Source organism: Streptomyces sp. NPDC028289 (genome assembly GCF_055565975.1).
On record NZ_JBVHTI010000008.1, the window covers coordinates 356,429 to 413,689 of the forward strand.

Here is a 57,261-nt window from a genome sequence, read left to right on the forward strand (position 1 = left end):
GTTGGGCCTCTTGGGGGGGTTGCCGTCGGGGGGGGGGGGGGTGGCGGGGGGGGGGGGGGGGGGGGCGCGGGGCTGGGGGGGGGGGGGGGGGCCCCCCCCCCCCCCCCACCCCGGCGCAGGTGGCGAGTTCCGCCCTGATCAGGTCGGATTTCGTCCTCGCGAACGGGACCGAGGCGTCGGTGAACAGGACGACCCCGGCCCGGCCGCCGGAGTGCGCGATGATCCACTGCGCGCTGATGCCGGCCACGTCCTCGACCCGTGTGGTGACGTTGGTGAAGAGCGGGGGCCGTCTGCTGGGGCCCGGGGCGACGACCGCGTGCCAGCCGACGAGCGGGATGCCGGCCGCGCCGGCCTCGGCGACCTGCTGAGCGGTCGAGCCGGGGTCGAAGCCGCCGATGACGATGCCCGAGGGCCGCAGGGTCACGGCCTCGCTCATGGCCGCCTGGATGCCGGCGGGGCTGCCGGCTCCGTCGATCACCCGGACGTTCCAGCCGATGACGTGCGCGGCTTCCCGCAGGCCGTTCGCGACGCCCGCGACGCCGGGATTGGTCATGGTCTCCGCGACGAAGACGACCGTCCTGCCGGACACCGCCCTGGGGCCGGTGGTCGGTCCGTTCCAGGCGGTGTCGGTCCGCTCCGCCTGGGCGACGGCGGCCCCGGCCGAGGCCTCGGCGGCGGGACAGCCCCCGGGGCCGGTGGTGGAGACCACGGGACCGTTCGACGAGCCGTGCTGGCACCCGGTCAGGGCGGCTGCCGCGGCCAGCAGCGCGAGGGCGGCGGCCCGGGCGGCGCCGCCCCGGGGAGCGGCGGCCTTGCGGGTGCGGGAGGCACCGGTGGGTGTCATGGCGTGGTCCCGGCGGTGCCGCCTCCGGACGGCGCCGTCGGCGGGCGCGGCGCGGAGGGCGGTGCGTCGCGGGCCGCGTCGGCCCCGGTGCGCAGTCGGCGGGCGGAGTAGCCGGCCAGGCCGACGGCGAGCAGCAGCGTGCCGCCGTAGAACAGGGGGACCGTCCAGAACGCGGCGCCCAGCTGGCCGATGCCGGTGAGGCCGACGGCGAGCACGGCGACGGCGACGAGCGTGCCGAGGGCGTTGGGACGGCCGGGTCTGATCGCGGTGGAGCCGAGGAGGGCGCCGACGAACGCGGGCAGCAGGTAGTCGAGGCCGATGCTGGGATTGCCGATCTGCTGCTGGGCCGCCAGCAGCACCCCGGCGAAGCCGACGATCAGCCCCGAGGCGGCGAACGCGTAGACGGTGTACCTGCGGGTCGGAATACCGACCAGTTCCGCGGCGCGCGGATTGGCACCGATGACGTACAGGAACCGGCCGAGCGGCAGCCGCTCCAGTACCACCCAGAGGACGAGGGCGAGGGCGAGGACGTAGAACGCGGGCAGCGGCAGGCCGAGGAGCGTGGAGTCGTAGAGGTCGGTGAAGGCGGACGGCAGACCGGCCGGGCCCGGGACGATCCGGCCGCCGCCGGTGACCCAGCCGGTCACGGCGTACAGCATGCTGCCGGTCCCGAGGGTGGCGATGAACGAGTCGATCCGGCCGAACTCGACGACCACGCCGTTGAGAACCCCCACCGCCCCGCCTCCGGCGATCACCGCGAGGCAGGCCCAGGGCCAGGGCCAGGCGGCGTCGACGACGAGCCGCAGCACCATGACGTGGGCCAGGCCGAGACCGTAGCCGAGGGAGAGATCGAAGGAGCCGGTCACGACGGGGACCATGGCGGCGAGCGCGAGGACGGCCGGGATCGACTGGGTGGACAGGATCGAGTCGAGGGTGTCCCGCGTGGGGAACGTGCGCGGCAGCGCGAGGGAGAAGACCAGGACGAGCAGCGCGGTGAGGACCAGCAGACCGTAGGCGCCCGCGAAATGCCGGGCCGGAGCCCGGCGGAGCGGCCGGGAGCGCGGGGCGGAGGGCGGGGGCGCGGCGGTCATGAGTCCGTGGTGGTTCCGGGGGCCGGCAGGGCCGAGGCCGCGCGGGCGAGCCCGGTGACCGTGAGGTCCGCGCCGCTCAGCTCGGTGGTCACGCGGCCGCGGACGAACACCAGGGCGCGCCGGCACACGCCGGCCACCTCCTCGAAGTCGGTCGAGACGAGCAGGACCGCGAGACCGCCGGCCAGCGCCTCGTCGAGCAGGCGGTGGACCGCGGCCTTGGCCCCGACGTCCACGCTCGCGGTCGGCTCCTCCAGGACCAGCAGTCGCAGGTCCACGCCGAGCCAGCGGCCGATCAGGACCTTCTGCTGGTTGCCGCCGGAAAGGGTGGCGAGGGGGGCCTCGCCGTCGCTGGGCCGCACCGCGAACCGTTCGATCAGCTCCGCGGCCCGGGCGCGTTCGCGGCGCGGCGCGGCCCAGCGCGGTGCCGGCAGCCCGCCCGCCCGGGGATTGGCCAGCAGGTTCTCGCGCACGGTCAGCCCCATGGCACAGCCCTCACGCTGTCTGTCGCCGGGCACGAGGCCGACCCCGGCCGCGACGGCGTCCGCGACCGTACGGGGCCGGTAGGGCCGCCCGTCCAGGAGCACCCGGCCGCCGAGGAAGGGCCGCGCGCCGGCCAGCGCGCGGCCCAGTTCCAGGTGCCCGGCGCCCGAGAGGCCGACCAGCCCCAGCGCCTCCCCGGCCCGCAGCTCCAGGGCGACCGCCGCCGTGCCCGCGGTCCGGGCGCCGTCGAGGACCAGGACGGCGGGGCCGCCCGCGGAGACGGCGGCGGGGAGCGGGCGGCCCGGTTCCCCGCCCGTGATGCCGCGGGCCGGTTCTGTGCCGACGATGTCGCGGACCAGCAGGGCCGGGTCGTGGCCCGCCAGCCGGCCGTGGCTGACCAGCCTGCCGTCGCGCAGGACGGCGAAGGCGTCGGCCACCTGGTACACCTCGTCCATGCGGTGGGTGACGTAGAGGATGCCGTGTCCCCGGTCCCGCAGGGCGTGCAGCACACGGAAGAGCCGGGCGCAGTCCGGGGTGGGCAGGCGGGCGGTCGGCTCGTCGAGCACGACGAGCCGCGCGCGGGCCGCCAGTGCCCGGCCGACGGCGACCAGCGAACGCTCCGCGGGACCGAGCCGCGCGACCGGCGTGTCCGGATCGAGGTGCCCGGCGACCGTCTCCAGAGCCTCGGCGCAGCGCTCCCGGGTCCGTCGCCAGGAGATCAGTCCGGCGCGGCGCGGGTATCCGGTCGTCAGGGCGATGTTCTCGGCGACGGTCATCCACTCCACGAGCCCGAGGTCCTGGTGGATGAAGGACATGCTGCGGGTGGCGGCCTGGCTTCCGAGCGGGTGCCCGGCCACCGCGACCGACCCCGCGTCGGCCTGATGGACCCCGGCGAGCACCTTGATGAGCGTGGACTTCCCGGCGCCGTTGGGGCCGAGCAGGGCGAGGACGCTGCCGGCCCGGACATCGAGATCGACCCCGTCCAGCGCGCGGGTCCCGCCGAACCGCTTGGCGAGCCCGCGGATCCGTACCAGGGGGTCGGGAGGCTCGTGCACGGACAGCTCCGGGGGTCGGCCTGACATCTTCTTCTTCCCGACTCTCCCCGGTGATACTAGTGGGGCAAATCGCCGTATTGCGGATTTCACGCCCGAAGGCCGGCCGGGATGCCGGATCCGGGGCCTGTGACGCCACCGACGGGTCAGCCGCGCGGGCCCCGCCGACGGTCCCGGCTCCCACGGCCTCAGGCGGCGTCGAGCCCGCACTCGGCCCAGATGACCTTGCCCTGCCGGATGTAGCGGGTGCCCCAGCTCCGCGCCAGCTGGGCCACCAGGAACAGGCCGCGGCCGCCCTCGTCGGTGGTGGCCGCCCGGCGCAGGTGCGGGGCGGTGTTGCTGCGGTCGGAGACCTCGCAGATCAGGGTACGGCCGTGCAGCAGCCGTACCCGGACGGGGCCGGAGCCGTGGCGGATGGCGTTGGTGACCAGTTCGCTCAGCACCAGTTCCGCGGCGAACCCGGCCTCCTCGAGTCCCCAGTCGGCGAGCCGGCGCATCGCCGAGGAACGGACCTCGCTGACGAGGGAGGGGTCGGCGGGCAGGTCCCAGGTGGCGATCCGGTGTTCGGGCAGTGCGTGGGTACGGGCGACGAGCAGGGCGATGTCGTCACGGGGGTGGACCGGGGCCACCGTGTCCAGAAGCGTCTCGCAGATCTCCTCGGGCGTGCGGTCCGGGTGGGCGAGGACGCCCCGCAACCGTTCGAGGACCAGGTCCACGTCGCGGTTGCGGTCCTCGATGAGCCCGTCGGTGTAGAGGACCAGCCGGCTGTCCTCGGGGAGAGCGATGTCGACGGCCTCGAAGGGCAGGCCGCCGAGGCCCAGCGGGGGCCCGGCGGGCAGGTCCGGGAAGGTGACCGTGCCGTCGGGGCGGACGAGCGCGGGAGGCGGGTGCCCGGCGCGGGCCATGGTGCACTGCTGCGTGGTCGGGTCGTAGACGGCGTACAGGCAGGTCGCGCCGAAGATGCCCGTGTCGCCCGCGGCGGGGGCCTCCCGGTCGAGGCGTCCCACCAGGTTGTCGAGGTGGGTGAGGACCTCGTCCGGGGAGAAGTCGAGTTCGGCGAAGCTGCGGGCGGCGGTGCGCAGCCGCCCCATGGTGGCGGCGGAGAGCATGCCGTGGCCCACGACGTCACCGACCAGGAGGCCGACCCGGGTGCCGGAGAGGGGGATGACGTCGTACCAGTCCCCGCCCACGTCCGACTCCGCGGGCAGGTAGCGATGCGCCACGTCGACGGCGTCCTGGTCGGGCAGACCCTGCGGGAGGAGGCTGCGCTGCAGGGTCAGCACCATGGTGCGCTCGCGCGTGTAGCGCCGGGCGTTGTCGATGGACAGGGCGGCGCGGCCTGCGAGTTCCTGGACGAGGGAGCGGTCGTCGTCGTCGAAGGGCGCGGGGTGCTGCCCGCGGTAGAACGCGGCCACGCCGAGGACGACGCCGCGGGCCACCAGGGGGACGGCGATGAGCGAGTGGACGTGCGCCAGCATCACCTCGGTGCGCGGCGGGTCGTGGGCGAGCCATCCCATGGCGGCCCTCAGGTCCGGTTCCAGCACGGCCTGCCCGCCGCTCAGGCAGCGCAGGTGCGGCGTGGCCGGGCCGTAGTCGACGCGCTTGCCGACCGGGTGGAACGGACAGTCGTCGGCGATGCCGTGGACCACCGTGCGGTACAGGTCGGTGAAGGGGTCGGCGGCCTCCTCGCCCCGCAGCACGGCCTCGGGCAGGTCGATCGTGACGTAGTCGGCCAGCCGTGGCACCGCCGTCTCGGCGAGTTCCTCGGCGGTGCGCCGCACGTCGAGGGTGGTCCCGATGCGTGTGCTGGCCTCGGTCAGCAGCTCCAGGCGGCGACGGGCGGCGAGGGCGTACCGCCCCACATGCGGCTCTCCGACCAGCACGAGCCCCCTGGCCGAGTGCTCTGTCGGAGGCTCTGCGGGGGGCGGCGAGCCGCGACGACCGCCGGCCGCGACGCCGGGGCGGCCTCCGGAGCCGTAGCCGCCCGCCGTCCAGCCGGGGCCACCGGCCGTCCCGTGGTCTCCGTCCGCGGTGCCGCCCGGACCGCCCGCCGACGCGTCCGTGCCGGGTGTCTCGGCCCGGAGGGGTATGAGGCCGGGGGCCGCGGTTCCGGGTACGGTCGCGGGCGCCACGGAGACGGGGACGGCCGTGGACGGCGGGACGGCGAGAACGACGGACGTCGCCTGGACGACGGAGGCGGGCGCGGAGGACGCGGCGGGTTCGACGGACGCGGCGGTGTCGTGGGCGAAGTCGGCGGGGACGAGGACGGGGCGCCGCGCCTCCTCGGCCGGCCACGGGACGAGAAGCGGCTCGTGCGGTGCGGGCCCGGGCAGCACGGCCTCGATGACGAAGCCCTGCACGCCGGTGGCGGTCGTCGTCGGACGGCTGACCAGCGTGATCCGCCGGCCGTCGGACAGGGTCACGTGGACGGCGGCTCGCTGCGCCCAGGAGATCAGCTCGACGGCCTTCTGCATGAGAATCGCCCGGTCGCAGGGGCGCACCCCGAGGGCCGGCTCGCTGAGACCCACGCGGTGGTGGGGTCCGGTGGCGGTCTCGGCGCCGGTGTCCAGGTACGCCCGCAGCAGGGCCCGCTCGCGCTCGGAGCTCTGTCCGAGCAGCCGCCTCTCGATGGCGTGGGCCGCCCGGCGTATCACGGTGGCCAGTGCCGGGTCCTCGGCGCTGCGCGGGTAGCCGAGGCACAGGACGCCCTCGATGCGGCCGCTGATCGGGTCGCGGACGGGCAGCGCCCGGCAGGCGTTGCCCTGTGCGCGCTCGGCGAAGTGCTCGGCGCCGTAGACCTGGACGAGCTGCCGCTCCGCCAGGGCGAGCCCGATCCCGTTGGTGCCGGCGTACCGCTCCGCGAACACGAACCCGGGGACGCGCTGGAACGCCGGGAGGCTTCTGGCCAGCGACGCGTCTCCGAAACGACGCAGCAGGACCGTCCCGTTCGCGTCCGCGACGGAGATGTTCATCCTGCTGCCGGCGAACCGGGACTGCAGCCGGTCCAGCACCGGTACGGCCGCACGGATGATCCGGGCGTCACGTTCGAAGTCGTCCCGGAAGGGGAGTCCGGGCTGGTCGGGGGAGAGCCCCAGGGCACGGCAGCGCTGCCACGAGTGCGAGATGGGAGGGCGTACGCCGACCTCGACCGCCTCGCCCTGCAGGAAACGCTCACGCGAGCGGGCGGGCCCCTTGCCGTCCGTCGCTGCCGCTTTCCCGCCGCCCCGAACCACGCTTCGCCTCACTCGCGTCCGCAGAGTCCGTTTCGCTACAACTTCACCACAACAACCTTTACTACAACATTAGGGTATACGTGAGGTTACGGACATTGCGCACTCGTCGTCACAGGACGGCGACCGGGTTGACCGGCGAGCCCGTCCCGCCCGGGATGTTCAGCGGCGCCACCACGAGCAGGAACTCGTACCGCCCGGCCCGGGCCGTCGCGGCCGACAGGGCCTCCAGGTCGAGGTTGTCCAGCAGCGGCACCCCCATCGCGGCCACGGCGAGGGCGTGGACGGGCGAGTGCACGCCGTCCACGGGGGAGGGCCGTACGTCACTGTCGCCGTCACCCCCGAGCAGCGCGATGCCGCGCTCGGCCAGCAGCGGTACGGCGTCCACGTGGAGGCCCGCGCAGGCCGTGCCCGGGTCCCAGGCGCCGAGATCCGCGCGACGGCGGGTCCGCCCCGAGCGCAGGAGCACCGCGTCGCCCTCGCCGATCCGCACGTCGAGTGCCCGCTCCGCGGCGAGCACCTCCGCCGCGTGCACCGCCACTCCCGGCTCCAGCCAGCGGACCCCGAGCACGGCGGGGAGATCGAGGAGCACGCCCCGGGTGACGAGGGGGCCGAGCGCCGACACCGCTCCGAAACGGGCGCCCGCCGCGCCGACGACGTCCTTCGCCGTCCGGCCGTCGTAGAGCCGCCCGCGGTAGGAGACGTGGCACAGGGCGTCGAGATGGGTGACGGCCTTGCCGTGGTAGTCGGCGGCGACGAAGTCCTTGTGGGTGGCGGGCTCCGGGCTCTCCACGTCGCCGAGATCGGTCATGTGGTGCAGGGCGGGCCTGGGGTTGTCGGGGCCGGGCACGGTGTTCCAGGGCAGCGCCAGCGGTACGACCCGGCCGGACCGCACGGCGGCCACGGCCCGTCGTACCCCCCGCGCGGTCACCCGGTTCCAGGCGCCGCGGTCGGCCGGGTTCCAGCGGCCCCAGGTGCGGACCTCCTCGAAGAGTGTGTCGAAATCCCGGCGGGAGACGGCAGGCCCGTTGCGGCCCCCGATGGGACCGGGGTCCGGGCCGTCCGCAGGGCTCGCGCTCATCCGTACTCACCGCTTTCCGCGTCGACACACGGCCCCGGCGGCGGGGGCAGCGCTCCGCGCGGCCGTACGCCGTCGCACGGGCCCGGCGACCCGTGGCGGCCGGCCGCCCGGATTCCCAGCCTGGCACGGCCCGCGCCGACGCGCCGGTTCACGGCGTCGGGCGCGCGGACGAGCCCCGGGCAGGCCGGCCGAGCCGGTCCTCCGCGGCCGCACGGCGGGCAGAGCAGCAGGGCGGACCGTAGATTGAGGTGGGAGCCGTTGAGGCGGGAAGGAGCGTCAGCGGTGGCATCGCGGGTTGATCACACGGCGCTGTTCGCCGCGACGCCGAGCCCGTATCTGGTGCTCGGACCCGACCTGGTCATCGTCGATGTGAACCGGGCCTATCTCGCGGCCACCGGACGCACCCGGGAGGACCTGCTCGGGCGGCACATCTTCACCGCGTTCCCGGACAACCCCGCCGACCCGGACGCCGACGGGGTCCGCAACCTCGGCGCGTCCCTGCGCCGGGTCCTCGCCACCGGCCGGCCCGACACGATGGCGCTGCAGAAGTACGACATCCCCGTGGCCGGCCGTCCCGGGGTCTTCGAGGAGCGGTGGTGGTCCCCGGTGAACACCCCCGTGCTCGGCCCGGACGGGGAGGTGACGTACATCATCCACCGGGTGGAGGACGTCACCGCGTTCGTCATGGAGTACCGTGCCACCCACCCCGACGGCGTCCTGGAGGGGCAGCGGCTGAAGGAGACGCAGGCTCTGGAGGCGGAACTGTACGCCCGGGCGCGGGAGTTGCAACGGCTGAACGAGGACCTGCGGCAGGCGCACACCCGCGAGCGCGAGGTCGCCGTCATCCTGCAGGAAGCCATGCTCCACGTCCCCGACCTGGCCCACCACGGCGACATCGCGGTGCGCTACCTGCCCGCCACCGGCTCCCTCAACGTCTGCGGCGACTGGTACGACGTCGTCGACATCGCGCCGGACCGGCTCGCCGTCGCGGTGGGCGACGTCATCGGCCACGGCCTGGAGGCGGCGGCCGTCATGGGCATGCTGCGCAGCGCCCTGTCCGCCGCCACCCGGGCCCTGGAGCGCCCCGCCCAGGCGCTGGAGGTGCTCGGTCTGTACGCCAGGTCCGTCGAGGGGGCCCTGGGCACCACCGCGGTCAATGCGGTCGTCGACATGCGCAGCCGCCTGATCACCTACAGCAGTGCCGGCCATCCGCCGCCGATGCTCATCCACCCCGAGGGCAGCTGCGAACTACTGGACCAGGCCACCGACCCACCGCTCGGCGCCCGCCCGCAGCACGTCCCCCGCCCGCAGGCGAGCCTGCCGTACAAGCCGGGCGACACCCTCGTCCTGTACACCGACGGGCTCATCGAGCGGCGGGACCAGGACATCGACGAGGGGCTGGAGCAACTGGCCCGCGTCCTCGGCGAGTTCATCCATCTGAGCACCGAACAGCTCGCCGACACCGTGCTGGCCCGCCTGGGCGTCGCCGGCGGCGGCAGGGACGACATCGCGCTCATCGTCGTACGGCTCTGAGCCGCGCGCCGCCGCCGAGCGGCCGGAACCCCTAGCGGCCGGCGCGTACCCCGTCCAGGGCGATGCCGAGGACGCGGTCGCGCTGGGCGTCGTCCTCGAAGGCCGTCGCCGTGATGCCCGAGACCATGCGGAGCAGGTCGCCGATCTCCATGTCGGTGCGGACCACGCCCGCCTTCTGGGCCCGCTCCAGCAGCGGGCCGCCGGCCGCGTACATCGAGTCACGGCAGGCCTGGAAGATCTCCGACTCGTCGTTGAGGGCCTCGCGCACCGCCCGCTTGGTGACCATGTAGCCGGTGAAGCGGTCCAGCCACGAGGTCAGGGCCGCCCACGGCTCCAACCCGGCCAGGTCCACGGCGGCCCGGCACAGCGCGTTGACCTCGTCCGCGTAGACGCTCTCGAAGAGGTCGCGGCGGGTCGGGAAGTTCCGGTAGAGGGTGCCGATCCCGACCCCCGCGCGACGGGCGACGTCCTCCAGGGAGACGTCCGCGCCCCGCTCGGCGAACGCCTCGCGGGCGGCCGTGACCAGCGCGTCGTAGTTGCGGGCCGCGTCCTTACGGTGCGGTCTGCGGGACGCGACGATCTCACTGACGGGGAACGGGCTGTCCGACACTGCTGCCTCCCGTGCGGCAAGGGTGAACCGGAGGGTTTCCTCGACTTCGGTTGAAGCGGAGGTTGGCCTCCAGTAGAGTGGAGGGGTGCCTCCACTTTAGCAGCGCGGAGCGGTACCGCCATGGCCGGACGCGGCCCGGTGCCTCCCTCGTCCTTCCCTCTTTCCGCTCTTTCCCTCTTCCCTCCGTTCCGATTTCGGAGAGGCCCTCATGCCCCGGAAGTCCACCCGCCTCACCTTCGCGGTCCTCGCGACCGGTGCCGGCGTGTTCTCCATGCTCCAGTCGCTGGTCGCACCGGCCCTGCCGACCGTCCAGCACGCCCTGCACACCTCCCAGTCCACCGCGACCTGGGTGATGACGGCGTATCTGCTGTCCGCCTCGGTCTTCACCCCGATACTCGGCCGGGCCGGCGACCTGATCGGCAAGAAGCGCACCCTCGTCGCCGTCCTGCTGGCCGTCCTGGCCGGCTGTCTGGTCGCCGCCCTCGCGCCGAACATCGGCGTCCTGATCATCGCCCGGGTCGTCCAGGGCATCGGCGGCGCCCTCTTCCCGCTCTCCTTCGGCATCATCCGCGACGAGTTCACCCCGGCCGAGGTCAGCGGCAGCATCAGCAACCTCTCCGCGGTGATCGCGGCCGGCGGCGGTGTCGGCATCGTGGCCGCGGGACCGATCGTCTCGGCGCTCGACTACCGCTGGCTGTTCTGGATCCCCGTCGGCGTGGTCGCGGTCACCGTCCTGATCGCCGCCCGCTACGTCCCCGAGTCGCCCAAGCGGGCCGAGGGCAGCGTCAGCTGGCTCGGTGCCGGACTGCTCTCCGCCTGGCTGGTGGCGTTGCTGCTGCCGCTGAGCCAGGCCGGTCAGTGGGGCTGGGGCTCGGCCAGGGTGCTCGGCCTGTTCGGCGCGGCCGTCGTCCTGTTCGCCGTATGGCTGCTCACCGAGTCCCGCTCCGTCACCCCGCTCATCGACCTGCGCGTGATGCGGCTGCCGGCCGTCTGGACCACCAACACGGCCGCCCTCCTCTTCGGCGCCGGCATGTACGCGATCTGGTCCTTCCTGCCCGGCTTCGTCCAGACCCCCGCCGCGGCCGGCTACGGCTTCGGCGCCACCGTCACCGAGTCCGGCCTGCTCATGCTGCCGATGCTCATCGCCATGTTCCTCTCGGGTGTCGTCGGCGGCCGTCTCGAACCCCGCGTGGGCGCCAAGGCGCAGCTCACCGCGGGGGCCGCGCTCGGCGCACTGGCCTGCGGCTTCCTCACCCTCTGGCACGACGCGCAGTGGCAGATCGGCGTCGTCGCAGGTCTGTTCGGCCTCGGCATCGGCCTGGCCTTCGCCTCGATGGCCAACCTCATCGTCGGCAGCGTGCCGCCCGAGCAGACCGGCGCCGCGACCGGCATGAACGCCAACATCCGCACCATCGGCGGCTCGATCGGCGCCGCGCTCACCAGCGTCCTGGTCACCGGCCGGCTCCAGCCCTCCGGACTGCCGTACGCCTCCGGCTACACCCACGCCTGGGCCCTGCTCGCACTGTTCTGCCTGACCGCGGCCGGCGCCGCCCTCCTCGTCCCGGTCCGCCGCGCGAGCCGCGTCGCCGACCCGGTCACGCAGCGGCCGGCGGCAGCACCCGTACGCGTGCGGTAGTGTTGACCTGCGTGATCACGCGGCAACCACCGCGTGACTCCGCAGCGGGACGTGGCGCAGCTTGGTAGCGCACTTGACTGGGGGTCAAGGGGTCGCAGGTTCAAATCCTGTCGTCCCGACGGTGCGAAGGGTCTTCGCAGGTGAAAGCCTGCGGGGGCCCTTTTTCGCGTGGGGTGTTTCCGGCTTCGGGGCGAACATGCCGCCGGCAGGCGGCATTCGCTCAGCGGGGGGTGCCGAAGTCCTGGGTCCAGTAGCTGTCGGGCTGTGCGAGACCGACGCCGATCTCCTTGAACGCGCAGTTGAGGATGTTGGCCTTGTGGCCGGGGCTGGCCATCCACGCGGCCATGACCTGCTCGGGAGAGGCGTAGCCGTAGGCCACGTTCTCGCCGTAGGCGCTCCAGGTGTACCCGGCACCGGTGATGCGGTCTCCGGGGGAGGAGCCGTCGGACCCGGAGTGTGACATGTTCTGGTGGAGAGCCATGTCCTCACTGTGTGCCTGCGCGACCTTGGTCAGGGTCGTGTTCAGGGTCAGGGCCGAACAGCCGACCTTGCCGCGCTCGGCATTGACGAGTTCCAGGACGCGAGCCACGACTCCGGACGCCGTGGCGGTGGCCTTCGGGCTGCTCGACGGCTTGGGGGCCGCGGAAGCGGCAGCGGTGGTGGTCTTCCGGGGGCTGGGCGACGCGGTGGTGCTGGGCCTGGGAGCGGTGGTACGTGCGGTGTGCCAGGACGCTGTGGCCCTCGGCCTGGGCGCGGTGGTCTTCTTCGCACTCGCAGGGGGAGTCTTCGTGGCGCTCGGCGCCGCCGATGCCGTCCCCGAGGGCTCGCCGGCCTGGTTGGCGTCCCATGGCCGGCCCCGGTTCGCCTCGTTCCACCAGCCCTTCTTGCTCCACGAGTCCTTCGTCGTGCTGACCCCGGCGCTGTCGGACCGGTGTCCGCCGCTGCCGGGCCAGGCGGTACAGGCCATGGCGGCGGACGGTATGCCCACGGTGCCCACTGCGACGGCAGCGACGACTATCCGCCGGTAATGCGTGTTCTTACGATGCTTTGCCATGTGTAACCCGCTCCTGAGCTGCGGCGGCGTCCTGCGGGTCGTCATTCTTAGGACGTCTTCACATGGAGCGCAAAGGGCCTCGGTACTAACTCGTCTCGTAGGTTCCTGCGGCCCTTGCCGGGGGAGCGAGGCGCACTGGTCTGCTTTTCATGGCCGCTGTGGAGTTCTGTCGCCCCGTCAGGATCGGTATGTGCGCGGAGGACGGATGACAGTGGCTCGCTGGGGGAGGAGTCGTGAATCCGGGCGCGACGCATGGGCGCCTTAAGCGGGACAAATCCCATTTGTCGACTGAGTGGTCTCTACTATCCGGCACGCGTAGATCCGGAACCATTGTGGCGGATGTCACGGGTGGTGGTCTGGTCTGACCTGGACGGACAGGCCAAGGCGACCGAACGCCGGTGAACGACTGACGCACCTGCCCGCGACGCCCGACGACGTCAGGTGACACGGCCGGCATGCATAGCTTGCGGCCCCGGGTACGGCGCCCGAACCCCCGCCCCGACGTAGCGTGAACCCGTCGCCGTACGTCCGCCCCGCACCACCGGGAGTCCCAGATGGCCCGCTCCGAAGCCCGCGTCCCCACCGACCGCCCCGCCCGCTACGCCAAGCAGCTCGCCTCGCACCTGGGCCGCCGCTCGCAGACCAGCTGGGACGAGGAGACCGGCACCGGCGGCATCGTCTTCCAGAACGGCACCGGCACCCTGACCGCGACCGAGGGCGCCCTGCTGCTCACCGTGGAGACGGACCCCGAGAACCTCGAAGTCCTGGAGGGCGTCGTCGGCCGGCACCTGGTCCGCTTCGGCACCCGTGACGAACTCGTCGTCGCCTGGCACCGCGACAACGGGGAGCCGGGCACCACCCAGCGCAACTCCGAAGACCCCAAACCCCTCTGACCTAGTCGAACTGGCTCGGCAGCGGTGCTGGGGTCCTGCCGGACAGTACTTCCTTGAGGCGCTCGGCGCCGTTCTGCAGGGCGAGGGCGGTGCTGTCGTGGTCGACGCCCGAGAGGCCGCCGTTGGTGACCGCGGCTCCGGAGGCGCCGACGCGCAGCGCCGCGACGTCGAGGGTGGTCGTGGCGGGCTGCCCGTTCGAGGTGCCCTGGACGGTGACCGTGAGCGCGGCCAGCTCGTCGCCCACCTTGGGCGGTTCCTTGTACTCGACGACCTGCACGGTCCGCTTGCTGCCGTCCGATGCGGTGGCCGAGAACTGGTTGCACTCCGTGGGGAGGTTTCTCAGCCACTTGATGGTGGCCTCCATGGCGGCCTGGCCGTAGTCGCCGACCTGGTACAGCAGCCGGGAGTCCTCCGAGGTGAAGCCGCGCAGCCCGGAGGCGCCGGTGGCGCGGCCCAGCAGGGTGTCGGAGTAGAGGCTGTCCAGCAGTCGCTGGCAGTCGGCGGCGTCCGACTTGGCGTTGAGGAACTGGGCGACGTCGACCTTCCCGACCAGCATCTGGTTGCGCCAGGTGGCCGCGTCGTTGGCCAGCTGCCAGTTGTCCTCGATGTCGGCCGGTGTGATCAGCGCGGCCTGCGCCCCGGGGCCGGTGAGGGTGGGGGTGCGCGACGGGGCCGGGGAGCGCTCGGCGGCGGGCGAGACGGCCGCGGCCTCGGGGGTGCCGTCCGAACAGGCCGTCGCGGTGGCGAGCAGGGTCCCCGCCGCCAGGGCCGTGGCGAGCACACGCGCGGGTCGGGACGGACGGGTCATCGCGACTGCCTCCTCGGGGACGCGGTACGTCACTGGGCGGACGGCGCCGGTGCGCCCCTTCCGCCGGACGACGCCGGACGACGTCGCTGCGTCCCTCCACGCCACCACCGGCCGCGTGCGCCGACCACCCGCACGTGCCATTCGGGTGAGCGTCGTGATCAGGCCGCCGTGATCCGCACCCGCCGGCTGCCACAGCGCGGGCACACCGCGTCCGTGAGCGGCGACGGCACGGCCCGGCCGGCCTCGTCGACGTACTCCAGGGTGCTCTGCAGCTCCGGGTCGGCGACCGGGTCGGTGAAGAACACCGCCTGGAAGGTGGCCTCCCAGGCCCGGCCGCACCGCCCGCAGCGGAACGCGAAGGTCTCGGGCACGGCGCCGGGCACCGGCCCGGGACCCGGGGGCTCGGTCATCGGCTCCGGCTCCTGTCACTCGGCCTCCGCCACCAGCGCACCGCCCCTCCCGGCCGACGGCAAGTCGGGGCCGGGTGTCCCAGGCGTGGACGCCCCCTTGACGCCGGACGGAGGCCGATCGACACTCCAGGTGGGAATCCTAGTGAAAAGGTAGGGAAAGATGGGTCGCCTGCGCACGCTCACCGGCAGACAGCGCCGTGAGAGCCCCGCGTCCTGGACGGCCCCTCTGCTCACCTCCCGCCGCCACATCGACCTGCTGCGGATGTGCGGCGCCACCGGCCGCAGAAGCTGAGCGCCCGGTCCCGGCCGTACGAGCCGGGCGCCCGTCCGCCGGGACCCGCCACGGCTCACCGACAACCCACCGACGAACGCTTCCGCCGCGCGTACGTCCGCGCGCCCGCCCGCCCCCGGGGAGACGCATGTCCATCGCTCCACTCGCCGCCCTGCCGTCCGTCCGCACCGCCCCCGCCTTCCGGGGCCGTATCGGCCGCGACGCGCGCAGCGGCCACTACGCCGTGCCGCGCCGCTACCGGCTGCACCTGTCCACCGCCTGTCCCGACGGCCTCCGGATCGCCGTCGGGCACAGCCTGCTGGCCCTGGACGACTGTTGTCCGGTCACCTTCCTGCCCGCCGTCCCGGACTGTCCCGACGGCAGCCACGCGGTGCTGCGCCCGCTGTACGAGGCCAGCGCGCACCGCTACTCGGGGCCGGCCCTCGCGCCGGTGTTCAGCGACGGGTGGTCCGGAAGGATCGTCAGCACCCACAGCCGGGACATCCTGCGCGACCTGGACCAGCACTTCGGCGACGGCGTCGCCCGGCTCTACCCGTGCGGTGCCGAGGCCGAGATCGAGGCCGTCGAGCGGCTGTGCGCCGAGGACATCGAACAGGCCGCCCAGCGCGCCGGCCGCGAGGGCGGTGACCCGGAGGCGCTGGAACTGCTGCTCGCCACCCTGGACGCGCTGGAGCGCCGGCTGACCGGGGTGGAGTTCCTGGTCGGCGGGCAACTCACCGCCGCCGACATCGAGTTGTGGGTGACCCTGGTGCAACTCGACACCGTGCACCGCAACCACCTGGACGCCGCCGCCGTGCACGCCATCGCAGGCCACCCGGCGCTGTGGGCCTACGCCCGCCGGCTGGCCGCCCACCCGGCCTTCGGCACCCACCTCGACCTCGACGGCATCGCCCGCCGCCACCACGGCCGTTGCCAGGGCCTGGAAGCCGCCGGCGCGGCCGTCCAGATCCTGGACTGGGCGGGCCACGCGGCGGACGCACCCCGCGGTCCGCGCAGGTGAGAGCGGCCCGAACCGTTTCGCCAGTCGGACAGGCGTTGACATTCGTTCGGGCAACTGCGTTACTTACGGACCAGAACGGTCATGAGCGTCAGCGTCAAGCCCTGGCTTGCTGACCGGCAACCCTCGCACCGCGGTGGGGTGCCCCAGGTGACGACCGGACCGACGACGTTTCGGCAAGCGACGATTCGGTAAGCGCGAGTGCCCCTCGGGGCCGGCACGACAGTGACAGGTGACGGACATGTACGCAGCTCCCAGGACGGCCCAGCGCCGCGCCGAGGGCTGCGTACGCCCGTACCCGAGCCCCCTCGTCGCCGACCGCGCCGTCGACCTGCTCCGTGTCAACAGCGCCCTGTGTAGCGCGTGTACCGCCCCGGGCTGTGCCCGCTGTCGGGTCTGACCAGGCTTTTCCGCCGGTTCCCCGCAGCTTCGCACCCCAGCGTCCCCGTCGAAACACCGGCCGTCCGGTGTGCCGCCGTCCGCCCAGCCCTCGTGCCCGCGCGCCCCCGCGCACCGAACCGTGCCCGAACACGGCCCGGTGCGCGGCCCCCGCCGTGGGACACGTGGGTGTCCGACTCCGCCGGAGCCCGCCATGAGTGAACCCCCAGGCGCCACGATCGCCGCCCCCGAGGCACCGCCCGCTGCCGATGAGCCGTCAAAACCCCTCTCCGCACAGCGTGTTCTGCCGCTGCGCAGGCCGGGACGGTGGATCGCCACCGCCGTCGTCCTGGTCCTGGCCGCCCAGTTCGTGCACGGACTGGTGTCCAACCCCTTCTACCAGTGGGGCCGTTTCGGCTACTGGTTCCTACGGCCGAACATCCTCGACGGGCTGCTCATCACCCTCGAAGTCACCGCCTACAGCGCGGTGCTGGGCCTCCTCGGCGGCATCCTGCTCGCCCTGGCCCGGCTGTCGAAGAGCCCGGTGCTGCGCGCCGTCAGCTGGACCTACGTGTGGGCCCTGCGCTCCATCCCGCTCATCGTGGTCCTGCTCTTCCTCTACAACTTCAGCGCCCTCTACAAGACGCTGAGTCTCGGCGTCCCCTTCGGGCCGGCCTTCTTCTCCTTCGACGAGTCGAAGCTCGCCACCGACATGGTGATCGCCGTGCTCGGCCTCAGTCTCAACGAGGCGGCCTACGCGGCCGAGGTGGTGCGCGGCGGCATCCTCTCCGTGGACCAGGGACAGCACGAGGCGGCCGCCGCACTCGGCCTGCCGAAGGGCTACCAGTTCCGGAAGATCGTCTTCCCGCAGGCGCTGCGCTCGATCATCCCGAACTACGTCAACCAGCTGATCGGCCTGATCAAGGGCACCTCGCTGGTCTTCTACGTCTCGCTGCTCGACCTGTTCGGCTCCGCACAGACCATGGGCTCCACCTACCCCGGCGACATCGTGCCGCTGCTGCTGGTGGTGACCGTCTGGTACCTGATCCTCACGAGCGTGGTCTCCGTGATCCAGTTCTACGTCGAGCGGTACTACGCCCGGGGTGCCGCGCGCACCCTGCCGCCGACGCCCCTGCAGAAACTGCGGGCCGGGCTCGGTGACCTGCGCGCCCGAATCCGCCGGGAGGCCGCCGTATGACCACCACCGACACCCTGGAGACGGCCCCGGCCTCCCTGGAGATCCACGACGTCCACAAGTGGTACGGCGCCCACCGCGTGCTCGACGGCGTCGACCTGACCGTACGGCCCGGCGAGGTCACCGTCATCCTCGGCCCGTCCGGCTCCGGCAAGTCCACTCTCCTCAGGGTCATCAACCACCTGGAGAAGCCCGAGATCGGCCACGTCAGCGTCAACGGCGAGCTGATCGGGGTGAAGCGGCAGGGCGAGCGGCTCAAGGAGCTGAGCGAGCGCGACATCCTGGCCCAGCGCGGCCGGATCGGCTTCGTCTTCCAGAACTTCAACCTCTTCCCGCATCTGACCGTCCTCGACAACGTGGCGGCGGCCCCCGTCGCCACCGGAAAGCTGACCAAGCCCGAGGCGCAGGCGCTGGCCAAGGAACTCCTCGAACGCGTCGGCCTCGGCGAACGGATCGGCGCCTATCCGCGGCAGCTGTCCGGCGGCCAGCAGCAGCGCGTCGCCATCGCCCGCGCGCTCGCCCTGCGTCCCGGTGTGATCCTCTTCGACGAGCCCACCTCGGCCCTGGACCCGGAACTCGTCGGCGAGGTCCTCGCGGTCATCAAGGACCTGGCGACCAGCGGCACCACGCTCGTCATCGTCACCCACGAGATTGGCTTCGCCCGCGAGATCGCCGACCGGGTGGTCTTCATCGACGGCGGCAGGATCGTCGAACAGGGCCCGCCCTCCGAGGTTCTCGACAAGCCGCAGAACGAGCGGACCAGGGACTTTCTGAGCAAGGTCCTCTGACCTCCCACCGCACCCCTCGACTTCCCCCCACGCCACCCTCCATCACCTGCAGCGACAAGGAACGGCCATGTCTACCCACATCACCCGACGCAGCCTGATCAGAGGCATCACCGCGGCCACCGCCGTCGCCTCCCTCGCCACCGGGCTCGCCGCCTGCGGGGGCAACAGCGACGCGGCCACCACCACCGACAGCGCCAAGTCCGGCACGGTCGTCGTCGGCCGGGTCTCCAACGGCGCCGCCACCCAGACCACCATCAAGGTCTCCGAGGTCAAGTCCATCAGCGCCGAGCTGCCCGCCGCCCTCAAGAAGAGCGGCACGCTGGAGATCGGCATCGGCGCCCTGCCCGCCGGGTTCCCGCCGCTGGCGTACGTCGGCGACGACCAGAAGACCCTCACCGGCTCCGAGCCCGACCTCGGCCGGCTGGTCGCCGCGGTCTTCGGACTCAAGGCCGAGGTCAAGAACTCCACCTGGGAGAACCTCTTCGTCGGCATCGACAGCGGCAAGGTCGACGTGGCCTTCTCCAACGTCACCGACACCGAGGAGCGCAAGAAGAAGTACGAGTTCGCCTCCTACCGGCAGGACAACCTCGCCTTCATCGTGCCGAAGAAGAGCACCTGGAACTTCGACGGCAACTACGAGAACCTCGCCGGCAAGACGGTCGCCGTCGGCTCCGGCACCAACCAGGAGAAGATCCTCCTGGAGTGGAAGGACAAGCTGGCCAAGGAGGGCAAGAAGCTCACCGTCAAGTACTTCCAGGACAGCACCAGCACCTTCCTGGCCCTGAACAGCGGCAAGATCGACGCCTCCTTCGGCCCCAACCCCGGCTTCGCCTACCACAACCGCCAGGTGGCCGACACGCCCAACGCCACCCGCACCGCGGGCACCTACTCCGGCGCGGGCGCCAGCCTCCAGGGCCTCATCGCGGCCACCGCCAAGAAGGACAGCGGCCTCGCCAAGCCGCTCGCCGACGCCATCAACTACCTGATCAAGAACGGTCAGTACGCCGAGTGGCTCAAGGCCTACAACCTCTCCAACGAGGCCGTCGCCAAGTCCGAGGTGAACCCGCCCGGACTGCCGCTCGACAACTCCTGATCACCCGTCAAGAAGCAATCCCGCAAGGCGAGAAAGGACCGCGCCCCCGTGACCGTCCAGACCGACCTCCACGGAGGCGGGGTCCCGCTCGCACCCGATCCGTCCCCGCTCGACAACGCCGTCTGGTCGGCCCTCGCCGGCCCGCACGCCCACCTCGCGGAGAGGGTCGGGCGGGCGGCCCGGTATCCCGACGACGTTTACGCCTATGCGGCGCTCGCCGACGCCACCGACCCGGCCGCCTGGGCCGACCTGCTCGCACTCGTCGGCCCGGGAACGACCGTGAAGATCAAGCCGGTCGAGGCGGCACCGCCCGGCTGGGAGGTGGTCGGCGGCGGGACCGGCGTCCAGTTCGTCGACACGGCACTGCGGGCCGAGCCCGCCCCCGAGGCGGTACGTCTCGGGTCGGACGACGTGCCCGAGATGCTGGATCTGGTCGCCCGCACCGAGCCCGGCCCGTTCCGCACCCGGACTGTCGAGATGGGCACCTATCTCGGCATCCGGCACCGCGGCCGGCTCATAGCCATGGCGGGGGAGCGGCTCCGGCTGGCCGGCTGGACGGAGATCAGCGCCGTCTGCACCGACCCGGAGCACCGGGGCCGGGGCCTGGCCGCCCGCCTCGTCCGCGCGGTCGCCGCCGGGATCCGGGAGCGCGGGGAGACCCCGTTCCTGCACGCGGCCCCCGGCAACGCGAACGCCATCCGGCTCTACGAGTCGATCGGCTTCACCGAGCGGCTGCGCGGCCGGACCCTGCTGGTGCGCAGCCCGGGAACAACCACGAACACCGGTCTGTTGTGAGTCACGACGAGATGCACGCGGAGCAGGCCGGGAGGTGCGGGACGTGACACGTGTCCTCAGCCCCAGCCGCCGTACCGTCCTGCACTCCCGGCCGCACATCGACCTCCAGCGCGTGGCCGGCGCGCTCTGTTGTTCCTGACCAGTCGTCCCCGCCGCGCCCCTCTTACCGGCGCGCCCTCGTACGGACCTTCAGGAAGGCACCACTGTGTCCTCATCTCCCGCTTCCCACCTGCACCTCGCCGTCGCCCTGGACGGCACCGGCTGGCACCCGGCGTCCTGGCGCGAGCCGGTCGCCCGCCCCCGCGACCTGTTCACCGCCGGCTACTGGGCCGACCTCGTCGCCGAGGCCGAGCGCGGTCTGATCGACTTCGTCACCTTCGAGGACGGCCTCGGCCTGCAGTCCTCGCACTACGGCGAGCTCGACGGCCGCACCGACCAGGTCCGCGGCCGCCTCGACGCCGTCCTGATCGCGTCCCGGATCGCGCCCCTGTCCAGCCACATCGGCCTGGTGCCGACGGTGATCGCCACCCACACCGAGCCGTTCCACATCTCCAAGGCGATCGCCACGCTCGACTACGTCAGCACCGGCCGCGCCGGACTGCGGGTGCAGATCTCCGCCCGCCCGTACGAGGCGGACCACTTCGGCCGCCGTACCTTCCCGCCGATCGACCTCGCGCAACTGCGGTCACCGGCCGGGCAGCAGCGGCTCACCGAGCACTTCGACGAGGCCGCCGACCACGTCGAGGTCGTCCGCAGGCTCTGGGACAGCTGGGAGGACGACGCCGAGATCCGGGACGCCGCCACCGGCCGCTTCATCGACCGGGACAGGCTGCACTACATCGACTTCGAGGGCCGGCACTTCAGCGTGAAGGGCCCCTCCATCACCCCGCGCCCGCCGCAGGGCCAGCCGCTCGTCACCGCCCTCGGCCACCAGACCGTCCCGTACCGGCTGATCGCCCGCCAGGCCGACGTCGGTTATGTCACCCCCCGGGACAGCGAGGACGCCCGCGCCATCGTCGCCGAGATCCGCGCCGAGCAGGAGGCCGCCGGCCGGGCCGCCGACACCGTGCACGTCTTCGGCGACCTCGTGGTCTTCCTCGACGACGACCAGGCAGCGGCCGAGGCCCGCAAGGACCGCCTCGACAGCCTCGACGGCGGCGCGCTGACCAGCGACGCCCGGATCTTCACCGGAACGGCCGCCGAACTCGCCCATCTCCTGGAGGAGTTCGCGGCAGAAGGTCTCACCGGCTTCCGGCTGCGGCCCGCCGTGCTCGGCCACGACCTGCCGCGCATCACCGCGGACCTGGTCCCCGAACTCCAGCGCCGGGGCCGCTTCCGTACCGCCTACGAGGCCGACACCCTGCGCGGCCTGCTCGGGCTCGCACGCCCCGCCAACCGCTACGCCGCCGCCACCGCCTGAGCCGGAAGGACCGCACCCGACATGAGCAAGCCGCTGAAGCAGATCCACCTGGCCGCACACTTCCCCGGCGTCAACAACACCACCGTGTGGAGCGACCCGGCCGCCGGCAGCCACATCGAGTTCAGCTCCTTCACGCACTTCGCGAAGACCGCCGAACGCGCCAAGTTCGACTTCCTCTTCCTGGCCGAGGGTCTCCGGCTGCGCGAACAGGGCGGGAAGATATACGACCTGGACGTCGTCGGCCGCCCCGACACCTTCACGGTGCTGGCCGCGCTGGCCGCCGTCACCGAGCACCTCGGGCTGACCGGCACCATCAACTCCACCTTCAACGAGCCCTACGAGGTGGCCCGCCAGTTCGCCAGCCTCGACCACCTCTCCGGCGGCCGGGCCGCCTGGAACGTGGTCACCTCCTGGGACGCCTTCACCGGCGAGAACTTCCGCCGCGGCGGCTTCCTGCCGCAGGACGAGCGCTACTCCCGCGCCGAGGAGTTCCTCGCCACCGCGAACGAGCTCTTCGACTCCTGGCACGGCGACGAGATCCTCGCCGACCAGGCCACCGGCACCTTCCTGAGCGACGCCAGGGCCGGCTCCTTCGTGCACCAGGGCCCGCAGTTCGACATCCACGGCCAGTTCAACGTGCCGCGCTCCCCGCAGGGCCGCCCGGTGGTCTTCCAGGCCGGCGAGTCCGACGAGGGCCGCGAGTTCGCCGCCTCCAGTGCCGACGCGATCTTCAGCCGGTACGCCACCCTCGACGCCGGCCAGGCCTTCTACACCGACGTGAAGTCCCGCCTCGCCAAGTACGGCCGCCGCCCCGAGGACCTGCTGATCCTGCCCGCCGCCAGTTTCGTCCTCGGCGACACCGACGCGGAGGCGGAGGAGATCGCCCACCAGGTGCGGCGCCAGCAGGTCAGCGGCGCGACCGCCCTCAAGCACCTGGAGTTCGTCTGGAACCGGGACCTGTCCTCGTACGACCCGGAGGGCCCGCTGCCCGACGTCGACCCGCTGGTCGGTGAGGAGCACATCTCCCGGGGCCGGGCCCAGGTCCGGATGTACCGCGACCCGGTCGCCATCGCCCGCGAGTGGCGCGAGCTCGCCGAGGCCAACAAGTGGTCCATCCGCGACCTCGTGATCAACACGGGCAACCGGCAGACCTTCGTCGGCTCCCCCGCCACCGTCGCCCGCACCATCAACGACTTCGTGCAGGCCGACGTCTCCGACGGCTTCATCCTGGTCCCGCACATCACCCCCGGCGGCCTCGACACCTTCGCCGACACGGTCGTACCGCTCCTCCAGGAGCAGGGCGTCTTCCGCACCGAGTACGAGGGCACCACCCTGCGCGACCACCTCGGCCTCGCCCACCCCGACGAGCGGCGGGGCGAGCGGGTGGCGTCGTGAGGTTCCTGGCGGTCACCCTGATCGTGCACCGCCCGGATCCGGTCACGGGGAGACGGAAGTCCACCCACGAGCGGTTCCGCGAGGTCCTCGACAACGCCGTGCTCGCCGAGGAGCTGGGCTTCGACGGCTTCGGCGTGGGGGAGCGGCACGAGCGTCCGTTCATCTCCTCCTCGCCGACCGTGGTGCTCAGCCATGTCGCCGCGCTCACCCGGCGCATCCGGCTCTTCACCGCGGTGACCACGCTCAGCCTGCTGGACCCCGTCCGGGCTTACGAGGACTACGCGACCCTCGACCACCTCTCCGAGGGCCGCCTCGACCTGATCATCGGCAAGGGCAACGGCTCCGCCCAGCGCGAGCTGTTCCATGTCACGCCCGAGGACCAGTGGGACCGCAACGCCGAGAGCTACGAGGTGTTCCGGCAGTTGTGGCGGCAGGACAAGGTCACCGCGAAGACCCGGTTCCGGCCGGAGCTGACGGACGCCGAGGTCTGGCCGCGCCCCTACCAGCGGCCGGTCCGGGTCTGGCACGGCAGCGCCACCAGCAAGGAGTCCGTCGACCTCGCGGCCCGCTACGGCGACCCGCTGTTCTCCGCGAACGTCACCAATCCCATAGAGCCGTATGCCGAGTTGATCCGGTACTACCGGGAACGCTGGGCGCACTACGGCCACGACCCGGCGGCCATCGCCGTCGGCGCCGGTACGGCGGGCCTGCTGGTGGCGCCCACCACCCAGCAGGCGCTGGCCGCCTACCGCCCGGTGTTCGAGGCGAACCTGGCCTTCTTCCGCCGGGCCGGACTGCCGGTCGTCTTCGAGACCCTGGAGGACTTCGTCGAACGCAGCTCGGCGCTGATCGGCAGTCCCGAGCAGGTCATCGAGAAAGTGCACCGCTACCACGAGCAGTTCGGGCACACCGTCCTGCATCTCCACGCCGACGCGGGCGGGTTGACGGACACCCAGCACCGCGACTCGCTGGAGCTGTTCCAGTCGGCGGTGGCCCCGGTCCTGCGCAAGGACATCCCCGACCCGCCCTTCCCGTGGGCACCCGTACACCCGGCCGCCGAGGAGCCCGCACATGTCTGACATCCCCCTCGGCGTCCTCGACCTGGTGCCGATCCCGAGCGGCGCCACCGCCGCCGACGCCCTGCGCAACTCCGTCGAACTCGCCCGGCGCACCGAGGAGTTCGGCTACGCCCGCTACTGGTTCGCCGAGCACCACCTCAACCCCGGGGTGGCCGGCACGTCCCCCGCGGTGGTCCTGGCACTGACCGCCGCCGCGACCTCCACGATCCGGCTCGGCTCCGGCGCCGTACAGCTCGGCCACCGCACGGCGCTGTCCACCGTCGAGGAGTTCGGCCTCCTCGACGCCGTGTACCCGGGCCGCCTCGACCTGGGCCTGGGCCGCTCCGGCGGCCGCCCGCCCGCGGAGAAGGCGGCCGAGCCGACGGTGACCCCTGTGGTCGACGGCCGCGCCCCCAACGGTCTGGTCGTCCCGCCTCGCTTCGACTTCGCCCGGCTCATCGGCTCCCCGCGGTTCGCTCTCCACCGCAAGCTGCTCCTGCTGCCGAACGCCGAGTCCCAGGACTACACCGAACAGATCGACGACATCCTCGCCCTGCTGGCCGGGACCTACCGCACCGAGGACGGCGTCGAGGCCCACATCGTTCCCGGTGAGGGGGCCGAGGTCGAGGTGTGGATCCTGGGCAGCAGCGGCGGCGAGAGCGCCCGGGTCGCGGGCGAGCGGGGCCTGCGTTTCGCCGCCAACTACCACGTCAGCCCGGCCACCGTCCTGGAGGCGGTGGACGGCTATCGGGCGCACTTCCAGCCCTCGGACGTCCTCGACAAGCCGTACGTCAGCGTCTCCGCCGACGTCGTGGTCGCGGAGGACGACGCCACCGCCCGCGAACGCGCCACCGGCTACGGCCCCTGGGTCCGCAGCATCCGCACCGCCGAGGGCGCCATTCCCTTCCCCACCCCCGAGGAGGCCCGGGCCCACGTCTGGACCGACGAGGACCGCCGGCTGGTCCGGGACCGCCTCGACACCCAGTTCGTGGGCAGCCCGCAGCACGTCGCCGACCGCCTGGAACAGCTCCAGGAGGCCACCGGCGCCGACGAACTGCTCATCACCACCATCACCCACGACCAGGCCGACCGGGTCCGCTCCTACGAACTCCTCGCGGATGAATGGCGCCGACGCTGAGGCTCACACCTGCGCGGCCACCAGCTCCAGCAGCCGGTGGCCCGCCGCTCCCGAGAACCACTCGGCATGGCCGACGTAGTACTCGTACGCCAGCCGGGCGTTCGCCGGGGACCGGGTGACGCCGTGGAAGTAGTCCAGCTCGGACAGCGCGAACTCGGCGTGGACCAGGGGGAGAAGGGCGGGCAGGGCCGCTGACTCGGCGGCGGTGAGCGGGCGTGTCGACAGGTATCCCCGGAGCAGTTCGACCGCGTGCTTCTCCTGGACCGGGCGGTCGGGGTCCAGCCACTGCACGGTGTTGCGTTCCAGGGCCGTGGCGAGGTCGTGCACTGCGGTGGTGCGGTCGCTCATGCCGAAGTCCAGGACCGTGGCGACCTCGCCGTCCTCGTCCCAGAGGAGGTTCGAGGCGTGCCAGTCGTTGTGGGTCCACAGCGGTGCGAGCGCCGGCAGGTGCGGGGCCAGGCGGTCGTGGAGCGGGAGCAGCACGCGGTGGGTGTCCTCGTGCCAGGGGTGGTCCGCCAGCGCCTCCTCCAGCCGCGGCCGCTCGGACACGTACGAGGTCAGCGCAGCCCACGGGTCCGGCGCCGCGAACACCGTGAACGAGGCGACCAGCGGCTGTACCGAGCGGCGCGGTGCGGCGAAGCCCTCCGCCGCCAGGTGCAGCCGGGCCAGCGCCTCGCCCGCCGCCCGGGCGTGGGCCGTACCGAGGAACGGCGACCAGGACAGCGCGTCCCGGTACAGGTCGGTGCCAGTCCCGGCCGAGTGGACCTCGTACGTCCACTCGCCCCGCTCCACCAGGTCCAGGACCTCCACCACCGGCGCCCCGCGCTCCCGCAGATGGCGCAGGAAGGCGTGCTCCTCCGCCAGCCCCTCCCGGGTCCGCACGGTGGCATGGTGCCGTTTCACGAACAGCCGCCGCCCGTCCCGTTCCACCACGGCCGCCGCCGACAGCGGGCGCGGGCTGCGCCACACCACCCGGGCCGGACCGGTCACGGCCGTGACCTCGGCATCGGTCAGCGGCGGCCAGTCCGGCTCGACCGGTTCGGTGCCCAGACCATGGGCGAGATGCGCACTCACGGCGTCGTCACCGCCGTCGTCCCGCGCAGGGAGTCGAGGATCCGGCGTTCCGTCGCCGCGAACCCCGGTGCCGTGAAGTCGTCGGCGCCGCGCGGCCGGGGCAGCGGGACCTCGACCCGGTCCACCACCGTGGCCGGGCGCGGGGACAGGACGTGCACGGTGTCGGCGAGCAGGACCGCCTCCCGGATGTCGTGGGTGACCAGGACGACCGTCCAGCGGTGCCGCTGCCACATGCCGGCCAGCCACAGCTGCATCTCCGTGCGGGTCAGCGAGTCCAGCGCGCCGAACGGCTCGTCGAGGAGCAGCACCGGCCGCTCCAGGACCACCGTCCGCAGCAGCGCGGCCCGCTGCCGCATACCTCCGCTGAGCTGCGAGGGATACGCTTTCTGGAAGCCGTCCAGGCCGAAGTCTGCGAACAGCGCGTCGGCCCGCGCCCGCGCCTCCTTCTTCCGCACCCCCTGCGCCTCCAGGCCCAGCGCGGTGTTGTCGAGGACCGTCCGCCAGGGGAACAACAGGTCCTTCTGCGGCATGTAGGCGACCTTGCCGGAGGCCACCCCGGCCGGCTCGCCCTCCACCAGCACCCGTCCGGAGGTCGGCCGGTCGAGCCCGGACACCAGGTTGAACAGGGTGCTCTTGCCGCTGCCGCTCGGGCCGATGACGGCGGCGAACTCACCTGGCTGCACGCTCAGATCGAGGTCCCGCAGGACCTCCAGCGAACCGAAGGACTTGCCCACGCCCGCGATGCGCAGACTGCTCATTTCCCGGCCTTCCGTTCCCAGGGCAGCACCAGCCGCTGCAACAGGTAGGTGGCCCCGAACAGCGCGATGCTGAGTGCGGCCGTCACCGCGACCGCGGCGAACACCAAGTCCGTGCGGAACGCGCTCTTCTGGGCCTGCATGTAGATCCCGAGCCCGGACTCGGCGCCCGCGTACTCCGCGAACACCGCCCCGACCACGGCGTAGGTGATGCTCACCCGCAGCCCGGCGAAGAAGTACGGCATCGCGCTCGGCACCCGCACCAGCCGGAACGCCCGCCACCGCCCGGCGCCCAGCGAGCGCAGCAGCCGCATGGCCTCCCGGTCGGTCGCCGCGAACCCGGCGGCGAGATTGGCGGCCAGCGGGAAGAACGTCGTCAGCGTCACCACCAGCATCTTGGGCAGCAGCCCGAAGCCGAACCAGATGATCAGCAGGGGCGCCACGGCGACGATCGGGATCGTCTGGGATGCGACCAGCAGCGGGTACAGACCCCGGCGGGCGGCGGCGGAGAAGTCCAGCACCACCGCCACCAGCCAGGCCGCCGCGAACGACAGCGCGAAGCCGAGCAGCGTCTCCTGGAGGGTGGGCAGGGTCTGCTCCCACAGGTCCTGGCGGTTCGCCCAGCCCTGCTCCACCACCCGGGCGGGGGAGGGCAGCGTGGTCGGGTCGACCCCGGCCGCCGTCACGTACAGCTGCCAGCCGCCGACCACCACGGCGAGCACCAGCAGGGGCGGCCACAACGACCGCAGTACGGGCCTCACTTGGCGTCCGGGAGGTAGCCGTTGGTGAAGAACGACGAGGTGTCCGGCGCCTCGGTGAGCTTCTTGCCGTTCGCGTCGACGAGAAGGCCTGCGTCGTACTCGAAGTCGGCGAAGGCCTTCCAGCGCGCCGCGCTCTGGGTGCCGATCGTGCCGTCGGCGCCCCGGTAGTACTCCTTGGCCAGCAGCTCCGAACTCTCCTTCACCAGCTTTGTGTTGGTGAGCACGCTCTTGTTGTCGGCGATGAGCAGGTCGGCGGCCCGGTCGGGGTTCTCGGCCGCGTAGCGGTACCCCTTGTCGACGGCCGCGAGAAACTTCTTCGCCACCGCCGGGTTCTTCTTCAGGAACTGGTCGGAGGACGCGATCAGCGTGGAGTAGATCGCCGGGAAGCCGTAGTCGGAGAGCTGGAAGTCCTTCAGCGGCTTCCCGCTGAGCTTCGCCTCCAGACCCTCCCAGGTCGGCATCGGCATCGCGAAGTCCGCCTTGCCGGCGTACAGCGCCGCGTAGGCCGAGGTGTTGAGGGTGACCTGCCTGAAGTCGCCCGTGCCGCCCGCGTTCTTGATCACCTTCTGCAGCAGGGGCTTCTCGTAGGGGGCGCCGAACCCGGCGTACGTCTTGCCGTCGAGGTCCTTGGGCGAGGTGATGTCGGTGCGGTCGGCGCGCACCGAGACGGTCACGTCCGTCTTCTGCGTGACGGCGTAGACGGAGGTGATGTCCTGGCCGGCGGCGCGGGCCGTGGTGACCCCCTCCTGGTAGGAGATGCCGAAGTCGGCCTTGTGGCTCGCGATCAGGGTCTCGGGCGCGGTCGAGCCGTAGGGGACGATCTTCAGGTCGATCCCGGCGTCCTTGAACCAGCCCTTGGCCCGGGCGACGTAGATGCCGGTGTGGTTGGTGTTGGGGGTCCAGTCCAGGGCCAGGGTGACAGTGGTGGTGCCGTCCTCGGCGGCGGCCGTGGAGTCGGCGTCGGCGGAGCAGGCGGTGGTGGCGGCGAGGAACGTCAGGGCGGCGAGGGCCGGCGGCGCGGTGCGGCGGAGCATGGTGGAGGGTCCTTCGTACGGGGGAGGGGAGTCGGGCGGCGGTGCGGGGCGGTCAGGCCCGACACAGCGCGCTGTCCACCCGCTTGAAGTCGACGGCGAGCCGCCGGGTGAGCAGGGTCATGCGGTCACGTCCAGCAGGCTGTTGGTGAAGGACCGGTGCCAGTCGTGGTCGTGCGCGATGGCGCCGTGCTCGGCGAGCCAGTGCGCGTAGGGGCCCATCCGGCCCTCGTCGATCACGCCCCAACGGCCCTGCGGGTCCGTCCACGTCGGTGCGACCAGGGCGAGGGAACGGGCGATGAGCCGACGCGGGAAGTACGGGATGACCCGCTCCAGCATCTCCAGCGTGGCATCGGGGCGCCGGGCGGCGGTGGCGTATCCGCGGGCCGTCACGGTCAGGAAGTCCCTTACCAGTGAGGGCTGTTCGTCGAGCAGTCGCTCGCTCGTGCCCAGCAGGTAGCTGTGGTAGCGGGGCGCGCCTATCTCGTCGACCGGCCAGGTCAGCCGGCTGTGCTCGGGCAGGTCGCCGCGCAGCGCGTCCCAGGACCAGTAGTTGCCGAAGGTCGCGTCCGCCTCGCCGGCCTCGATGTCGTCCACGGTCAGCTCACGGGTCCCCGCGTCGACGGTGATCACCGCGTCCGGGTCGCCGCCGTCCGCTGCGACCAGATGGCGGACCATGGCCCGCCCGCGCGGGGTCGGGTTGTAGGCGAGGCGGCGGCCCGCCAGGTCGCGGGGCCGGGTGATACCGGTCGAGGTCGTGGTCTGGATCGCCTCCAGCCCACGGTGGTTGACCGCGGCGACGGCCACCAGCGGCTGGCCGAGGGCCGCCCGGCGGGCGAGCAGCCGGTTCGGCGGGAAGATCCCGAAGTCCACCTCGCCCCGGGCCAGGTACTCCAGCGTGTCCCCGCGCCCCGGGTCCTGCACCACCAGCTCGACGTCCAGGCCCGCCGCCCCGTACCAGCGGTGGGCACGGGCGACGTACAGACCGGCGGAATTCGGCCATGGATGGAAATAGTCGAGCATGACCCGGATGTGCGGCATGGAGGTACTCCGAAGGCGGCGCGCGGGGGCGCGCGGAGGTGAGCGGGGGTGACGGAGGTGGCGGTCAGCGGGACCGGCGACAACACGCGCGACAACAACAGGAGCGGGCGGCGTGGCGGAACACCGGGGGCCGCGGCTCGACTGCTGTGGACACGTGAACTCCTACGCGGGGCGCATGGCGCTGCTGGTGCGGTCGGCGTCCCCATGGGGACCGTGCCCGCCATCGCGGCACACGGATCCCAGACGCCCTCTCAGCCCGGTCGGGGAGGGGCTCCCGCGTAGATGGCCGAAACCATAACCGCAGCGGACGGATCCTGTGCAAGCGGGGTCCGGAATATGGGATGCCGGTGACCGGCGTGTGAGATCCACAGCGGCTTGGGGGTGAGGGGGAGGGGGCCTTGTGTGCTGCCGGCTGCGGGTGCGTGGTGGCTGGTCGCGCAGTTCCTCCCCCAGCCTTCGGCCGGGGGTACCCCCAGCGCCCCTCGCAGGGTGTCCGCAGCCTTTCCGGCGTGGCCGCGGCACGTATCCCTCCCCCGAAGGTTACGTGCCGCGACCGCTTCCCCGGCGCCGGACAGTGGTCCGACCTCCGCGTCGCGGCCGTGCTGTCACCAGCACATGACCGCTGTCTCCCCCGACCCCCACGTGGAATGGAGACGGACGCGGACGGCATAGCGGCGGCCCTTGACGAGCCTGACCCTGATCCTGGTGTTGTGCGGGGTGCCTCCGTCGTCGTGGCCGGCGAGGTAGCGCGGTTCCCCGTCGCGCTCCTCGAAGACCACGACGACGGAGTCGCTCTCCCCGAAGGTGCCCACGCTGTAGACGCGGGTCTCCGGCGGCTCGACGGCGAAGTCGGCCTGTGCGCCCGGCCCCAGGCTGAGCGGCGCCGAGCGGAACGGCACCAGCACGGACGGCGGCTCGGCGGGCGGGTACCAGCGGAGCACGAACTCCTTGTCGGCCGGGGACAGCGACCCCGGCGGGTACAGGCCGTTGTGGTACTGCTCCGGCTCCAGGACCAGCCCCGGGCCGAAGGGGAACTGCATCACGGACTGCGGGTCCCACACCGAACCGTTGGCCTCGGCCGGATCCAGCGTGCGCAGGATGTTGAAGTGGGTCCGGTCCCGGTTCCAGTGGTTCGGCGGTCCCGCGAGGCCGGCGTAGACCGCCTCGTCGTCCCAGTGGACGCCCGCGAACGGGCTCTGGTGCTCGTGCCGCATCCCGAGCGCGTGCCCGATCTCGTGCAGCGCCGTCCAGCGCCCGTCGGAACCGGTCAGGTCCCAGCCCAGGTTCATGGTGCGCTCACCCGCGCCCACCGAGAGCGCGTCCCGGCCCACCGCCGACCAGGACCCGTCCCCCAGCTGGAAGCCGATCCGCAGCTCCGCCTCGCACCGGTCGAAGACCTCGGCGAACGTCACCCCGATGCCGAGGTCCTGCCACTCCCGGAAGCACTCGCGCACCACGTCCCGCTGCCCCTCGGCACCGGTCCACGGCACCCGGCGCATCTCCCCGGTCCCCGGGACCGGGATCACCGAGGCGTCCGTGTCGGCGTCGAAGAAGTAGTAGTGCAGAGCCGTGCCGTTGACCCACATCCGCCGCCCGCCGACGAGCGCGCCGAGCCGCTCGGCGGCCAGTCCCGGCGCGAACGCCGGGGCCGACTGCTGCGGAAGCGAGCAGTAGCGTCGGGTCATGCGCCCAGACTGCCGTTCGACCCTGCCGCACGCCTGAGTCGGAAGCTACTCAAGTCCCCCTGTATCAGAGCTGAGTAACGCGACTCATACTCACGTGACGACCTACGAACAGGATGCGCGAACCCTCGAACTGCCCTGGCCGTTCACCGGCCGGGAGGACGAACTGGAGCTGGTCAGGCGGTCGTCGGTGGCCGGTCGGCAGGGCGTCGTGGTGACCGGCCCGGCCGGCATCGGCAAGACCCGGCTGATCACCGAGGCCGTCCGGGGCACCGACTGCGTCCGGGTCACCGGCACCCCCGAGACCAGCGCCCTCCCGTTCGCGGCGTTCGCGCACCTGCTCTCCGACCGCGTCTCCCTGCCCGGCGCGGTCCGGCACCTGTCCGGGGTACGGCTCCTGGTCGTCGACGACGCCCACCTCCTCGACGAGGCCTCGGCCGCCCTCGTCCACCAGCTCGCCGTGCACGGCCGCCCCCGGCTCGTGGTGGCCGCCACCGGCACGGCACCCGTCCCCGGCGCGGTCTCCCGGCTGTGGACCGGAGAACTCCTCACCCACCTCGCCCTGGAACCGCTGCCGTACGACGAGACCGCCGCGCTGCTCGCCGGCGGCGGCCTGGAACCGCTCACCGTGCGCCGGCTGCACCGGGTGTGCCAGGGCGACCTGCGGCTGCTGCGCGACCTGCTCGGCGCGCTGCGCGAGTCCGGCCCGCTGACCAGGGTCCCGGACACCGGCGAGTGGGCCTGGCGCGGTCCGCTGCCCCTCACCGCGACCGTACGGGACCGGATCGCCCCCCTGCTGGACCGTCAGGGTCAGGAAGAGAGCGACACCCTCGAACGCCTCGCCTTCGCCGAGCCGTTGCCGCTCCACCTCCACGACGCCCTCGACCTGGCCGCTCTCGAACGGCTGGAGACCGACGGCCTCGTCCACGTCGACGACCGGGGCGCCGTCCGCCTCGCCCACCCCCTGCACGGCCCCGCGCTGCGCGCCTCGGCCGGCCGCCTGCGGGCCCGGCGACTGGCCCGCACCCCCGACCGGTGCGAGGCCGCCCTGAAGGACGAACAGGAACAACTGGAGGACCGCATCGAGCAGTTGGACGTACGGGAGGTGCCGGCCCGGGTGGGGGAGTGGCTGGCGGCGGGAGACCTGCCCGTACCGGCCGGGTACGCGGCCGTGCGTGCCCGGTACTCGTGGCTTCGGGGGGAGCTGCGAGAGGCGGCGGCGTGGGCGAGGGAGGGACTGCGGGCGGCGCCGGGCGACGCCTCCTGCCGTACCGAACTCGCCCGTGCCGCCGCCGAGTGGGGGGAGGCGGCCGTAGTGCGCGGGGACGGGGGTCTCGCGCACTACGGCGCCGTACGGCTCGGGGAACCCGAGGGCGCCGCGGGCGTCGTGGGACGGCTGGACGGGGTGCTCGCACAGCACGCGGAGGCGCTCGCCCGCGGCGACGGGCCCGCCCTGGACCGGGCGGCCGAGGCGCTGGCGGCGCGCGGCCTGCTGCTGTTCGCGGCCGAGGCCCACGCCCAGGCGGTCCGCGCCCACCGCGACCCGCGCGCCGCCCGGATGTCCCGCACCCGCGCGGTCGCCCTCGCCCGCCGCTGTCAGGGCGCCCGCACCCGGGCCCTGTCCGGCCTCGTCCTCGGCGAACTCACCGCCCGCCAGCGCCAGATCGTCACCCTCGCCGCGGCGGGCCTCAGCAACCGCCAGATCGCCGAGCAACTGACCCTGTCCGTCCGGACGGTGGGCAACCACCTCTACAGCGCCTACACCCGCCTCGGCGCCAACGACCGCACGGCACTCCCGTGGCTGGTGGCGCAGCCGGACCGGCGGTCGGCCTAGCAGGCGGGGGTCGAGGAGCCCGCTCGCGCCGGGTGGCAGCGGCCGCTGAGCTGCGTTCCCGGGTCCTTCTCGGCGGCGACGGCGGTGGCGGAGAGGAGTGTCCCAGCGGTGAGGCTGCCTCAGAGGGCGGCCGGGCCCTGGGAGGCGAGAGCGGTGATGACCGCCGCGGAGACGGCGAGGCCGAAGCCCGTGGAGAGCTGGAAGCGGGCGAGGGCGCGTCCCAGGGCATGGGCCGGGGCGAGGGCGGTGACGAGCGCGGTGGCGCTGCCGGCGTAGATGATCTCGCCGAGGGTGCAGACGACGGAGACCGCGGCGACAACCGGGGCACTCCAGCCGCGCCCCAGTGAGGTGGCCGTGAGGAACCCGAGGTAAGAACGACCTGCTGAAGCGTCAGGGCGTCGGCGCGGCACTCGCATCGGTCTCCGGCGCAGTGACCCTGGCACCGTGCTGGCGGCCGTCCTGCGCTGAACGGCCTCGCCGCCCCCCGATCCCCGCTCAGGCCGCCCCGAACGCGGCGAACGCCCACCCCGTCGCCTGGTGGAGCGCGTCGCCCGGCAGCGCGGCCCGGGCGTCGCGCAGCGCCTCCGCCAGCGACAGCCCGGCGCCGAGCCCCTTGTGCAGGGCCAGCATCAGCGGGACCACGGCCGCGTCGTTGACGGGGGCGCTGCTCGCCACCACCCCGGCCGTGCCCAGCGGCAGCAACGCGGTGACCAGGCCCAGGAGTTCGTCCGCGCCGACCGAGGCGAGCCGGGCCGTGTCGCAGCTGGAGAGGATGATCCGGTAGGGGCTGCGGGCGAGGCGCTCGAAGTCGTGCACGATCAGCGGTCCGTCCGCCATCCGCAGCGAGGAGAAGAGCGGGCTGTCCGCGCGGAACGTGCCGTGCGCGGCGATATGGGCGAGCGCGGCGCCGTCCAACTCCTCCAGGACCCGGGGAACCTGGGCCTCGTCGTGCTCCAGGATCCGCGCCGTCGCGTACCGGCCCGCCACTTCGGGTACCTCCGCACCCCCGGTCGCCAGTCCCGGCCCCCGGACCAGCACATGGCGGCCACCCGGCGGCGGCTCGGTCTCCCGGGCCCGCAGCCAGCTCGACGCCGACGGCGACACGCTGAGCACCCGTTCCCGGAAGGCGGGCAGCAGGGCCCAGGGCACCCGGTGCAGCGCGCCCGGCGGCACGACCACCACCGGCCCGGAGCCGAGCTGGTCCGCCGCCGCGCCCAGCAGCAGCTCCTCCAGCCGCTTCCCGGCTGCCTCCACCACCGGCAGCCGCCCCTCCGCACCAGGGTGCGCGAGCCGACGCAGCCCCGCCTGGACGTGCTCCGCCTCCGCGACCGCCTCCGCCAACTGGCCACCCACGAAGCGCCGCACCCGGCCCTGACCGCACAGCAGGATGTGCACCCGGCCGTCCAGGACCGCGAGTTCGACCAGCCGGGCGTCGCCGAGCCGGTCCAGGAGGCGGGCCGGGGCGAAACGGTCGCCGCCGCCGGGGGCGTCACCCCGGGTGTGGTGCGTGCGGGAACGGATCTCCCGTTCCAGGCGCCGCTGTTCACGCTCCAGGGCGGGCACCGGACGGCGTTCGCGGCGGGCCTCCTCCGCGCGGGACGCGATCTCCCGGAACGCGGTCAGTGAGGCGAGCAGGGCAGGGTCCGCGGGCGGCCGGGTCGGCGGGGTGGACAGCACCGTGGCCCGCCAGCGCTCGCTCCACTCCAGGAGCCGGCGCGGGCCACCGTGCGCGAGGCTCGCCTGCTGGGCCAGCGCGGCCAGTTCGGCACCCTGCGCGGTGGCCCGGGCCCGCAGCTCCGAGGCGCCCAGGGTCATCCGGTGGTCGTCCAGGACGTCGAGGCCGCGCCGGCACGCCTCCAGGACACCACGGCGCGAACCGGCCGCCCGGGCCCGCAGCGCCTGTGCGGCCCAGCCGGTCATCCGGGCCAGCGGCGGGCCGACGTGCCTGCTGCGCGCGGCCACCGCCAGGTGCCGCTCCGCGTCCGCCGTCCAGCCCAGCGCCAGCGCGATCCGCCCGGCGAGCAGCGAGGCCTCCGGCGCGGCCGGCGCACCGAAGGAGGCCAGCCGGTCGGCGACCGCCGCCGCGTCCTGTACCAGCCGCCCCGACGCGGCCCCGCCCGCCACCCGTGCCTCGATCAGCACCAGCCGCGCATGCGTCTCCCACCAGCTCCGCCGCTGCCCCGAGAACAGCCGTACGGCCACGGCGGCACGGGCGATCGCGGTCTGCGCGTCCCCGGTCGACAACGCGGACCGGGCGGCGGTCAGCAGCAGTTCGGCCTTGCGGGTGGACTGCCCGCCGATCCGGTCCAGGGTCGCGATCGCCGCGTCCGCCTCGGCCAGCGCCTCCGGGGCCAGCCCGGCCGCCATCAGCACGTCGCAGCGCGCGATGTACAGCATGAACGAGGGCGTGCCCAGCTCGTCGTACCGCTCCTTGGCCTCGGCCAGCAGCCGCAGCGCCGCCGGGATGTCCCCGGACCGGTACGCGGCCAGGCCCCGGTTCTCCACGGCGACCGCCTTGTCGTGCTCCTGGCCCGTCGTCTCCCACAGCAGCTCCGCCGCCGTGAAGTCCGCGTCGGCCCGCTCCACCGCGCCCATCGCCAGATGCACGGTGGCCCGCACGCTCAGCGCCCGCGCGGTCCAGATGACGTCGTCGGCCTGCCGCAGCACCGGTATCGCCCGCCGCAGGTCCTCCAGAGCCTCCCGGTGCCGGCCCAGCACCCAGCCGGCGAACGCCCGCCGGTACAGCACCCGCGCCCGGGTGTGCCCGTTGCCCCGGGCCACCCCGCGGTCCAGCGCGGCCAGTCCCTGCCGGGTGCGCCCCGCGTGCACCAGGGCGACTCCGAGGGTGGCGAGGACGTCCGCCTCCCGATCCGCCGAGTCCGCCCGGGCCGCGAAGTCCCGGGCGCGCCGCAGATGGTCGAGGGCCACGGCCAGGTCCCCGAAGTCCCGCTGCCAGATGCCGATGACCTGGTGCGCGACGGACGCGTCGAGCGGCGGCGGACCGGACCTGAGGACGCTCTCCGCCCGCGCCAGGGCCTCGCCCGGGGCGGCGAACACCATCGGCAGGAGCTCCGTAACCGAATCGCTTCGCGCAGTCACCCCTCGGATGGTAGTGGCCTGGGCATACATGCCCCACAGGTTTGACGCTGTATCAAGCGGAGGCCTGGCGAGTCTGACTGAAGAACGCCGTTTCTGGGGGAGGAGACAGGCCATGGCACCTCAGCGATTCCATGAGCAGTTCGATCAGATCCAGCGCTCCATGCCGGACGTTCCACTGGCGATGGGGCCCGACGACGCGGCCGAGTTCCTGTACGAGAAGGGGGTCGTCCTCGCCCGCGACGGCGCGGAGGCCCGGGTCGTCGAGGACACCGTGCGCGCCCACTTCACCGCCACCGCCGACCTGGTCGCCGACCACGTGCGCAGGGCGGGACCGGAGACCAACCGCACCGGGGTCACCCGCATCCAGGTCGGCGACCCGAACCACGGCGACCGCACCGGCGACCGGGCCGTCGGCCACGCGCTGCGCGCCCTGCGGGAGGCGGAGGGCCGCGCCGGACGCCGCATGGTCAGCCGCAACCACATCGTGTCCACCACGGGGAACGCCAACTCCTGCAACCCCTGCGAACCGCTCCCCGCCCTGCTCACCCAGACCCCCAACCCGCAGGTCGTGGCGGGGAGTTACGACCCGGACACCGCCGTCAGCGTCCTGGTGATGGACACCGGTCTGGTGCACGACTACCGCTCCTACCCGCTCCTCGCCCGTGTCCAGGGCGACCTGCAGGTCACCGAGACCGACGCGGAGGGCATCCTCCAGCAGTACGTCGGCCACGGCACGTTCATCGCCGGACTCATCGCCGCACTCGCCCCCAACACCGACATCACCGTCACCAACACCCTCAACGACGCGGGCGCCATCCTGGAGTCCGAGTTCGGCGCCAGGCTCTTCGAGGCGGTCGACCAGCACGGCTGGCCCGACATCATCAGCCTCTCCGCCGGCACCTCGAACGGCAGCGCCGACGGACTGCTCGCCGTCGAGGCCTTCATGGACGCCCTGCGCGACCAGTCCACCCTGCTCGTCGCCGCCGCCGGCAACAACGGCAGCGCCACCCACTTCTGGCCCGCCGCCTGCGCCGACCTGTCCGGCTACGAGGACACGGTCCTCTCGGTCGGCGCGCTGCGCAGCGACGGCGAGTACGGCGCCTGCTTCACCAACCACGGCGGCTGGGTCAAGGTCTACGCCCCCGGCGAGCAGCTCATCGGCGCCATGGCCGGCTTCGACGCACCCGTGCCCTACGTGTACCAGCACACCACCTACGACGCGTGCCGGTTCGGCTTCACCTACGCCTGCACCTGCCAGTACCCGCGCCACACCGGCGTGTTGACCGACACCGGGACGACCGGTCCCGGCAAACTGGACCAAGTGATGTTCGAAGGGTTCGCACAGTGGAGCGGAACATCGTTCGCCACCCCCATCGTGGCCGGCCTCGTCGCCGACCGGATGACCACGCTCAAGGAGACCGACCCGCGCACGGCGCGCGCCCGACTCCTGGAGAGCATCACGGAGTACGCCGAGGTGCGCGGAGCCCACGTACCGGCGCTCCGCCCGGCCACCTGGCAGCCGGTCCCGGTCGTCAGGCTGGCCGCGACGGCCTGAGTTCCGGAACACTCCCCTCCACGGCGTACCATGACTTGCCGTACACGAGGGGTGGGACCGTGGACCGAGCAGAGGTCGGCGCGCTGGTCCGGGCCGCCGTCGACGGCGACGCGGCGGCCTGGAAGGCGCTCGTGGAGGGGCTGAGCCCACTGGTGTGGTCCGTGGTGCGCGCGCACCGGCTCTCCGACGCCGACGGGCACGAGGTGTACCAGACCGTGTGGTTCCGGTTCGCCCAGCACCTGGGCCGCATCCGGGAGCCCGACAAGGCGGGCTCCTGGCTGGCCAGCACGGCACGCAACGAGTGCCTGAAGGTGATCCGGGGGCTGACCCGGCTGCTGCCGACCGACGATCCCCAGGTCCTGGACCGGATCAGCGAGGACCGCACGCCCGAACAGTCCCTGATCGACGCGGAGGACCAGGCGGACGAGGCCGAGCGGATCCGCCTGCTGTGGCAGGAGTTCGAGGAACTCGGCGACCGTTGCAGGCAGTTGCTGCGCGTCCTGATGGCCTCGCCGCCGCCCAGCTATGTCGAGGTGTCCGTCGCGCTGGGCATCGCCGTGGGCAGCATCGGCCCGCTGCGCCAGCGCTGTCTGCGCCGGCTGCGGGCCCGGCTCGACGCGAGGGGTGCGGTGTGAACGACGACGAGTTCCCGGCCGACGAGGCTTTCGACGAGGCCGTGGGCGATGCCCTGGGCGACACCTCGGATGACGCCGGCTTCGACGAGGACCTCCTGGAGGAGCTGCGCGGCGCGGCCGCCGTCCTCGACCCGCTCCCGGCCGGGCTGCTCCAACTGGCCATGGACGCCTACCTGCTGCACGACCTGGACGCCCGGGTCGCCGAGCTGACCTTCGACTCCCTGGTCGACGCGATCCCGGTCAGGGGTGTCGAGGACCCGCCCCGGATGCTGACCTTCCAGGCGGGCGAGCTGACCGTGGACGTCGAGGTCACCGACGACGGACTGCTCGGCCAGCTGCTGCCCCCGCAGCCGGCCCGCATCGAGGTGCTCGGCGGCCCGGCCACGGCGCATCCGCTCACGGTCGACGCCATGGGCCGCTTCGCCGGCGACACCCCGCCCACCGGCCCGTTCGCGCTGCGGCTGCGGACGGGCGGGGACGTGATCGTGACGGAGTGGCTGCGGGCCTGAGACAGGGGCCCGCGTCACCAGGTGACAGGCAGCGTCCGCGGCCCCCGGATCATCGTCTTCCGCCGCCACTCCACGTCCTCGGCCGGCACCGCGAGCCGTAGCCCCGGCAGCCGGTCGAGGAGGGTGCCGACCAGCAGCTCGGTCTGCAGCCGGGCCAGGACCGCGCCCGTGCAGTAGTGCGTACCGTGACCGAAGGCGAGGTGCGGGTCGGGATCGCGGTCCGGCAGGATGCGGTCCGGGTCGGGGAAGACGGCCGGGTCGCGGTTGGCGGCGAGGTAGGAGACGTACACCGGGTCGCCGGCCGCGATCCGGGTGCCGTCGCTCAGCTCGACGTCCTCCAGGGCGATCCGGGCGAGCCCGACCGTGCTGCGGTGCGGGATCCAGCGCAGCAGTTCGTCCAGGACCGGGCCGCGCTCCGCCGGCCGCTCCCGCATCCGCGCCATCAGCTCCGGCCGTGTCAGCATCAGGAAGAGCATCTGCCCGCAGTTGTGGGTGACCGCCTCGCCGCCGATCTGCAGCGGACCGGCCAGCCCCACGGCCTCCTCCGCACCGATCTCGCCCCTGGCCACGGCACCGCCGAGCAACGAGTACACGTCCTCGCCCGCGCCGCCGGCCCGCGCGCGTACCGTCTCGGTGATCCAGCCGTACAGCCCCCGCTTGGCCGCGTCGGCGGCCTCGACCCCGCCCGCGGTGGAGATGATCTGCCGGGTCCAGGCGTGCACCCGCTCCCGGTCCGCCTCCGGCACCCCCATCACCTCGCTGACCACGGTGATCGGGAACGGCTCCAGCACCCGCTCGACCAGGTCGGCGGGCGGCCCGTCCCGTACGATCCCGTCGACCAGCCCGTCGAGGATCTCCTGCGCCCGGGGCCGCAGCTCCTTCATCGCGCCCACCGTGAAGGCACCGGCGAGCGGCTTGCGCAGCCGGTTGTGGTCGGGCTGGTCGGCCCAGGCCAGCGAGCCCGGACGGGGCTGGAAGTGCGGGGCCAGCCGGGTCACCTGACGCCGGGTGACCTCGGCGCGGCTGAACCGCGGGTCGTTGGTGACGGTCCTGACGTCCTCGTAGCGGGTCGCGAGCCATGCCCAGCCCTCGCCGTACGGCAGCCGGATCCGGGTCACCGGCCCGTCCGCCATCAGGGCCGCGAGGACCGGGTCGAAGTCCGTCCCCGGCAGTTCGAGCGCGGGCCAGTCCCGCACCGGCGGCGCGGCCTCGCAGCCGGGCGGCAGCGGCCCCGTCGCCGTGGGCGCGGCCGGCTCCGTGGTCGTGGTGGGCGCGGGGGTCTCCGTGGTCATGCCTCCACGGTCGTACGGCCCTCCCCCCGTGTCCTGCCGGAATGCTCCAGGCGGAGGGGCGCGGGGGTCAGCGCCCGGTGGCGTCCACGAGCGCGGCGAGGGCGGCGGCGAGCCGGTGCGCTCCCGGGCCCGCCGGGCCGCCGGGCTCGGTCATGTAGAGGTCCCGCCGGATCTCGACCATCAGCGCGGCGACCCGCGCGTCCGTCCCGTAGAACTCCAGCGGCACGTAGGTCCCGCCGAACGGGCTGTCCAGCCCCGTCTCCCCGCAGCCCGCGAACGCCTTGCGGGCGGCCTCCGTCAGCTCGGCCGGGGTGTGGAAGGCGTCCGTGCCCAGACACACCGGCGGCCGCGGCCCGGCCCCGTGCAGCTCGTAGGGCAGCGCCCGGCTCGGATAGGAGTGCACGTCGATCACCACGGCCCGCCCGGTCGCGGCCAGCCGCCCGGCGACGGCCTCCGTCATCGCCCGCGCGTACGGCCGGAAGTACCGCTCGACCAGCGGCCCGGAGGCGTACGGCTCGTCCCGGAGCACACCCCGGTGCGTGGTCCGCGTGTACACGGCCCCCATGCCGACGGCGAGCATCTCCTCGCGTTCGTCCGGGAACCGCTCCGGGTCCACCACCAGCCGCGACAGCCGGTTGACGAACCGCCAGGGGGCCACCCCGGCCAGCCCGGCCGCGGCCGCCGCGATCTCGGCGGTGTGCGCGTCCGTGATGTGGTCCAGCTCCCGCTCCAGGCCGGCATCGTCGAGCACGATGCCCGCCCGGACGTCGGCCGGGATCGCCCGCGCCGAGTGCGGCACATGAAGGATCACGGGCGACGCGTCGGCGCCGGGCAGGAGTGCGTACGACGGCTGGGACACGCGCGGCTCCCGGGACGTTGTCGGTGGCAGGGTGCAGGATCAAGGTGTCACATCGACGACGGACGGGGGCGGGGCATGACGGTTCCCGTCCCGCTCCGCGAGCGCATGGAGGCGGACCCCCGCCCTCGGCGAGCCCTCAGCCGAGCAGCTCCCGCACCAGCGCACCCACCTGTTCCGTCTCGATCAGGAAGCCGTCGTGGCCGTACGGCGACTCGACCACCCGGAGCCGGTCCGCGGACGGGATCAGCGCCGCCAACTCGGCCTGCTGCACCGGGGGATAGAGCCGGTCGGAGTCCACGCCCGCCACCAGGGTGCGGGCCGTGACCCGGCCGAGGGCCGCGCGCACCCCGCCCCGGTCGCGGCCGACGTCATGGGCGTTCATCGCCTCCGACAGCACCACGTAACTGCCCGCGTCGAACCGCTGTACCAGCTTCGCCGCATGGTGGTCGAGGTACGACTCGACCTGGTAGCGGCCGCCGGCGAAGGGGTTCTCGGCGTGCTGCGGGGTCCTGCCGAAGCGGATCGCGAGCTCGGGTTCGCTGCGGTAGGTGACATGGGCGATCCGGCGGGCCAGGCCCAGGCCGGTGTGCGGGGCGCGTCCGGTGCCGTGGTAGTCGCCGCCCTGCCAGTCGGGGTCGGTGCGGATCGCGGTGAGCTGGACGGCCGACCACGCGATCTGCTCCGCGCTCGCCGCCGCCGTCGTGGCGAGCAGCAGCAGGGCCCCCACCCGCTCTGGGGACGACACCGCCCACTCCACGGCCCGCATCCCGCCCATCGAGCCTCCGACGACCAGCGCCCACCGCCCGATGCCCAGGGCGTCGGCCAGCCCGGCCTCGGCGGCGACCTGGTCGCGCTGGGTCAGGAAGGGGAAGGCACCGCCCCAGGCCCCACGTCCGTCGGCTCGCCGCGTGGCCGGTCCGGTGCTGCCCTGGCAGCCGCCCAGGACGTTCGGGGCGACGACGAACCAGCGGTCGGTGTCCAGCGCCAGCCCCGGCCCGATCAAGCCCTCCCACCAGCCCGGGGCCGGATGCCCCGGACCGGCGGGCCCGGCGACATGACTGTCCCCGGTGAGCGCGTGCAGCACGAGCACGGCGTTGCCGGCGTCCGGGGCGAGCCGTCCCCAGGTCTCGAACGCCAGCCGCACGCCGGGAAGTTCACCGCCCGCCTCCAGCGGCAGCGGCTTCTCCGCCGCGTACCACCGACGGCGGCCCGGCGGATCCCCCTCCCGCCAGGCCCCGCGGACCGGCGGAAGGGGGAGGGGAACCTCGGGATGCGGTGCGGCGTTCAGGACGCCGCACCCTTGGCCGCGCGGAATCCGGCCTCCAGGTCGGCCTTGAGGTCGGCGAGGTTCTCGATGCCGACCGACAGGCGCACCAGGCCCGGCGAGGTCCCGGTCGCCGCCAGCTGCTCCTCGTCCAGCTGGCTGTGGGTGGTGGACGCCGGGTGGATGATCAGGCTGCGGACGTCACCGATGTTGGCGAGGTGGCTGAACAGCTCGACCGCGTCCACGAACCGCTTGCCCGCCTCGATCCCGTCCCGCAGTTCGAAGGAGACGATCGCGCCGGCGCCGCGCGGCAGGTACTTTTGTCCCGCCGCGTACCAGCGGCTGGACGGCAGGCCCGGATAGTGGACGGCGGCGACCTCGTCGCGCTGCTCCAGCCACTCGGCCAGCGCCTGCGCGTTGGCCGAGTGCCGCTCCAGCCGCAGGCTCAGCGTCTCCACGCCCTGCAGCAGCAGGAACGCCGAGTGCGGGGAGAGCGCCGGGCCGAGGTCGCGCAGCAGCTGGACCCGCAGCTTGATCGCGTACGCCCCCGGACCGAGCGCCGGCCAGTAGCGCAGACCGTGGTAGCTGGGGTCGGGCTCGGTGAAGTCGGGGAAGCGGTCGGAGTGCGCACCGAAGTCGAAGGTCCCGCCGTCGACGACCACGCCCGCGATCGCCGTGCCGTGCCCGCCGAGGAACTTGGTCGCCGAGTGCACCACGATGTCCGCACCGTGCTCAAGAGGCCGCAGCAGGTAGGGAGTCGGGACCGTGTTGTCCACGATCAGCGGCACGCCCGCCGCGTGCGCCACGTCCGCGACCGCTCGCACGTCGAGCACGTTGCCGCGCGGGTTGCCCAGGGTCTCCGCGAACAGCGCCTTGGTGTTCGGCCGGACGGCCGCCCGCCAGGCCTCGGCGTCGTCCGGGTCGTCGACGAAGGACACCTCGATGCCGAACCTCGGCAGCGTGTGCCGGAACAGGTTGTAGGTGCCCCCGTACAGCGACGTGCTCGACACGATGTGGTCGCCCGCACCGGCCAGCGTCAGGATCGCCAGCGTCTCGGCGGCCTGCCCGGACGACAGTGCGACCGCCGCGACCCCGCCCTCCAGGGCGGCGATCCGCTGCTCGAAGACGTCCTGGGTGGGGTTGTGGATGCGGGTGTAGATGTTCCCGGGCTCGGCGAGCGAGAACAGGTCGGCGGCGTGCTGGGTGTCCCGGAACACGAACGACGTCGTCTGGTAGATCGGCGTCGCCCGGGCGCCGGTCGCCGGGTCCGGCGCGGCCCCGGCGTGGATCTGCCGGGTCTCGAACGACCAGGCCGAGACGTCGGGCCCGGCGGGTGCCTCCTCGGGCGTGTGACCGGCGGTGACGGAGTCGATGGGCTGGCTCATGGTGCTGCTCCTCGTGCGGAAGGGCACGACGGCGTGCGCGCACGGGCACGCGTCGGCAGAACAAAGGAGGGGAAGGGCGAGGGGGGGGCCGGAGCGTCAGCTCTCGGTGCGACACCCCGTGGTGGTGACACGCACGTGGTCGACGTGGCGTCGGGTCACAAGCACCGTCATGGGTCGAGCGAACCACAGCAGGTCACGGTGGAACAGCCGCGCGGCGCACGTGACACGCAGACTTCACGAACGACATGCGCGGGTCGCGGGGCCGGACACGGCTCCGCCCCGGCAGGCGGGATGCCTGCCGGGGCGGGGTCCGGGACGAGGCGGCCCCGGAGGGCCGGGCGGGCCTAGAGGGCCGCGAGGGCCGCGTTCCAGGTGGCCGACGGGCGCATGACCGCGTCCGCCTTGGCCTTCTCGGGCTGGTAGTAGCCGCCGATGTCGGCCGGCGAGCCCTGGACGGCGAGCAGCTCGTCGACGATCTTCTGCTCGTTGGCGGTGAGCGTCTCGGCGAACGACGCGAACGCCTTGGCGAGCTCGGCGTCGTCGGTCTGCTTCGCCAGCTCCTGCGCCCAGTACAGGGACAGGTAGAAGTGGCTGCCGCGGTTGTCGATGCCGCCGACGCGACGGGTCGGGGACTTGTCCTCGTTGAGGAAGGTCGCCGTGGCCCGGTCGAGGGTGTCGGCCAGCACCTTGGCGCGGGCGTTGCCGGTGAAGTCGGCGTACTGCTCGAAGGACGGCACCAGGGCGAAGAACTCGCCGAGGGAGTCCCAGCGCAGGTAGTTCTCCTTGACCAGCTGCTGGACGTGCTTCGGCGCGGAGCCGCCGGCGCCCGTCTCGAACAGGCCGCCGCCCGCCATCAGCGGGACGACCGACAGCATCTTGGCGCTGGTGCCCAGCTCCAGGATCGGGAAGAGGTCGGTCAGGTAGTCACGGAGCACGTTGCCGGTGACGGAGATGGTGTTCTCACCGCGGCGGATGCGCTCCACCGACAGCTTGGTGGCCTCGATCGGGGAGAGGATCCGGATGTCCAGGCCCTCGGTGTCGTGCTCCGGCAGGTACTGGTTGACCTTGGCGATCAGCTGCGCGTCGTGGGCGCGGCCCTCGTCCAGCCAGAAGACGGCCGGGTCGCCGGTGGCGCGGGCGCGGGTGACGGCGAGCTTCACCCAGTCCTTGATCGGCGCGTCCTTGGTCTGGCAGGCGCGGAAGATGTCACCGGCGGCGACCGGCTGCTCGATCACGGCGTTGCCGGCCGCGTCGACCAGGCGGACCGTGCCGGCGGTGGCGATCTCGAAGGTCTTGTCGTGGGAGCCGTACTCCTCGGCCTTCTGCGCCATCAGGCCCACGTTCGGGACGGAGCCCATGGTGGACGGGTCGAAGGCGCCGTTGGCGCGGCAGTCCTCGATCACGGCCTGGTAGACACCGGCGTAGGAGGAGTCCGGGATGACCGCGAGGGTGTCGGCCTCCTGGCCGTCCGGGCCCCACATGTGGCCGGAGGTGCGGATCATGGCCGGCATCGAGGCGTCGATGATGACGTCGGAGGGCACGTGCAGGTTGGTGATGCCCTTGTCGGAGTCGACCATCGCGAGGGCCGGACCCTCGGCGATCTCGGCCTCGAAGGAGGCCTTGATCTCGGCGCCCTCGGGCAGGTTCTCCAGGCCCTTGAGGATGCCGCCCAGACCGTCGTTCGGGGACAGGCCGGCCGACTTGAGCGTCTCGCCGTACTTCGCGAACGTCTTGGGGAAGAAGACGCGCACCACGTGACCGAAGATGATCGGGTCGGAGACCTTCATCATCGTGGCCTTCAGGTGCACGGAGAACAGGACGTCCTCCTGCTTGGCGCGGGCGATCTGCGCGGCCAGGAAGTCGTTGAGCTGGGCGACGTGCAGCACGGAGGCGTCGACGACCTCGCCGGCCTGGACGGGTACCGACTCCTTGAGGACGGTGGTGGTGCCGTCCTCGGCGACCAGCTCGATCCGCAGCGCGCCGGCCTCGGAGATCACGACGGACTTCTCGGTCGAGCGGAAGTCGTTCTCACCCATGGTGGTGACGTTGGTCTTGGACTCGGGGGTCCAGGCGCCCATGCGGTGCGGGTGGGTCTTGGCGTAGTTCTTGACCGAGGCGGGGGCGCGGCGGTCCGAGTTGCCCTCGCGCAGGACCGGGTTCACGGCGGAACCCTTGACCTTGTCGTAGCGGGCGCGGATGTCGCGCTCCTCGTCGGTCTTCGGGTCGTCCGGGTAGTCCGGCAGCGCGTAGCCCTTGCCCTGGAGCTCGGCGACGGCGGCCTTCAGCTGCGGGATCGACGCCGAGATGTTCGGCAGCTTGACGATGTTGGCCTCGGGCGTCTTGGCCAGCGCGCCCAGCTCGGCGAGCGCGTCCGGGATGCGCTGGTCCTCGTTCAGGTACTCCGGGAAGACGGCGATGATGCGCCCGGCCAGCGAGATGTCGCGGGTGTCCACGGCGACACCGGCCTGCGAGGCGTACGCCTGGATCACCGGCAGGAACGAGTGCGTCGCGAGGGCCGGGGCCTCGTCTGTGTAGGTGTAGATGATGGTCGAGTCAGTCACCGGGTGCTCCGCTCCACGTCTGCAACATTGCTCGACATCAAGATATCTCGTGATCGACCCATGCTCGACAGGGGTCCGCGACTCGGAAGATCCGGTCGTCCGGTTGTCATGTGACGGGCAACCGGATCGGTCGAAAGGGTGGTCAAGACGAACGAGCCACCATCGACCGGCGGCCGGACCGACCAGCCGGCCGCCCGAGCGAAAGCGGACCATGAGATATCGCACCAGAATGACGGCCCCGGCGGCCGCCCTGCTCGGCACGGCGACCGTACTGGCCACGGGGGCCCCGGCCCTCGCGCGTCCCTTCTCCGCGGGGGAGAAAAGCGGCGCCGCGAGGACCGGGGGCACCGCACCCGCCCCGGGCCGGGAGACCCTCGGCGACCCCGTCTACCCGGCCCTCGGCAACGACGGCTACCGGGTCCACGCCTACGACCTCGACCTCGCCTACGACGCCACGACCCGCCTGGTCGACGCCACCGCGACCCTGCGCATCCGCACCACCCAGGACCTGTTCCGCTTCTCCCTGGACGCCCTGGGCCTCGACATATCCGCTGTCCGGGTCGACGGCCGGCCCGCCGCCTTCGAGCAGGCGGACGAGAAACTGCGGATCACCCCCGCCCGGCCGCTGCGCGAGCGGGCCGACGCCACGGTGTGCGTGACCTACTCGGCCGACCCGCGCCGCACCCTCCCGCACACCGCCTGGGTGCCCACCCCGGACGGCTTCGCGATCTGCCCGCAGCCCAACTCCGCGCACACCGTCTTCCCGTGCAACGACCATCCCTCGGACAAGGCGGACTTCGCCTTCCGCGTCACCGTCCCGAGCGGCCTGCGCGGCGTCGCGAACGGCCTGCTGACCTGCACCGAGAACCTGCCGGGCGACCGTACGGCGTACTCGTACCGGTCCCGCTCGCCGATCGCCACCGAACTCGTGCAGATCACCGTCGGCGACTACGTGGTCAAGGACCGGCAGGGCCCGCACGGCCTGCCGTTGCGGGACGTCGTCCCGACGGCCCGCGCCGCCGCCCTGGAACCGGCGCTCGCCCTCACCGCGGGCCAGGTCGCCTGGCTGGAGGACCGGCTCGGCGCCGCCTTCCCGTTCGAGACGTACGGCCTGCTGCCCTGCAACTCCGACGACCCGAACGCCTTCGACTTCACCGGTCTGGAGACCCAGACCCTCACCCTCTACAAGCCGAACTTCCTGCTCCAGGAGGAGGCGAAGATCGGCTCGCACATGATGCACGAGCTGGTCCACTCCTGGTTCGGCAACCTGGTCTCGCCCGCCACCTGGGCCGACCTCTGGCTGAACGAGGGCCACGCCGACTTCTACGGGCTGCTCTACCGCTACGAGCGCGGCTGGCCGGACTCCCTGGGCATGACCACCATGGAGGCCCGGATGAAGGACACCTACGCCCGCGGCGACCAGTGGCGCCAAGATTCCGGCCCCGTCGCCGCCCCGAACGAGGTCGACCTCTTCGACAGCCAGCGCTACCTCGGCGGCGTCCTGGTCCTGTACGCCTTCCGCGAGCTGGTCGGCGAGGACGCCTTCCACACGGTCGAGCGCACCTTCCTGGACCGCTTCCGGTGCCGCTCGGCCTCGACGGCGGACTACATCGCGGTGGCCTCGGAGGTCACCGGCCAGGACCAGTCCGGCTTCCTCCGCGACTGGCTCTACGGCACGACGACCCCACGCATGCCCGGTCACCCCGACTGGACGGTCACCCCGGTCACTCCGGCCCCGGCCGTCCCGCACAGCCTGCGGGGCGGCCACCACCACGACAACTCGGCCACGCTGTAGGCGGCAGCGCCCCGAAGGGGCGCGGGGCCGTGTCCGACGTGCGGCTGCCGCCGCGTGGGCGCGACCAGCCGCGACGGCGCCGCGGACGGCAGACGGCATGTCGCGGCACTTCCGGCAGGGGGCTCAGTCGGTGTGCGGCAGGCCCGCGGACATCTCGTCCGTGACGCGCTGCTGCGGGATCACCACCGCCCCCTGCTGGAGCGCCACCGTGCGGGCCGGCGCCGGTATGCGGATGCCCTCCTCGCGGTAGCGGCGGTGCAGGCGCTTGATGAACTCGTGCTTGATGCGGAACTGGTCGCTGAACTCGCCGACACCGAGGATCACCGTGAAGCCGATCCGTGAGTCGCCGAACGTGTGGAAGCGGATGGCGGGCTCGTGGTCCGGGACCGCGCCGGTGATCTCGGTCATGGTCTCGGCGATGACCTCGTGCGTGACCCGCTCGACGTGGTCCAGGTCGCTGTCGTAGCCCACACCCACCTGCACCAGGATCGTCAACCGCTGCTCGGGCCGGGTGTAGTTGGTCATGTTGGTCTTCGCCAGCTGGCCGTTGGGGATGACCACCAGGTTGTTGGAGAGCTGGCGGACGGTCGTCTGGCGCCAGTTGATGTCCACGACGTAGCCCTCCTCGCCGCTGCTCAGCTGGATGTAGTCGCCCGGCTGGACGGTCTTGGAGGCGAGGATGTGAATGCCCGCGAAGAGGTTGGCGAGGGTGTCCTGGAGGGCGAGCGCGACCGCCAGACCGCCCACGCCCAGGGCGGTGAGCAGGGGCGCTATGGAGATGCCCAGTGCCTGGAGCATCACCAGGAAGCCGATCGCCAGGACCAGCACCCGCGTGATGTTCACGAAGATCGTGGCCGAACCGGCGACCCCGGAGCGGGACTGGGTGACCGACTGCACGAGCCCGGCGATCACCCGCGCCGCCGACACCGTCACCGCGAAGATGAGCAGCACCTGGAGGCACTGGTTCGTGTGGTGCTGGACCGTCCTGGTCAGCGGCAGCACCGCCGCCGCGGCCGCCGCCCCGCCCGCGAGCGCCGCCCACGGGACCACCGTGCGCAGCGCGTCCACGATGACGTCGTCACCGCTCCAGCGGGTCCGCTTCGCGTGCCTGGCCAGCCAGCGCAGCATGCCGCGCGACAGAAAGGCCAGCAACAGGCCCGCCGCGAGGGCGATTCCGGCCAGGACCAGGTCATGGACGGTGAGCGCTCGGTTCACCGGTTACCTCCCATTCGGTTGTGCAACCGCTCATCCTGCCGTATCCGCGCGGAGGTTCGGACCGGCCGAACCCGTGTGCGCTTGTGCTGCCCGGTGCCCCTGGGGCAGGCTGTCGCGCAGTGATCGTCAGGGAGGTTCGATGACAGGTCCGGTGCTCGCAGTCGACCAGGGCACGTCCGGTACCAAGGCCCTGGTGATCTGTCCCGAACGGGGCGTCATCGGCACCGGATTCGTCGCCGTCCGGCCCCGGCACCTGCCCGGTGGCCGGGTGGAGGCCGACCCCGTGGAGCTGTACGAGTCGGTGCTCGTCGCCGGCCGCCGGGCGCTCGCCGAGGCCGGCGAGCCGGTGACCGCGCTCGGCCTGGCCAACCAGGGCGAGACCGTCCTCGCCTGGGACCCCGGCACCGGGCGTCCGCTCACCGACGCCCTCGTCTGGCAGGACCGCCGGGCCGAACCGGTCTGCGCCGGGCTGGCAGACCACGCCGAGGAGTTACGCGCCCTCACCGGCCTCCCGCTCGACCCCTACTTCGCCGCGCCCAAGATGGCCTGGATCCGCCGGAACCTCACCACCGAGGGAGTCGTCACCACCACCGACGCCTGGCTGGTCCACCAGCTCACCGGCGCCTACGTCACCGACGCCGCCACCGCGAGCCGCACCCACCTCCTCGACCTGGACCGGGTGCAGTGGTCCTCGCGCGCCCTCGACCTCTACGGGCTGTCCGCCGAGCATCTCCCCGACATCGTCGACAACGCCCAACTCGTGGGCACGACGAAGGAGTTCGGGGACAAGATCCCGCTCACCGGCCTCGCCGTCGACCAGCAGGCCGCCCTCCTCGCCCAGCGCATCACCGGCCCCGGCGCCGCCAAGTGCACCTACGGCACCGGGGCGTTCCTGCTCGCGCACACCGGTGACACACCCCGGCACAGCAGCTCCGGACTGGTCGGCTGCGTCGCCTGGCGCCTCGCCGGAGAGGCCGCCTACTGCCTGGACGGCCAGGTGTACACCGCCGCCTCCGCCGTGCGCTGGCTCACCGACCTCGGCGTGATCTCGGGCCCCGCCGACCTGGACCGGGTGGGCGGCGCCGTCCCGGACGCCGGCGGGGTCACCTTCGTCCCCGCGCTGGCCGGGCTCGCCGCCCCCTGGTGGCGCGGCGAGCTGCGCGGCTCCCTGACCGGGCTCGGCCTCGACACCGGCCCCGGGCAGCTGGTGCGGGCCCTGTGCGAGGGCCTCGCCGCCCAGGTGGTGGAGCTCGCCGAAGCCGCCCAGAACGACCTCGGCACCCCGCTGACCGCGCTGCGCGTCGACGGCGGCCTGACCCGCTCGGCCCTGCTCATGCAGACCCAGGCCGACCTGCTGCAACGCCCCGTCGAGGTGTCCACGCTGCCCGACGCCACCGCCCTCGGCGTGGGCGCGCTGGCCCACCTCGGCAGCGACCCCGTCGACTTCCTGCCCGACGGCGGCCCCTCGGCCGTCTACGAGCCGCGCATCTCCGCCGCCGAGGCCGCCGACCGCCTCGGGGTCTTCCGCGCCGCCGTCGCCGCCCTGCTGGACGGGCCGGTGGCCGGGCCGGGACTGCCCCGGTGAGGGTCACCGCCGCAGGACCCCTGCCCGGCGTCCCGTACGACGTGACGGTCGTCGGCGCCGGGGTCGTCGGCAGCGCGATCGCCCGCGAACTCGCCCGCCACCCGTACCTCGACGTCGCTCTCGTCGAGGCCCAGGACGACGTCGGCCAGGGCACCTCGAAGGCCAACACCGCCATCCTGCACACCGGTTTCGACGCCCGCCCCGGCACCCTGGAGGCGCGCCTCGTCCGCGAGGGCGCCCGCCTCCTCGCCGCCTACGCCGCCCAGTCCGGCATCCCGGTCGAGCCGGTCGGCGCGCTGCTGGTCGCCTGGGACCAGGAGCAACTGGCCGCCCTGCCGGACCTCGCACGTAAGGCCGTACGCAACGACTGCCACGACACCGCCCGGTTGGACGCCGCCGGGCTGTACGCCCGCGAACCCCGCCTCGGCCCCGGTGCCCTCGGTGCCCTGCACGTGCCCGGCGAGCGCATCGTCTGCCCGTGGAGCACCACCCTGGCCTACGCCACCCAGGCGGTCCGAGGCGGCGTCGACCTCCACCTCAACACCCGGGTGACGGGGGCGGGACGACGCGACGGCGTGCACACCCTCACCACCTCGCGCGGCCCCCTCCACACCCGCCACCTGGTCAACGCGGCCGGCCTGCACGCCGACACCCTCGACCGCCTCCTCGGCCACCGCACCTTCACCGTCACCCCGCGCCGGGGGCAGCTCATCGTCTACGACAGGCTCGCCCGCGACCTCGTCCGGCACATCCTGCTGCCGGTCCCCACGGCCCTCGGCAAGGGCGTCCTGGTGACCCCCACGGTCTACGGCAACGTCCTGCTCGGCCCCACCGCCGAGGACCTGGACGACAGGACCGCCACCCAGTCGACCGCGCAGGGACTCGCGGCGCTGCGCGCACAGGGCCGCCGCATCCTGCCCGCCCTCCTGGACGAGGAGGTCACCGCCGTCTACGCCGGGCTGCGCGCCGCCACCGAGCACGAGGACTACCGCATCTCCGCCCACCCCGACCAGGCGTACGTCACCGTCGGCGGCATCCGCTCCACGGGCCTCAGCGCGTCGCTCGCCATCGCCTCCCATGTCACCGGACTGCTGCGGGACTCGGGCCTCGGCCTGAAGGACCCCGTCGACCTGGAACCGGTGCGCATGCCGAACCTCGGCGCGGGCTTCCCCCGCCCTCATCGGCAAGGCGGTCACGTCATCGTCTGCCACTGTGAGCACGTCACCCTCGGCGAGATCCGGGACGCCCTCGCCGGTACGATCCCGCCGCGCAGCCTGCCGGGCCTGCGCCGCCGTACCCGGGCCGGGGCGGGCCGCTGTCAGGGCTTCCACTGCGGGGCGACGGTCCGGGAGCTGTTCGAGAGGGCGGGCCGGCCGTGACCGCGGAACGCCACGTCGACGTCCTCGTCGTCGGTGCCGGCCCCGCCGGACTCGCGGCCGCCGCCCGGCTCGCCGCCGCCGGAGTCGGCCGGGTCGAGGTGCTGGAGCGGGAACCGGAGGCCGGGGGAGTGCCGCGGTACTGCGCCCACGGCGGATTCGGGACCTGGACCCGGCCGTTGACCGGCCCGGCGTACGCCGGCCTGCTCGTCGAGGCGGCGGCGCGGGCGGGAGCGGTGGTCCGTACGGGGGTGACCGTGCTGGACTGGGCCGGCTCGACAGCGCCCCTCGGGGCGCTGGGGGTACCCCCGGCCGAAGGCTGGGGGAGGAACTGCGCGACCGGCCACGACGGCGCCGCAGCCGACACACGGCAAGCGGAGCGCTCGGTTCTCGCCACGATCGGCGTGCGCGGCCCGGAGACGGTCACCGCACGGGCGGTGGTCCTCGCCACCGGTGCCTACGAACGCCCCCGCGCGGCACGGCTGATCCCCGGCACCCGGCCGGCCGGGATCCACACCGGCGGCGAGCTGCTGCAGGCCGTGCACCGCTACCGGCAGCCGATCGGCGAGCGGGCGGTGGTCGTCGGGGCCGAGGACGTGTCGTACGCCGCTGCCGGGACCGTGCGGACGGCCGGCGCGGAGGTCGTCGCGATGGTCACCGACCGGCCGCGCGCCGCCGGATCCGTCCGTGCCCTGGACGCCCGGCTCCGCTCCCGCATCCCGCTGCTCACCGGCACGACGGTCGCCGAGATCCTCGGGCACGGGCGGCTGTCCGGCGTGCGGATCCGGCACCGCGACGGGCGTACCGGCGTCCTCGCCTGCGACACCGTCGTCTTCACCGGGGACTTCGCCGCCGAGGACGAACTCGCCCGCCGGGGCCGGATCGCCCTGGCTCCCGGGCCGTACACCGACCGCCCGGGGGTCTTCGCCGTCGGCGGTCTGCGGCAGCCGGGGCTGGACGTCCGGGCGGCGGCCCGGGACGGCGTCGAGGCGGGCAGGGCGGTGCTGGAGTGGCTGGTCAGCCGTCCGTGAAGGAGCCGTGCCGGCCCGCGCCCGCCGCGAACCGCGCCGCGCCTTCCAGGCCTTCCGCCAGCACGGCCATGCCGTAGCGGATCTCGGCGTCCATCGCCGCCGGCTCGTCCAGCCCCTCCTGGTCCAGCACCGACGCGCGGTCGCTGCGCAGGCAGGCCTGCGGGAAAGCCGCGATGGAAGCGGCCAGTTCCTCGGCCGCCTCGCGGGAGCGGCCGGCCGGGACGAGCCGGTTGGCCAGGCCCATCTCGTACGCCTCGGAGGCCGGGACCGGGCGGCCGGTGAGGATCAGGTCCATCGCCCGGCCGGTGCCGATCAGCCGGGGCAGCCGTACCGTGCCGCCGTCGATCAGGGGCACGCGCCAGCGGCGGCAGAAGACGCCGAACACCGCGTCCTCCTCGGCGACCCGCAGGTCGCACCAGAGGGCCAGCTCCAGGCCGCCGGCCACGGCGTGTCCGGCTATCGCGGCGATCACGGGCTTGGAGAGGCGCAGCCGGGTCGGGCCCATCGGGCCGTCGCCGTCCGCCGCCACCCGGTTGCCGTGCCCGGCGCCCATCGCCTTGAGGTCGGCGCCCGCGCAGAACGTGCCGCCCTCGCCCCACAGCACCGCCACCCGGGCCTCGTCGTCCGCCTCGAACTCCCGGAAAGCGGTGGCCAGTTCGGACGCCGTCGGCCCGTCGACCGCGTTGCGCACCCCGGGCCGGGAGAGGACGACCGTGGTGACAGGACCCTTGCTTTCGAGGCGGACCGGCATGCGTTTCCTCCGCAGCGAGCTCTCAGATGACCTTCAGACGTACCAGCGCTCCCAGTGTCAGGGCTCCCGGCAGCAACGGCACCCACACGGTGATGATCCGGTACGCGAGGACGACGGCCGTGGCCACCGCGACCGGACCGCCGGCCGCCACCAGCGCCACGATCAGCGCAGCCTCCACCGAACCCAGGCCGCCCGGGGTGGGAATCAGGGCGACGGCGACCGTGGCCGCCAGGTACGCCAGCGCCATGTGCGCGGGCGGCACGTCGAGGCCCAGGGCCCGCCCCACCGCCACCAGACCGGCCGCCTGGAGCGCGGGGAAGGCGAGCGAGCCGCCCCACAGCGCCAGCGCCCGGGACGGACGCGTGTGCACCGAGCGCGCCTCGCCCAGGGCGCTGCGCACGAAGCGGATCACCGGCTCGCGCACCCGTCGTACGCGGAACAGCGCGGCCAGCGCCACGGCCACCACGGTGCCGGCGACGGCCAGGACCGGTCCGAGGTCCCCGTCGGGGAGCAGGCCGTCGAGCCGCAGGGCGTCGGGGAAGGCGACGAAGAACACGGCCATCAGGCCCACGCGGGCGATCGACTCGGCAAGCAGATAGAGGGCGAGCGCGGCGGAGGAGGTGGCGAGCGGCACCCCGCACACGGTCATGAACCGCAGGTTGACCGCGCCCGAGCCGAGCCCGGTGGGCAGCAGGTGGTTGGCCGAGCCCGCCGCGAGCTGGGTGGCCAGCAGCCGCCAGCGGGGCAGCGGCTGGATCACGGCACCCTGCCGGGTGAAGGCGGCGGCCACCCAGGTCAGACAGGTGGCACCGCCGGCCGCCAGCAGCCAGGGCCAGGAGGCGTCGCGCAGGTGGCCGAAGCCCTCGACGAGGACCGGCCAGTGCTGCACCGCGATGACCGCGACCAGCACGAGCGGGATGAGCGTGAGGATGTGCCGCCAGGGGATACGACGGGCGAGCCGGGGGAGACGGCTCTCACGGAAGCCGGGGATTCTTACCGCTGTCACACCGGGAGAGGTTTTCCGCGCCGCCCCAACTGCGGGTGGCGGAAGAGAGGACGCCGGATGACGGCCGGGAACCAGGTGAGGGCTCATCGGGTCCTTCGTACGGGGGGACGGCGAGCGGAGATTGACCTCAACGACGCTTGAGGTCCTACGTTCTCCCTCATGAGTATGGAGACCACCGCCTGGACGCAGCTCCACAGCGTCATGACCGCCCAGCAGGAGCGGCGCCCGTTCGAACGAGCCACGCTGCGCCGTATCGCCGCCTTCGCCCGCCCGCACCGGGCCGGCATAGTCCGTTTCGTCCTCCTCGGGGTGCTGACCGCCCTGCTCGCCGTCGCCACCCCGGTGCTCGCCGGCCACGTCGTCGACGCGATCGTGTCGGGCCACGACACCGGCACGGTCGTACGGCTGTCGCTCCTGATCGCGCTGGTCGCGGTCGTGGAGGCGGCGCTCGGGGTGCTCGGGCGGCGGCTCTCGGCGGCCCTCGGGGAGGGTCTCATCCTCGACCTGCGCACGGCTGTGTTCGATCATGTGCAGCGGATGCCCGTCGCGTTCTTCACGCGTACCCGTACGGGAGCGCTGGTCAGTCGTCTCAACAACGACGTGATCGGCGCCCAGCGGGCCTTCGCCAACACCCTCTCCGGTGTGGTCAGCAACCTGGTCACGCTGCTGCTCACGCTCGCGGTGATGCTCACCCTGTCCTGGCAGATCACCCTGCTCGCGCTGGTGCTGCTGCCGCTGTTCGTGGTGCCCGCCCGCCGGATGGGCGGCCGGATGGCCCGGATGCAGCGGGAGGCCGCCGCGCTCAACGCGGCCATGGGCACCCGGATGACCGAACGGTTCTCGGCGCCGGGCGCCACCCTGATCAAGCTCTTCGGCCGCCCCGAGGAGGAGTCGGCGGAGTTCGCCGCGCGTGCCGCCCGGGTCCGGGACATCGGGGTGCGCACCGCCACCGCCCAGTCGGTGTTCATGACCGCCCTGACCTTGGTCTCCTCCCTCGCCCTCGCCCTGGTCTACGGCCTCGGCGGCTGGTTCGCCCTGCGCGGCACCCTGGAGCCGGGCGCGGTGGTCTCCCTCGCCCTGCTGCTGACCCGTCTCTACGCCCCGCTGACCTCCCTCGCCGGGGCCCGCGTCGAGGTGATGAGCGCGCTGGTCAGCTTCGAGCGGGTCTTCGAAGTGCTCGACCTGAAGCCCCTGATCGAGGAGAAGCCGGACGCCCGCGAGGTCCCCGAGGGCCCGGTGGCCGTCGAGTTCGAAGACGTCCGCTTCGCCTACCCGGCCGCCGACCAGGTCTCCCTCGCCTCCCTCGAAGAGGTCGCGGTCCTCGACTCACGCGGCGGCAGCGAGGTCCTGCACGGCATCTCCTTCCGCGCCGAACCCGGCCAGACGATCGCCCTCGTCGGCACCTCGGGCGCCGGCAAATCCACCATCGCCCAGCTGCTGCCGCGCCTGTACGACGTCGACGAGGGCACCGTCCGCATCGGCGGCACCGACGTCCGCGACCTGACCGCCGGCTCGCTGCGCGCCACCCTCGGCATGGTCACCCAGGACGGCCACCTCTTCCACGACACCGTCCGCGCCAACCTGCTGCTCGCCCGACCGGCCGCCACCGACGAGGAGCTGTGGGACGCCCTCGGCCGCGCGAGGCTCGGGGAGGTCGTACGGTCGCTGCCCGACGGCCTGGACACGGTGGTCGGCGAGCGCGGCTACCGGCTCTCCGGCGGCGAGCGGCAGCGGATGACCATCGCCCGCCTGCTGCTGGCCCGCCAGCGCGTGGTCATCCTCGACGAGGCCACCGCCCACCTCGACAACACCTCGGAGGCGGCCGTCCAGGAGGCGCTGGCCGAGGCGCTGGAGGGGCGCACGGCCGTGGTCATCGCCCACCGGCTGTCGACGG

Annotated in this window: 47 protein-coding genes, 1 tRNA gene, 1 pseudogene and 1 riboswitch (1 of these 50 running past the window's edge); of the genes and pseudogenes, 24 read left to right on the plus strand and 25 right to left on the minus strand. The window is 73.2% G+C overall.

The genetic code is table 11. The features are described from left to right. From ACZ4UV_RS38210 to ACZ4UV_RS38230, 5 genes are all read right to left on the minus strand, one after another. The coding region (locus ACZ4UV_RS38210; RefSeq protein WP_467844405.1) for a substrate-binding domain-containing protein at positions 1-844 on the minus strand (844 nt) is incomplete at its 3' end. Then, on the minus strand, positions 841-1,935 hold the full coding sequence (locus ACZ4UV_RS38215; RefSeq protein ID WP_451020012.1) for an ABC transporter permease: 1,095 nt from the start codon (positions 1,933-1,935) through the stop codon (positions 841-843). The genes ACZ4UV_RS38215 and ACZ4UV_RS38210, both read right to left, overlap by 4 nt. Then, the gene (locus ACZ4UV_RS38220; protein WP_467844408.1) at positions 1,932-3,497 is read right to left on the minus strand and encodes a sugar ABC transporter ATP-binding protein; all 1,566 of its coding nucleotides are present in this window, start codon (positions 3,495-3,497) and stop codon (positions 1,932-1,934) included. Before ACZ4UV_RS38220 ends, ACZ4UV_RS38215 begins: the two co-directional genes overlap by 4 nt. A 158-nt stretch (positions 3,498-3,655) precedes the next feature. Beyond that, positions 3,656-6,700, minus strand: coding sequence for a SpoIIE family protein phosphatase (locus ACZ4UV_RS38225; protein ID WP_467844411.1), 3,045 nt, complete (start codon positions 6,698-6,700; stop codon positions 3,656-3,658). A 109-nt stretch (positions 6,701-6,809) separates the two neighbouring features. Beyond that, positions 6,810-7,778 carry a cyclase family protein gene (locus ACZ4UV_RS38230; protein ID WP_467844414.1) on the minus strand — a complete coding sequence of 323 codons (969 nt, stop codon included), beginning with the start codon at positions 7,776-7,778 and terminating at the stop codon, positions 6,810-6,812. Between the two features lie 282 nt (positions 7,779-8,060). Here ACZ4UV_RS38230 and ACZ4UV_RS38235 point away from each other — a divergent pair, with 282 nt between their 5' ends. After that, complete coding sequence (locus ACZ4UV_RS38235; protein ID WP_451017354.1) at positions 8,061-9,311, plus strand: PP2C family protein-serine/threonine phosphatase; 1,251 nt, start codon at positions 8,061-8,063, stop codon at positions 9,309-9,311. Positions 9,312-9,342: 31 nt separating this feature from the next. On the opposite strand, the gene ACZ4UV_RS38240 is transcribed toward ACZ4UV_RS38235, so the two are convergent. Then, complete coding sequence (locus ACZ4UV_RS38240; protein ID WP_351500675.1) at positions 9,343-9,921, minus strand: TetR/AcrR family transcriptional regulator; 579 nt, start codon at positions 9,919-9,921, stop codon at positions 9,343-9,345. 208 nt (positions 9,922-10,129) lie between these two features. On the opposite strand from ACZ4UV_RS38240, the gene ACZ4UV_RS38245 reads away from it, so the two are divergent. Together ACZ4UV_RS38245 and ACZ4UV_RS38250 are read left to right on the plus strand one after the other, a co-directional pair. After that, on the plus strand, positions 10,130-11,557 hold the full coding sequence (locus tag ACZ4UV_RS38245; RefSeq protein WP_467844418.1) for an MFS transporter: 1,428 nt from the start codon (positions 10,130-10,132) through the stop codon (positions 11,555-11,557). A 45-nt stretch (positions 11,558-11,602) separates the two neighbouring features. Then, a tRNA-Pro gene (locus tag ACZ4UV_RS38250) sits at positions 11,603-11,676 on the plus strand. Positions 11,677-11,777: 101 nt separating this feature from the next. Here ACZ4UV_RS38250 and ACZ4UV_RS38255 read toward each other — a convergent pair. Beyond that, positions 11,778-12,611 carry a CAP domain-containing protein gene (locus ACZ4UV_RS38255; RefSeq protein WP_467844420.1) on the minus strand — a complete coding sequence of 278 codons (834 nt, stop codon included), beginning with the start codon at positions 12,609-12,611 and terminating at the stop codon, positions 11,778-11,780. 554 nt (positions 12,612-13,165) lie between these two features. On the opposite strand from ACZ4UV_RS38255, the gene ACZ4UV_RS38260 reads away from it, so the two are divergent. Then, positions 13,166-13,504: a DUF2218 domain-containing protein gene (locus tag ACZ4UV_RS38260; protein WP_351500666.1), complete on the plus strand. Its 339-nt coding sequence runs from the start codon at positions 13,166-13,168 to the stop codon at positions 13,502-13,504. A 1-nt stretch (position 13,505) separates the two neighbouring features. Here ACZ4UV_RS38260 and ACZ4UV_RS38265 read toward each other — a convergent pair whose 3' ends face one another. Both ACZ4UV_RS38265 and ACZ4UV_RS38270 read right to left on the minus strand, forming a co-directional pair. Next, positions 13,506-14,312 (minus strand): hypothetical protein, encoded by an 807-nt coding sequence (locus ACZ4UV_RS38265; RefSeq protein WP_451017350.1) that lies wholly within the window; start codon positions 14,310-14,312, stop codon positions 13,506-13,508. Between the two features lie 158 nt (positions 14,313-14,470). Continuing rightward, positions 14,471-14,722 carry a hypothetical protein gene (locus ACZ4UV_RS38270; protein WP_351500662.1) on the minus strand — a complete coding sequence of 84 codons (252 nt, stop codon included), beginning with the start codon at positions 14,720-14,722 and terminating at the stop codon, positions 14,471-14,473. Between the two features lie 160 nt (positions 14,723-14,882). Here ACZ4UV_RS38270 and ACZ4UV_RS38275 point away from each other — a divergent pair, with 160 nt between their 5' ends. The 11 genes from ACZ4UV_RS38275 to ACZ4UV_RS38325 all read left to right on the plus strand — a co-directional run bounded on the left by ACZ4UV_RS38275 (position 14,883) and on the right by ACZ4UV_RS38325 (position 25,271). Next, entirely contained in the window at positions 14,883-15,014 is a 132-nt protein-coding gene (locus tag ACZ4UV_RS38275) for a hypothetical protein (RefSeq protein WP_451017349.1), read from the plus strand. Positions 15,015-15,141: 127 nt separating this feature from the next. Continuing rightward, positions 15,142-16,014, plus strand: coding sequence for a glutathione S-transferase C-terminal domain-containing protein (locus ACZ4UV_RS38280; RefSeq protein ID WP_467844424.1), 873 nt, complete (start codon positions 15,142-15,144; stop codon positions 16,012-16,014). A gap of 77 nt (positions 16,015-16,091) precedes the next feature. Next, a riboswitch (SAM riboswitch) is annotated at positions 16,092-16,215 on the plus strand. Between the two features lie 388 nt (positions 16,216-16,603). Next, positions 16,604-17,587 carry an amino acid ABC transporter permease gene (locus tag ACZ4UV_RS38285; protein WP_467844427.1) on the plus strand — a complete coding sequence of 328 codons (984 nt, stop codon included), beginning with the start codon at positions 16,604-16,606 and terminating at the stop codon, positions 17,585-17,587. Further along, positions 17,584-18,372 carry an amino acid ABC transporter ATP-binding protein gene (locus ACZ4UV_RS38290; protein WP_451017347.1) on the plus strand — a complete coding sequence of 263 codons (789 nt, stop codon included), beginning with the start codon at positions 17,584-17,586 and terminating at the stop codon, positions 18,370-18,372. The genes ACZ4UV_RS38285 and ACZ4UV_RS38290 overlap by 4 nt, the downstream gene beginning before the upstream one ends. 67 nt (positions 18,373-18,439) lie before the next feature. Beyond that, the gene (locus ACZ4UV_RS38295) at positions 18,440-19,465 is read left to right on the plus strand and encodes an ABC transporter substrate-binding protein (RefSeq protein WP_467844430.1); all 1,026 of its coding nucleotides are present in this window, start codon (positions 18,440-18,442) and stop codon (positions 19,463-19,465) included. Between the two features lie 48 nt (positions 19,466-19,513). Beyond that, entirely contained in the window at positions 19,514-20,260 is a 747-nt protein-coding gene (locus tag ACZ4UV_RS38300; protein ID WP_451017345.1) for a GNAT family N-acetyltransferase, read from the plus strand. A 43-nt stretch (positions 20,261-20,303) separates the two neighbouring features. Beyond that, positions 20,304-20,399, plus strand: coding sequence for a putative leader peptide (locus ACZ4UV_RS38305; RefSeq protein WP_350785419.1), 96 nt, complete (start codon positions 20,304-20,306; stop codon positions 20,397-20,399). Positions 20,400-20,465: 66 nt separating this feature from the next. Further along, positions 20,466-21,680: an LLM class flavin-dependent oxidoreductase gene (locus tag ACZ4UV_RS38310; RefSeq protein ID WP_467844434.1), complete on the plus strand. Its 1,215-nt coding sequence runs from the start codon at positions 20,466-20,468 to the stop codon at positions 21,678-21,680. A 21-nt stretch (positions 21,681-21,701) separates the two neighbouring features. Then, positions 21,702-23,075 (plus strand): NtaA/DmoA family FMN-dependent monooxygenase, encoded by a 1,374-nt coding sequence (locus ACZ4UV_RS38315; protein WP_451017343.1) that lies wholly within the window; start codon positions 21,702-21,704, stop codon positions 23,073-23,075. Beyond that, entirely contained in the window at positions 23,072-24,154 is a 1,083-nt protein-coding gene (locus ACZ4UV_RS38320) for an LLM class flavin-dependent oxidoreductase (protein ID WP_390041241.1), read from the plus strand. The genes ACZ4UV_RS38315 and ACZ4UV_RS38320 overlap by 4 nt, the downstream gene beginning before the upstream one ends. Further along, a complete protein-coding gene (locus ACZ4UV_RS38325; RefSeq protein WP_451017342.1) occupies positions 24,147-25,271 on the plus strand; it encodes an LLM class flavin-dependent oxidoreductase in 1,125 nt (374 codons plus the stop codon). Before ACZ4UV_RS38320 ends, ACZ4UV_RS38325 begins: the two co-directional genes overlap by 8 nt. A 3-nt stretch (positions 25,272-25,274) precedes the next feature. Here ACZ4UV_RS38325 and ACZ4UV_RS38330 read toward each other — a convergent pair whose 3' ends face one another. From ACZ4UV_RS38330 to absR1, 6 genes are all read right to left on the minus strand, one after another. Continuing rightward, positions 25,275-26,345 (minus strand): phosphotransferase enzyme family protein, encoded by a 1,071-nt coding sequence (locus ACZ4UV_RS38330; RefSeq protein ID WP_390041245.1) that lies wholly within the window; start codon positions 26,343-26,345, stop codon positions 25,275-25,277. Continuing rightward, positions 26,342-27,103: an ABC transporter ATP-binding protein gene (locus ACZ4UV_RS38335; RefSeq protein ID WP_451017340.1), complete on the minus strand. Its 762-nt coding sequence runs from the start codon at positions 27,101-27,103 to the stop codon at positions 26,342-26,344. The genes ACZ4UV_RS38330 and ACZ4UV_RS38335 overlap by 4 nt, the downstream gene beginning before the upstream one ends. Then, a complete protein-coding gene (locus ACZ4UV_RS38340) occupies positions 27,100-27,861 on the minus strand; it encodes an ABC transporter permease (RefSeq protein ID WP_451017339.1) in 762 nt (253 codons plus the stop codon). Before ACZ4UV_RS38340 ends, ACZ4UV_RS38335 begins: the two co-directional genes overlap by 4 nt. After that, positions 27,858-28,895, minus strand: coding sequence for an ABC transporter substrate-binding protein (locus ACZ4UV_RS38345; RefSeq protein WP_451017338.1), 1,038 nt, complete (start codon positions 28,893-28,895; stop codon positions 27,858-27,860). The genes ACZ4UV_RS38340 and ACZ4UV_RS38345 overlap by 4 nt, the downstream gene beginning before the upstream one ends. 117 nt (positions 28,896-29,012) lie before the next feature. Further along, positions 29,013-29,933, minus strand: coding sequence for an ABC transporter substrate-binding protein (locus ACZ4UV_RS38350; protein WP_390041252.1), 921 nt, complete (start codon positions 29,931-29,933; stop codon positions 29,013-29,015). 605 nt (positions 29,934-30,538) lie between these two features. After that, a complete protein-coding gene (gene absR1 / locus ACZ4UV_RS38355; RefSeq protein ID WP_467844442.1) occupies positions 30,539-31,618 on the minus strand; it encodes a beta-glucuronidase AbsR1 in 1,080 nt (359 codons plus the stop codon). Between the two features lie 94 nt (positions 31,619-31,712). On the opposite strand from absR1, the gene ACZ4UV_RS38360 reads away from it, so the two are divergent. Continuing rightward, positions 31,713-33,449: a LuxR family transcriptional regulator AbsR2 gene (locus ACZ4UV_RS38360; protein WP_467844445.1), complete on the plus strand. Its 1,737-nt coding sequence runs from the start codon at positions 31,713-31,715 to the stop codon at positions 33,447-33,449. On the opposite strand, the pseudogene ACZ4UV_RS38365 reads toward ACZ4UV_RS38360, so the two are convergent. Both ACZ4UV_RS38365 and ACZ4UV_RS38370 read right to left on the minus strand, forming a co-directional pair. Beyond that, positions 33,446-33,853: pseudogene (locus ACZ4UV_RS38365) on the minus strand (MFS transporter); the annotation flags it as partial. The gene ACZ4UV_RS38360 and the pseudogene ACZ4UV_RS38365 sit on opposite strands and share 4 nt — an antisense overlap. A 91-nt stretch (positions 33,854-33,944) precedes the next feature. Beyond that, positions 33,945-36,509, minus strand: coding sequence for a CHAT domain-containing protein (locus ACZ4UV_RS38370; protein ID WP_390041258.1), 2,565 nt, complete (start codon positions 36,507-36,509; stop codon positions 33,945-33,947). Between the two features lie 151 nt (positions 36,510-36,660). Between ACZ4UV_RS38370 and ACZ4UV_RS38375 the strand changes: the two genes are divergently transcribed. The 3 genes from ACZ4UV_RS38375 to ACZ4UV_RS38385 are packed head-to-tail and all read left to right on the plus strand — an operon-like array spanning position 36,661 to position 39,247. After that, positions 36,661-38,103 (plus strand): S8/S53 family peptidase, encoded by a 1,443-nt coding sequence (locus tag ACZ4UV_RS38375; protein WP_467844448.1) that lies wholly within the window; start codon positions 36,661-36,663, stop codon positions 38,101-38,103. A gap of 35 nt (positions 38,104-38,138) precedes the next feature. Beyond that, on the plus strand, positions 38,139-38,738 hold the full coding sequence (locus ACZ4UV_RS38380) for an RNA polymerase sigma factor (protein ID WP_388918796.1): 600 nt from the start codon (positions 38,139-38,141) through the stop codon (positions 38,736-38,738). Further along, the gene (locus ACZ4UV_RS38385; protein ID WP_451017085.1) at positions 38,735-39,247 is read left to right on the plus strand and encodes a hypothetical protein; all 513 of its coding nucleotides are present in this window, start codon (positions 38,735-38,737) and stop codon (positions 39,245-39,247) included. The genes ACZ4UV_RS38380 and ACZ4UV_RS38385 overlap by 4 nt, the downstream gene beginning before the upstream one ends. Before the next feature lie 14 nt (positions 39,248-39,261). On the opposite strand, the gene ACZ4UV_RS38390 is transcribed toward ACZ4UV_RS38385, so the two are convergent. The 5 genes from ACZ4UV_RS38390 to ACZ4UV_RS38410 form a co-directional block, all read right to left on the minus strand. Then, positions 39,262-40,539: a cytochrome P450 gene (locus tag ACZ4UV_RS38390; RefSeq protein ID WP_451017086.1), complete on the minus strand. Its 1,278-nt coding sequence runs from the start codon at positions 40,537-40,539 to the stop codon at positions 39,262-39,264. 67 nt (positions 40,540-40,606) lie between these two features. After that, positions 40,607-41,398 (minus strand): N-formylglutamate amidohydrolase, encoded by a 792-nt coding sequence (locus ACZ4UV_RS38395; RefSeq protein WP_467844453.1) that lies wholly within the window; start codon positions 41,396-41,398, stop codon positions 40,607-40,609. 136 nt (positions 41,399-41,534) lie between these two features. Beyond that, positions 41,535-42,686, minus strand: a complete 1,152-nt coding sequence (metX, locus tag ACZ4UV_RS38400) for a homoserine O-acetyltransferase MetX (protein WP_451017095.1) — start codon at positions 42,684-42,686, stop codon at positions 41,535-41,537. Further along, positions 42,683-44,047 carry a bifunctional o-acetylhomoserine/o-acetylserine sulfhydrylase gene (locus tag ACZ4UV_RS38405; RefSeq protein WP_467844455.1) on the minus strand — a complete coding sequence of 455 codons (1,365 nt, stop codon included), beginning with the start codon at positions 44,045-44,047 and terminating at the stop codon, positions 42,683-42,685. The genes metX and ACZ4UV_RS38405 overlap by 4 nt, the downstream gene beginning before the upstream one ends. A gap of 344 nt (positions 44,048-44,391) precedes the next feature. Further along, positions 44,392-46,608, minus strand: a complete 2,217-nt coding sequence (locus tag ACZ4UV_RS38410) for an NADP-dependent isocitrate dehydrogenase (RefSeq protein WP_451017089.1) — start codon at positions 46,606-46,608, stop codon at positions 44,392-44,394. 229 nt (positions 46,609-46,837) lie between these two features. Between ACZ4UV_RS38410 and ACZ4UV_RS38415 the strand changes: the two genes are divergently transcribed. Continuing rightward, positions 46,838-48,403 (plus strand): M1 family metallopeptidase, encoded by a 1,566-nt coding sequence (locus ACZ4UV_RS38415; protein ID WP_451017090.1) that lies wholly within the window; start codon positions 46,838-46,840, stop codon positions 48,401-48,403. Positions 48,404-48,526: 123 nt separating this feature from the next. Here ACZ4UV_RS38415 and ACZ4UV_RS38420 read toward each other — a convergent pair whose 3' ends face one another. Beyond that, a complete protein-coding gene (locus ACZ4UV_RS38420) occupies positions 48,527-49,618 on the minus strand; it encodes a mechanosensitive ion channel family protein (protein ID WP_451017091.1) in 1,092 nt (363 codons plus the stop codon). 139 nt (positions 49,619-49,757) lie between these two features. Here ACZ4UV_RS38420 and ACZ4UV_RS38425 point away from each other — a divergent pair, with 139 nt between their 5' ends. Genes ACZ4UV_RS38425 through ACZ4UV_RS38435 form a run of 3 tightly spaced genes read left to right on the plus strand, consistent with a single transcriptional unit; the run spans position 49,758 to position 53,610 of the window. After that, entirely contained in the window at positions 49,758-51,203 is a 1,446-nt protein-coding gene (locus ACZ4UV_RS38425; RefSeq protein WP_467844459.1) for an FGGY family carbohydrate kinase, read from the plus strand. Next, positions 51,200-52,582 carry an FAD-dependent oxidoreductase gene (locus ACZ4UV_RS38430; RefSeq protein ID WP_451017093.1) on the plus strand — a complete coding sequence of 461 codons (1,383 nt, stop codon included), beginning with the start codon at positions 51,200-51,202 and terminating at the stop codon, positions 52,580-52,582. Before ACZ4UV_RS38425 ends, ACZ4UV_RS38430 begins: the two co-directional genes overlap by 4 nt. Further along, on the plus strand, positions 52,579-53,610 hold the full coding sequence (locus ACZ4UV_RS38435) for an FAD-dependent oxidoreductase (protein ID WP_467844462.1): 1,032 nt from the start codon (positions 52,579-52,581) through the stop codon (positions 53,608-53,610). The genes ACZ4UV_RS38430 and ACZ4UV_RS38435 overlap by 4 nt, the downstream gene beginning before the upstream one ends. Here ACZ4UV_RS38435 and ACZ4UV_RS38440 read toward each other — a convergent pair. Then, entirely contained in the window at positions 53,597-54,361 is a 765-nt protein-coding gene (locus ACZ4UV_RS38440; RefSeq protein ID WP_467844464.1) for a crotonase/enoyl-CoA hydratase family protein, read from the minus strand. The two genes, ACZ4UV_RS38435 and ACZ4UV_RS38440, sit on opposite strands and share 14 nt — an antisense overlap. A 22-nt stretch (positions 54,362-54,383) precedes the next feature. After that, positions 54,384-55,367, minus strand: a complete 984-nt coding sequence (locus ACZ4UV_RS38445; protein WP_451016667.1) for a lysylphosphatidylglycerol synthase transmembrane domain-containing protein — start codon at positions 55,365-55,367, stop codon at positions 54,384-54,386. A gap of 165 nt (positions 55,368-55,532) precedes the next feature. Here ACZ4UV_RS38445 and ACZ4UV_RS38450 point away from each other — a divergent pair, with 165 nt between their 5' ends. Then, positions 55,533-57,261, plus strand: partial view of an ABC transporter ATP-binding protein gene (locus ACZ4UV_RS38450; protein ID WP_390041759.1) — the 5' portion only. It continues 137 nt past the right edge of the window; 1,729 of the gene's 1,866 nt are visible here — the first part of the coding sequence; its start codon is at positions 55,533-55,535; the stop codon falls past the right edge of the window.

What these genes read in the sequence shown, in the direction of transcription:
- ACZ4UV_RS38215 (WP_451020012.1), bottom strand. Translation starts at nt 1,935, where the DNA reads ATGACCGCCGCGCCCCCGCCCTCCGCCCCGCGCTCCCGGCCGCTCCGC.
- ACZ4UV_RS38220 (WP_467844408.1), bottom strand. Translation starts at nt 3,497, where the DNA reads ATGTCAGGCCGACCCCCGGAGCTGTCCGTGCACGAGCCTCCCGACCCC.
- ACZ4UV_RS38230 (WP_467844414.1), bottom strand. Translation starts at nt 7,778, where the DNA reads ATGAGCGCGAGCCCTGCGGACGGCCCGGACCCCGGTCCCATCGGGGGC.
- ACZ4UV_RS38245 (WP_467844418.1), top strand. Translation starts at nt 10,130, where the DNA reads ATGCCCCGGAAGTCCACCCGCCTCACCTTCGCGGTCCTCGCGACCGGT.
- ACZ4UV_RS38255 (WP_467844420.1), bottom strand. Translation starts at nt 12,611, where the DNA reads ATGGCAAAGCATCGTAAGAACACGCATTACCGGCGGATAGTCGTCGCT.
- ACZ4UV_RS38260 (WP_351500666.1), top strand. Translation starts at nt 13,166, where the DNA reads ATGGCCCGCTCCGAAGCCCGCGTCCCCACCGACCGCCCCGCCCGCTAC.
- ACZ4UV_RS38265 (WP_451017350.1), bottom strand. Translation starts at nt 14,312, where the DNA reads ATGACCCGTCCGTCCCGACCCGCGCGTGTGCTCGCCACGGCCCTGGCG.
- ACZ4UV_RS38270 (WP_351500662.1), bottom strand. Translation starts at nt 14,722, where the DNA reads ATGACCGAGCCCCCGGGTCCCGGGCCGGTGCCCGGCGCCGTGCCCGAG.
- ACZ4UV_RS38275 (WP_451017349.1), top strand. Translation starts at nt 14,883, where the DNA reads ATGGGTCGCCTGCGCACGCTCACCGGCAGACAGCGCCGTGAGAGCCCC.
- ACZ4UV_RS38280 (WP_467844424.1), top strand. Translation starts at nt 15,142, where the DNA reads ATGTCCATCGCTCCACTCGCCGCCCTGCCGTCCGTCCGCACCGCCCCC.
- ACZ4UV_RS38285 (WP_467844427.1), top strand. Translation starts at nt 16,604, where the DNA reads ATGAGTGAACCCCCAGGCGCCACGATCGCCGCCCCCGAGGCACCGCCC.
- ACZ4UV_RS38290 (WP_451017347.1), top strand. Translation starts at nt 17,584, where the DNA reads ATGACCACCACCGACACCCTGGAGACGGCCCCGGCCTCCCTGGAGATC.
- ACZ4UV_RS38295 (WP_467844430.1), top strand. Translation starts at nt 18,440, where the DNA reads ATGTCTACCCACATCACCCGACGCAGCCTGATCAGAGGCATCACCGCG.
- ACZ4UV_RS38315 (WP_451017343.1), top strand. Translation starts at nt 21,702, where the DNA reads ATGAGCAAGCCGCTGAAGCAGATCCACCTGGCCGCACACTTCCCCGGC.
- ACZ4UV_RS38325 (WP_451017342.1), top strand. Translation starts at nt 24,147, where the DNA reads ATGTCTGACATCCCCCTCGGCGTCCTCGACCTGGTGCCGATCCCGAGC.
- ACZ4UV_RS38335 (WP_451017340.1), bottom strand. Translation starts at nt 27,103, where the DNA reads ATGAGCAGTCTGCGCATCGCGGGCGTGGGCAAGTCCTTCGGTTCGCTG.
- ACZ4UV_RS38345 (WP_451017338.1), bottom strand. Translation starts at nt 28,895, where the DNA reads ATGCTCCGCCGCACCGCGCCGCCGGCCCTCGCCGCCCTGACGTTCCTC.
- ACZ4UV_RS38350 (WP_390041252.1), bottom strand. Translation starts at nt 29,933, where the DNA reads ATGCCGCACATCCGGGTCATGCTCGACTATTTCCATCCATGGCCGAAT.
- absR1 (WP_467844442.1), bottom strand. Translation starts at nt 31,618, where the DNA reads ATGACCCGACGCTACTGCTCGCTTCCGCAGCAGTCGGCCCCGGCGTTC.
- ACZ4UV_RS38370 (WP_390041258.1), bottom strand. Translation starts at nt 36,509, where the DNA reads ATGGTGTTCGCCGCCCCGGGCGAGGCCCTGGCGCGGGCGGAGAGCGTC.
- ACZ4UV_RS38375 (WP_467844448.1), top strand. Translation starts at nt 36,661, where the DNA reads ATGGCACCTCAGCGATTCCATGAGCAGTTCGATCAGATCCAGCGCTCC.
- ACZ4UV_RS38390 (WP_451017086.1), bottom strand. Translation starts at nt 40,539, where the DNA reads ATGACCACGGAGACCCCCGCGCCCACCACGACCACGGAGCCGGCCGCG.
- ACZ4UV_RS38405 (WP_467844455.1), bottom strand. Translation starts at nt 44,047, where the DNA reads ATGAGCCAGCCCATCGACTCCGTCACCGCCGGTCACACGCCCGAGGAG.
- ACZ4UV_RS38415 (WP_451017090.1), top strand. Translation starts at nt 46,838, where the DNA reads ATGACGGCCCCGGCGGCCGCCCTGCTCGGCACGGCGACCGTACTGGCC.
- ACZ4UV_RS38425 (WP_467844459.1), top strand. Translation starts at nt 49,758, where the DNA reads ATGACAGGTCCGGTGCTCGCAGTCGACCAGGGCACGTCCGGTACCAAG.
- ACZ4UV_RS38440 (WP_467844464.1), bottom strand. Translation starts at nt 54,361, where the DNA reads ATGCCGGTCCGCCTCGAAAGCAAGGGTCCTGTCACCACGGTCGTCCTC.